The 57,671-nt window shown below is 35.7% G+C and carries 52 protein-coding genes and 3 pseudogenes (1 of these 55 running past the window's edge); 27 read left to right on the top strand and 28 right to left on the bottom strand.

The features are described from left to right. The 3 genes in view from fecC to fecE are tightly spaced (at most 3 nt apart) and all read left to right on the top strand, a layout consistent with a single transcriptional unit that may run on beyond the window. Window positions 1–812, top strand: the 3' portion of a protein-coding gene (gene fecC, locus QV06_RS06365) for an iron-dicitrate ABC transporter permease FecC (RefSeq protein WP_065237407.1). It extends 178 nt beyond the left edge of the window; 812 of the gene's 990 nt are visible here — the last part of the coding sequence; the start codon falls outside the window, past its left edge; it ends in the stop codon at window positions 810–812. Beyond that, window positions 812–1,780, top strand: coding sequence for a Fe(3+) dicitrate ABC transporter permease subunit FecD (gene fecD / locus QV06_RS06360; RefSeq protein ID WP_065237406.1), 969 nt, complete (start codon window positions 812–814; stop codon window positions 1,778–1,780). The genes fecC and fecD overlap by 1 nt, the downstream gene beginning before the upstream one ends. 3 nt (window positions 1,781–1,783) lie before the next feature. Continuing rightward, window positions 1,784–2,551: a Fe(3+) dicitrate ABC transporter ATP-binding protein FecE gene (gene fecE / locus QV06_RS06355; protein WP_065237405.1), complete on the top strand. Its 768-nt coding sequence runs from the start codon at window positions 1,784–1,786 to the stop codon at window positions 2,549–2,551. 52 nt (window positions 2,552–2,603) lie between these two features. On the opposite strand, the gene rplS is transcribed toward fecE, so the two are convergent. From rplS to QV06_RS06330, 5 genes are all read right to left on the bottom strand, one after another. Continuing rightward, on the bottom strand, window positions 2,604–2,951 hold the full coding sequence (gene rplS / locus QV06_RS06350; protein ID WP_065237404.1) for a 50S ribosomal protein L19: 348 nt from the start codon (window positions 2,949–2,951) through the stop codon (window positions 2,604–2,606). Window positions 2,952–2,984: 33 nt separating this feature from the next. Then, window positions 2,985–3,734 carry a tRNA (guanosine(37)-N1)-methyltransferase TrmD gene (gene trmD, locus QV06_RS06345; RefSeq protein WP_065237403.1) on the bottom strand — a complete coding sequence of 250 codons (750 nt, stop codon included), beginning with the start codon at window positions 3,732–3,734 and terminating at the stop codon, window positions 2,985–2,987. Window positions 3,735–3,778: 44 nt separating this feature from the next. Then, window positions 3,779–4,303 carry a ribosome maturation factor RimM gene (rimM, locus tag QV06_RS06340; RefSeq protein ID WP_065237402.1) on the bottom strand — a complete coding sequence of 175 codons (525 nt, stop codon included), beginning with the start codon at window positions 4,301–4,303 and terminating at the stop codon, window positions 3,779–3,781. 25 nt (window positions 4,304–4,328) lie between these two features. Then, window positions 4,329–4,577, bottom strand: coding sequence for a 30S ribosomal protein S16 (rpsP, locus tag QV06_RS06335; RefSeq protein ID WP_065234646.1), 249 nt, complete (start codon window positions 4,575–4,577; stop codon window positions 4,329–4,331). Window positions 4,578–5,224: 647 nt separating this feature from the next. Continuing rightward, window positions 5,225–7,084, bottom strand: a complete 1,860-nt coding sequence (locus QV06_RS06330; protein ID WP_065237401.1) for an autotransporter domain-containing protein — start codon at window positions 7,082–7,084, stop codon at window positions 5,225–5,227. A 160-nt stretch (window positions 7,085–7,244) separates the two neighbouring features. Here QV06_RS06330 and QV06_RS06325 point away from each other — a divergent pair. Continuing rightward, window positions 7,245–9,414, top strand: a pseudogene (locus tag QV06_RS06325) (Tex family protein); the annotation flags it as partial. Between the two features lie 662 nt (window positions 9,415–10,076). Here the strand turns inward: QV06_RS06325 and QV06_RS12190 are convergent. The 5 genes and pseudogenes from QV06_RS12190 to asd all read right to left on the bottom strand — a co-directional run. Continuing rightward, window positions 10,077–10,607, bottom strand: a pseudogene (locus QV06_RS12190) (IS256 family transposase, variant Zn-binding type); the annotation flags it as partial. Window positions 10,608–10,749: 142 nt separating this feature from the next. After that, window positions 10,750–11,463, bottom strand: a complete 714-nt coding sequence (locus QV06_RS06320) for a cytidylyltransferase domain-containing protein (RefSeq protein WP_065237399.1) — start codon at window positions 11,461–11,463, stop codon at window positions 10,750–10,752. Beyond that, the gene (locus QV06_RS06315; RefSeq protein ID WP_065237398.1) at window positions 11,463–12,629 is read right to left on the bottom strand and encodes a polysialyltransferase family glycosyltransferase; all 1,167 of its coding nucleotides are present in this window, start codon (window positions 12,627–12,629) and stop codon (window positions 11,463–11,465) included. Before QV06_RS06315 ends, QV06_RS06320 begins: the two co-directional genes overlap by 1 nt. A gap of 9 nt (window positions 12,630–12,638) precedes the next feature. Continuing rightward, window positions 12,639–13,271, bottom strand: a complete 633-nt coding sequence (locus QV06_RS06310) for an FKBP-type peptidyl-prolyl cis-trans isomerase (protein ID WP_065237397.1) — start codon at window positions 13,269–13,271, stop codon at window positions 12,639–12,641. Between the two features lie 24 nt (window positions 13,272–13,295). After that, window positions 13,296–14,180, bottom strand: coding sequence for an archaetidylserine decarboxylase (gene asd, locus QV06_RS06305; protein WP_065237396.1), 885 nt, complete (start codon window positions 14,178–14,180; stop codon window positions 13,296–13,298). Window positions 14,181–14,386: 206 nt separating this feature from the next. Between asd and yceD the strand changes: the two genes are divergently transcribed. From yceD to rarD, 8 genes are all read left to right on the top strand, one after another. Next, window positions 14,387–14,914 (top strand): 23S rRNA accumulation protein YceD, encoded by a 528-nt coding sequence (gene yceD / locus QV06_RS06300; RefSeq protein ID WP_065237395.1) that lies wholly within the window; start codon window positions 14,387–14,389, stop codon window positions 14,912–14,914. A gap of 15 nt (window positions 14,915–14,929) precedes the next feature. Then, a complete protein-coding gene (rpmF, locus tag QV06_RS06295) occupies window positions 14,930–15,094 on the top strand; it encodes a 50S ribosomal protein L32 (protein ID WP_013745784.1) in 165 nt (54 codons plus the stop codon). Window positions 15,095–15,115: 21 nt separating this feature from the next. Beyond that, the gene (plsX, locus tag QV06_RS06290) at window positions 15,116–16,132 is read left to right on the top strand and encodes a phosphate acyltransferase PlsX (RefSeq protein ID WP_082985054.1); all 1,017 of its coding nucleotides are present in this window, start codon (window positions 15,116–15,118) and stop codon (window positions 16,130–16,132) included. Window positions 16,133–16,206: 74 nt separating this feature from the next. Beyond that, window positions 16,207–17,157, top strand: coding sequence for a beta-ketoacyl-ACP synthase III (locus QV06_RS06285; RefSeq protein ID WP_065237394.1), 951 nt, complete (start codon window positions 16,207–16,209; stop codon window positions 17,155–17,157). Window positions 17,158–17,187: 30 nt separating this feature from the next. Next, the gene (gene fabD, locus QV06_RS06280) at window positions 17,188–18,132 is read left to right on the top strand and encodes an ACP S-malonyltransferase (protein WP_065237393.1); all 945 of its coding nucleotides are present in this window, start codon (window positions 17,188–17,190) and stop codon (window positions 18,130–18,132) included. Between the two features lie 9 nt (window positions 18,133–18,141). Next, window positions 18,142–18,870 carry a 3-oxoacyl-ACP reductase FabG gene (gene fabG / locus QV06_RS06275; RefSeq protein ID WP_156541993.1) on the top strand — a complete coding sequence of 243 codons (729 nt, stop codon included), beginning with the start codon at window positions 18,142–18,144 and terminating at the stop codon, window positions 18,868–18,870. 251 nt (window positions 18,871–19,121) lie between these two features. Beyond that, window positions 19,122–19,352, top strand: a complete 231-nt coding sequence (gene acpP / locus QV06_RS06270; protein WP_065235317.1) for an acyl carrier protein — start codon at window positions 19,122–19,124, stop codon at window positions 19,350–19,352. 71 nt (window positions 19,353–19,423) lie between these two features. Continuing rightward, window positions 19,424–20,329, top strand: a complete 906-nt coding sequence (gene rarD / locus QV06_RS06265; RefSeq protein ID WP_065237391.1) for an EamA family transporter RarD — start codon at window positions 19,424–19,426, stop codon at window positions 20,327–20,329. Window positions 20,330–20,362: 33 nt separating this feature from the next. Here the strand turns inward: rarD and QV06_RS11775 are convergent, their stop codons facing one another. The 5 genes from QV06_RS11775 to rplU form a co-directional block, all read right to left on the bottom strand. Beyond that, complete coding sequence (locus tag QV06_RS11775) at window positions 20,363–20,503, bottom strand: hypothetical protein (protein WP_167348600.1); 141 nt, start codon at window positions 20,501–20,503, stop codon at window positions 20,363–20,365. Window positions 20,504–20,607: 104 nt separating this feature from the next. After that, window positions 20,608–22,221 (bottom strand): phosphoenolpyruvate carboxykinase (ATP), encoded by a 1,614-nt coding sequence (gene pckA, locus QV06_RS06260; protein WP_065235318.1) that lies wholly within the window; start codon window positions 22,219–22,221, stop codon window positions 20,608–20,610. 159 nt (window positions 22,222–22,380) lie between these two features. After that, window positions 22,381–23,199: a bifunctional DNA-formamidopyrimidine glycosylase/DNA-(apurinic or apyrimidinic site) lyase gene (gene mutM, locus QV06_RS06255; RefSeq protein ID WP_065237390.1), complete on the bottom strand. Its 819-nt coding sequence runs from the start codon at window positions 23,197–23,199 to the stop codon at window positions 22,381–22,383. Window positions 23,200–23,281: 82 nt separating this feature from the next. Further along, on the bottom strand, window positions 23,282–23,539 hold the full coding sequence (rpmA, locus tag QV06_RS06250; protein ID WP_065235339.1) for a 50S ribosomal protein L27: 258 nt from the start codon (window positions 23,537–23,539) through the stop codon (window positions 23,282–23,284). Between the two features lie 19 nt (window positions 23,540–23,558). Continuing rightward, a complete protein-coding gene (gene rplU, locus QV06_RS06245; protein WP_065237389.1) occupies window positions 23,559–23,870 on the bottom strand; it encodes a 50S ribosomal protein L21 in 312 nt (103 codons plus the stop codon). Window positions 23,871–24,138: 268 nt separating this feature from the next. On the opposite strand from rplU, the gene ispB reads away from it, so the two are divergent. From ispB to QV06_RS06230, 3 genes are read left to right on the top strand one after another with little or no spacing between them, the layout of a single operon-like run. Beyond that, entirely contained in the window at window positions 24,139–25,110 is a 972-nt protein-coding gene (ispB, locus tag QV06_RS06240) for an octaprenyl diphosphate synthase (RefSeq protein ID WP_065237388.1), read from the top strand. Window positions 25,111–25,121: 11 nt separating this feature from the next. Further along, on the top strand, window positions 25,122–25,835 hold the full coding sequence (locus QV06_RS06235) for an epoxyqueuosine reductase QueH (protein ID WP_065237387.1): 714 nt from the start codon (window positions 25,122–25,124) through the stop codon (window positions 25,833–25,835). Window positions 25,836–25,877: 42 nt separating this feature from the next. After that, window positions 25,878–26,369, top strand: coding sequence for a hypothetical protein (locus tag QV06_RS06230; RefSeq protein WP_065237386.1), 492 nt, complete (start codon window positions 25,878–25,880; stop codon window positions 26,367–26,369). 46 nt (window positions 26,370–26,415) lie between these two features. Here the strand turns inward: QV06_RS06230 and rmuC are convergent, their stop codons facing one another. Beyond that, on the bottom strand, window positions 26,416–27,852 hold the full coding sequence (gene rmuC, locus QV06_RS06225) for a DNA recombination protein RmuC (RefSeq protein WP_065237385.1): 1,437 nt from the start codon (window positions 27,850–27,852) through the stop codon (window positions 26,416–26,418). A gap of 108 nt (window positions 27,853–27,960) precedes the next feature. On the opposite strand from rmuC, the gene QV06_RS11480 reads away from it, so the two are divergent. Further along, window positions 27,961–28,095, top strand: coding sequence for a Maf family protein (locus QV06_RS11480; protein ID WP_245174259.1), 135 nt, complete (start codon window positions 27,961–27,963; stop codon window positions 28,093–28,095). Window positions 28,096–28,259: 164 nt separating this feature from the next. Here QV06_RS11480 and QV06_RS06220 read toward each other — a convergent pair whose 3' ends face one another. Further along, on the bottom strand, window positions 28,260–28,601 hold the full coding sequence (locus QV06_RS06220; RefSeq protein ID WP_065237384.1) for a hypothetical protein: 342 nt from the start codon (window positions 28,599–28,601) through the stop codon (window positions 28,260–28,262). 176 nt (window positions 28,602–28,777) lie between these two features. Further along, a complete protein-coding gene (locus QV06_RS11845; protein ID WP_065237383.1) occupies window positions 28,778–31,849 on the bottom strand; it encodes a GA-like domain-containing protein in 3,072 nt (1,023 codons plus the stop codon). A gap of 550 nt (window positions 31,850–32,399) precedes the next feature. On the opposite strand from QV06_RS11845, the gene QV06_RS06210 reads away from it, so the two are divergent. The 3 genes from QV06_RS06210 to QV06_RS06200 are packed head-to-tail and all read left to right on the top strand — an operon-like array spanning window position 32,400 to window position 37,159. Further along, entirely contained in the window at window positions 32,400–33,659 is a 1,260-nt protein-coding gene (locus QV06_RS06210) for a TolC family protein (RefSeq protein ID WP_065237382.1), read from the top strand. Window positions 33,660–33,677: 18 nt separating this feature from the next. Further along, entirely contained in the window at window positions 33,678–35,834 is a 2,157-nt protein-coding gene (locus QV06_RS06205) for a type I secretion system permease/ATPase (protein WP_065237381.1), read from the top strand. A gap of 20 nt (window positions 35,835–35,854) precedes the next feature. Next, on the top strand, window positions 35,855–37,159 hold the full coding sequence (locus QV06_RS06200) for an HlyD family efflux transporter periplasmic adaptor subunit (RefSeq protein WP_065237380.1): 1,305 nt from the start codon (window positions 35,855–35,857) through the stop codon (window positions 37,157–37,159). Between the two features lie 50 nt (window positions 37,160–37,209). Here QV06_RS06200 and QV06_RS06195 read toward each other — a convergent pair whose 3' ends face one another. From QV06_RS06195 to QV06_RS06155, 10 genes are all read right to left on the bottom strand, one after another. Beyond that, window positions 37,210–37,779, bottom strand: a complete 570-nt coding sequence (locus QV06_RS06195) for a DUF5358 domain-containing protein (RefSeq protein ID WP_065237379.1) — start codon at window positions 37,777–37,779, stop codon at window positions 37,210–37,212. 3 nt (window positions 37,780–37,782) lie between these two features. Continuing rightward, window positions 37,783–38,529: a 23S rRNA (guanosine(2251)-2'-O)-methyltransferase RlmB gene (gene rlmB / locus QV06_RS06190; RefSeq protein WP_065237378.1), complete on the bottom strand. Its 747-nt coding sequence runs from the start codon at window positions 38,527–38,529 to the stop codon at window positions 37,783–37,785. 3 nt (window positions 38,530–38,532) lie between these two features. Continuing rightward, window positions 38,533–38,934: a hypothetical protein gene (locus QV06_RS11970; RefSeq protein WP_245174258.1), complete on the bottom strand. Its 402-nt coding sequence runs from the start codon at window positions 38,932–38,934 to the stop codon at window positions 38,533–38,535. Between the two features lie 42 nt (window positions 38,935–38,976). Continuing rightward, window positions 38,977–39,399, bottom strand: coding sequence for a hypothetical protein (locus QV06_RS11965; RefSeq protein WP_245174257.1), 423 nt, complete (start codon window positions 39,397–39,399; stop codon window positions 38,977–38,979). Window positions 39,400–39,401: 2 nt separating this feature from the next. Then, a complete protein-coding gene (gene rnr / locus QV06_RS06180; RefSeq protein WP_065237377.1) occupies window positions 39,402–41,768 on the bottom strand; it encodes a ribonuclease R in 2,367 nt (788 codons plus the stop codon). Between the two features lie 38 nt (window positions 41,769–41,806). Then, window positions 41,807–42,595, bottom strand: coding sequence for a serine O-acetyltransferase (gene cysE / locus QV06_RS06175; RefSeq protein WP_065237376.1), 789 nt, complete (start codon window positions 42,593–42,595; stop codon window positions 41,807–41,809). A gap of 8 nt (window positions 42,596–42,603) precedes the next feature. After that, window positions 42,604–43,608: an NAD(P)H-dependent glycerol-3-phosphate dehydrogenase gene (gene gpsA / locus QV06_RS06170; RefSeq protein ID WP_082985053.1), complete on the bottom strand. Its 1,005-nt coding sequence runs from the start codon at window positions 43,606–43,608 to the stop codon at window positions 42,604–42,606. A gap of 125 nt (window positions 43,609–43,733) precedes the next feature. Beyond that, window positions 43,734–44,258 carry a protein-export chaperone SecB gene (secB, locus tag QV06_RS06165; protein WP_065233858.1) on the bottom strand — a complete coding sequence of 175 codons (525 nt, stop codon included), beginning with the start codon at window positions 44,256–44,258 and terminating at the stop codon, window positions 43,734–43,736. A 24-nt stretch (window positions 44,259–44,282) separates the two neighbouring features. After that, entirely contained in the window at window positions 44,283–44,726 is a 444-nt protein-coding gene (locus tag QV06_RS06160; RefSeq protein ID WP_065237374.1) for a rhodanese-like domain-containing protein, read from the bottom strand. A 160-nt stretch (window positions 44,727–44,886) separates the two neighbouring features. After that, on the bottom strand, window positions 44,887–45,570 hold the full coding sequence (locus tag QV06_RS06155; protein ID WP_065237373.1) for a 2,3-diphosphoglycerate-dependent phosphoglycerate mutase: 684 nt from the start codon (window positions 45,568–45,570) through the stop codon (window positions 44,887–44,889). Window positions 45,571–45,739: 169 nt separating this feature from the next. On the opposite strand from QV06_RS06155, the gene envC reads away from it, so the two are divergent. The 8 genes and pseudogenes from envC to QV06_RS12180 all read left to right on the top strand — a co-directional run. Further along, window positions 45,740–46,966, top strand: a complete 1,227-nt coding sequence (gene envC / locus QV06_RS06150; RefSeq protein WP_065237372.1) for a murein hydrolase activator EnvC — start codon at window positions 45,740–45,742, stop codon at window positions 46,964–46,966. A 15-nt stretch (window positions 46,967–46,981) separates the two neighbouring features. Next, entirely contained in the window at window positions 46,982–47,800 is an 819-nt protein-coding gene (locus QV06_RS06145; RefSeq protein WP_065237371.1) for a divergent polysaccharide deacetylase family protein, read from the top strand. Between the two features lie 96 nt (window positions 47,801–47,896). Next, the gene (gene tamA / locus QV06_RS06140) at window positions 47,897–49,636 is read left to right on the top strand and encodes an autotransporter assembly complex protein TamA (protein ID WP_065237370.1); all 1,740 of its coding nucleotides are present in this window, start codon (window positions 47,897–47,899) and stop codon (window positions 49,634–49,636) included. Beyond that, the gene (gene tamB / locus QV06_RS11705) at window positions 49,633–53,610 is read left to right on the top strand and encodes an autotransporter assembly complex protein TamB (protein WP_065237369.1); all 3,978 of its coding nucleotides are present in this window, start codon (window positions 49,633–49,635) and stop codon (window positions 53,608–53,610) included. The genes tamA and tamB overlap by 4 nt, the downstream gene beginning before the upstream one ends. Before the next feature lie 18 nt (window positions 53,611–53,628). After that, window positions 53,629–55,113 carry an exopolyphosphatase gene (ppx, locus tag QV06_RS11700; RefSeq protein ID WP_065237368.1) on the top strand — a complete coding sequence of 495 codons (1,485 nt, stop codon included), beginning with the start codon at window positions 53,629–53,631 and terminating at the stop codon, window positions 55,111–55,113. Between the two features lie 236 nt (window positions 55,114–55,349). Then, the gene (locus tag QV06_RS11695) at window positions 55,350–55,487 is read left to right on the top strand and encodes a hypothetical protein (RefSeq protein WP_156541988.1); all 138 of its coding nucleotides are present in this window, start codon (window positions 55,350–55,352) and stop codon (window positions 55,485–55,487) included. Between the two features lie 54 nt (window positions 55,488–55,541). After that, window positions 55,542–56,795 carry an autotransporter outer membrane beta-barrel domain-containing protein gene (locus tag QV06_RS12185; RefSeq protein ID WP_082985060.1) on the top strand — a complete coding sequence of 418 codons (1,254 nt, stop codon included), beginning with the start codon at window positions 55,542–55,544 and terminating at the stop codon, window positions 56,793–56,795. Window positions 56,796–57,238: 443 nt separating this feature from the next. After that, window positions 57,239–57,671 (top strand): annotated as a pseudogene (locus QV06_RS12180) (IS256 family transposase, variant Zn-binding type); the annotation flags it as partial.

Here is a 57,671-nt window from a genome sequence, read left to right as displayed (position 1 = left end):
GTAGTATTTGTGCAATATTAATTGGTGCTTCACTTAGCCTTGCTGGTGCATTATTACAAAGCATTACCCGCAATCCTCTTGCCTCCCCCTCGCTATTAGGGATCAATTCTGGCGCATCTTTAGCTATGGTAATTGCGACAGCAATTAATCCTGCAATGATATCGACTTATAGTATCAGCTTTGTTGCAGCAGTTGGTGGTGGTTTAAGTTGGCTATTAGTTATGCTAATTAGCGCCGGTTGGAGTGGTAACATTGAACGAAGCCGTATTGTTCTTGCTGGAATTGCTGTTTCTATGCTATGTGCTGCCCTCACCAAATTAACACTAATATTATCTGAAGATAACGCTTATGGTGTAATGAGTTGGCTAGCAGGAGGTGTTGGACATATTCGCTGGGAAGCTGTATGGAATTTATTGCCATTTGTACTCCCTGCAATTCTAATTAGTATGAGCATAGCCAATAAATTAAACATTCTCAGCTTAAGTGATGAAACCGCAACATCACTTGGTATTAACCTTACACAATTAAGAATTCTTATTAATTTATGTGCATTATGTTTAATTGGTGCTTGTGTTAGTGTTGCAGGACCATTTGCCTTTATTGGATTACTTATTCCACACCTAGCTCGCTATTGGATTGGTTATGACCTGCGTAAATCATTACCAATAACTATGTTATTTGGCGCTATTCTAATGCTAGTCGCAGATATTATTGCTCGTGCTATCACCTTCCCAAATGAATTGCCCGCTGGCGCAATTTTGGCACTGATTGGAGCGCCTTTCTTTGTATGGATCGCTAGAGGGAAGCAATAATGAAACTGTCTCCTTATTATCTTCTACTATTACTCACTATTGTTTTCTTGCTGTTCATTATTAGCTTAATATTTGGTACCTATACACTCTCATTATCGAATATCTTTTCTGCGTTAATAAATACAGAAAGTAAAGATCATTTCACTTTAATAGAATATCGTTTACCTCGTGCATTACTCGCAATTTTCTTAGGGGGTGCTTTAGCCTTATCTGGAACCTTAGTACAAGCAATTATAAGAAATCCTTTAGCTTCACCTGAAATTCTGGGAATTAACAATGCAGCTGGGATGGCTGCCGTTATTGTTTTATCTTTCTTTCCAACCCTTTCAATCTATTGGTTACCACCAATTACATTTATTGCTGGTTTTATTGCTTTTATTATCCTTTGGTTTCTTTGTGGTTATCGCTTCTCTACCTTAAAAATGGCATTAATTGGGATTGCGCTTTCTGCATTATATGCAGCAATCACCCACTACATTATGCTGGCTAGACCGCTTGAAATTAACTTAGCTATGCTCTGGCTAACAGGAAGTTTATGGGGAAGAAGTTGGGATTTTGTTTATATTGCTCTACCTTGGTTATTGATATTATTACCTGCAAGTTTACTACTTGGAAAACATCTCAATATTCTTAGCCTTGGTGAAGAAAAAGCAAATAATCTTGGTGTTAATGTACAGCATATTCAGCTGGTTACTTTATTAATTGCTGTCGCTATTTCTGCAACAGCAGTGGCTGTGTGTGGGCCAATTGCTTTTTTAGGGTTAATTGCACCTCATATGGCACGAAAATTATTTGGGGGTCATCATCATATTTTAATTCCAGCTTCAATATTAATAGGTGCAATTTTGTTACAACTTGCAGACATTATTGCAAGAACACTTGCTCCACCAATTGAACTCCCTGCAGGAATACTCACTGCAATTATTGGCGCACCTTATTTCTTTTTATTATTAATTAGGAAAAAATAAATAATGCAACTTTCGACACATCAGCTTACTGTTGGTTATGGTAAAACCACGATCTTGGACAATTTAAGAGTAAATTTTCCTGATAATAAAATCACAGCTTTGATTGGTCCTAATGGATGTGGTAAATCAACTCTATTAAAAAGTCTTGCTAGACTCCTGCCTGCTCAACAGGGCGAAGTATTACTTCATAATAAAAATATTTGGCAATATAGTGCGAATCAATTTTCACAACAATTAGCCATTCTCCCCCAACATCATATTATTCCTGAAGGCATAAGTGTAAAAGCGCTTATTAGCTATGGTAGAAGTCCCTATTTAAATTTATGGGGTAAATTAAAAAAAGAAGATCATGAAAAAGTTGAAGAGGCAATGGAAATTACCCAATTAATACCTCTTGCAGATCGATTAGTGACGGATCTATCCGGAGGGCAAAAACAACGAGCTTTTTTAGCAATGGCTCTAGCTCAAGATGCCCCCATTCTCTTACTTGATGAACCAACTACTTATCTTGATCTCAATCATCAAACAGAATTAATGAATATTATGCAATCCGAAAAAACAAAGGGAAAAACAATTATTACTGTTCTCCATGATTTAAATCAGGCAAGTCGTTACTGCGATCACCTTATTGTATTAAAACAAGGAAAATTAATTGCTGAAGGAACGCCTAATCACGTGATGACAACTAATTTATTAGAACAAGTATTTTCATTACATGGTGAAATTCACCAAGACCCCATTAGTCATACCCCTATGTTTATTTCTTATTAAAAAACTATAAAAAAAGCCCTTGTTAAAACAAGGGCTTTAGAGAAAGAATCGATTAGTTTAAACGTTCTTTAATACGTGCAGACTTACCACTACGTTCACGTAAGTAGTAAAGTTTAGCTTTACGAACGGCACCTTTACGTTTAACTACGATGCTGTCAACAACTGGTGAGTGAGTTTGGAAAACACGCTCAACACCAATACCGTTAGAGATCTTACGTAAGGTAAATGCTGAATGCAAGCCACGGTTACGAATTGCAATAACCACGCCTTCGAACGCTTGCAGACGTCTTTTACTACCTTCAACAACCCATACTTTAACTTCTAATGTGTCACCTGGACGGAAGCTAGGTACGTTTTGTTTTAATTGTTCTTGTTCAAGTTGTTTAATAATGTTACTCATAATAAATTACCTTATTCCTAGATGTAACTGAATCTATTTCTTTTGCTGTTGTTGCTCTTGTTGAGCTTGTTGTAACAGCAACCTTTGTTCGTCAGTCAGAGCTAGGCTTTCTAATAGCTCAGGTCTGCGTAACCACGTTCGTTTTAACGACTGCTTTAATCGCCATTTACGAATTTCTTCGTGATTGCCAGACATCAATACTGGCGGTACTGTCATACCATCAAGCACTTCAGGTCGTGTGTAGTGTGGGCAATCTAATAATCCATCAGCAAAAGAATCTTCCTCCGCTGAAGCTTGTTTGCCTAATACACCTGGTACAAAACGTGATACTGCATCAATTAATGTCATTGCTGGCAGCTCTCCCCCAGTCAATACGTAATCACCAACTGACCATTCTTCATCAATTTCGGTTTCTATCAAACGTTCATCGATGCCTTCATAACGCCCACAAACCAAAATCATTTTTTGATTTTTAGCGAGCTGTTCAACGCCAGCTTGATTTAATTTACGTCCTTGCGGTGAGAGATAAATCACCTTAGCACCTTCACCTGCTTCTGCTTTTGCCGCATGGATTGCATCTCTTAATGGCTGTACCATCATCAACATCCCAGGGCCTCCACCATAAGGGCGGTCATCTACCGTCTTATGTTTATCGTGGGTGAAATCTCTTGGATTCCAACAATTTACTTGCAGCAGATTATGCTTTATGGCTCTACTTGTTACCCCAAATTCTGTAATAGCTGTAAACATTTCTGGGAAAAGTGTAATTACCCCAATCCACATACGGATACCTCAATGTTCATTAAGCCAACAGGATCTTCCTGAGGTTAGAAACCAGCGTCCCAGTCCACCTCAATTGTTTTGGTGCTGAGATCTACTCTTTTAACTACTGTTTCAATATACGGAATTAACCGCTCTTGTTTACTGAAAGCATCCTTAGCATTGGCTTTAACGACTAATACATCATTAGATCCAGTTTCCATCAATTCAATCACTTGCCCCATTTGGTAGCCTTGTAAATTGACCACTTGGCAATCAATTAAATCATGCCAATAATAATCACCATCATCTAATGCTGGAAGTTGGTTTAAATCAACGCCAATTTCAATATTCGCTAAAGTTTGTGCGTGTTCCCGATTATCAACACCTTTTAATTTCACAATCAAATCTTGACTATGATAACGCCAACCTTCAATTTCTGCTGGTTGCCATTGATTTTTAATTTTCAAAAACCACGGTTGATAATCAAAAATGCTTTCTGCATATTCGGTAGAAGAATAAACACGCAACCAACCTCGAATACCATAAGTCGAACCAAGTTTACCTACGACACCGATTTTTTGCTGTTCCATTCTAACCACCCATCGTTGTTCTAAATTAAGCAGCTTTTTGAGCTTCTTTTACTAAAGATGCAACACGATCAGATAAAGATGCACCTTTACCAACCCACTCATTTACACGATCTAAATCGATACGTAAACGTTCTGCTTTACCAGCAGCGATTGGGTTGAAAAAGCCAATACGTTCGATGAAACGGCCATCACGAGGGCAACGGCTGTCTGCAACGACAATTTGATAAAATGGGCGTTTTTTAGCTCCGCCACGAGATAAACGAATGGTTACCATAACCTTCCTCTAAAATATTGATAGTAAAAAAAGAAAACCCCGTTCGAAGTAGGGGCGTTTAGTGCTTTTTTCATATTGATGCTTTTTTACACAAAAAAATCTCAGATAAAAAGCTGTAGAATTTTACCGTTTTTGCCAGAAAAATCAATCTTTGAATTGCTTTATCTTCTATCTCGTAGTAGAAAGCATTTTAAAATTTGAATTTAAGAAACGACTAAATTAATAAAAAATATCTTGGTTGTAACATTCTGTTTATAAATTCTGATCCCTTTAGCCAAAATCTTTAGAGCAATGCGAAATACGACATATTTTCCTTATATTATTCTTAATTACTCTTTGAATGATCCAAAGCAAATTGAAACTCATCTTCTTACAAGAATAACAACAGGCATTTCAGTTTATTCCATTATATTTTCGCCCTGCTCTTGATTACAATATTATTTTATCCCATTGATATAATTATAAAAGTATGCAATCTATTAAAAAATAGAGATCGATATTTTCACATTAGCGATGCTTGTTTTGACGAGCAAGAAAATTAAACAAGCATTAAAAGGCATAATAAAAAATAAACCTACAATAACATTATTATAGGTTTACTTACTTATTAGAATTAATAAAACTGAAAAAATTCTTTTTTTAAAGTATTAAAATAAATATTTAACCCCTAAGTTACCTTTCAAATTAGAACGAGATAAATGACTTTGCCATGATAGTTCTCTGTGTAATGCACTATATAGATAAAGATCTTTACCTACTGCCCAATCTCCACCGATACCAATATCTAGCCATGTTCTAGGTAGATTAAGAGATAACTGACTAGTTCCCATACCTACCTTATTATTTGGGAATAGATCCTTCAAAATATCCGCTGTGAGCCACAATTTACTATCTCTATCTTTAGCGAATTTAGAATATTCTAGTCTGATACCACCACGTAGACGAATTTGTGAATCATCATGATAAGACACTTGATATTCTTTATTAGAAATAAGATTTGTTTGATTGAGTTGATAAATCGCTTGCCCCTGAGCTTGTAGCAACCAAGCGTTACGCTGATAGAGATTATAGCCAACTTCTGCGCTCAAACTCACTCCATAGGCTTTTAACTTATCACGTGTCTGATTAACAGACTTAAGATTATGCTCTGCTAAATAAACTTGCCCAACATAATCTGTATATCCCCAATCACGATCCTTAGTTCGATAAAAACCTAAAGAATAGAAATTAATTGAATCTTTACCCACTTTTGCAAAATGCGGTGTAAGGGTTAAAGGGTTTATTGAAAAGTTATCATAAAAGTTTGCTTTTGCAGCTTGGTAAGTGGCTACAACTCCGAGCCTCATATTCTCATCATCTACTTTTTCTTTTTTCAAATCATGCCCGATCTGAATACCAACGGAAGATAATTTGCTTCTAAATTGATGAGACCCTAGCTTTGTAGTTTGCCCAAGTAATCTTAACCAAGTATTCCCTTCACGAGTATCAGTTTCACCAATACGATTATGACGACGATCAATAGAGGAAAACGCAAGCTCTTGGCTTAATTGAGGCGCAAATAAGATACTGGCTGTATCTTCCGTATAACTTCCACTATTTGAATTATTATCATATAGCCACCCCCATACATAATGCGCTGTAGCATTGTCAGCAGTATTTGTTCCCGGCGCTAATCGTAAATAAACTAACTTGTTTTCTGCATTCACTGTTGCTTTACCATAAAAAGCAAAATTATTTAGCGTTTCATCTTCTGGGGAAACAAAAGAACCTTGGGCAACAGTGACTACTGGTGGTGAATATTTACTAATTCCATTTTCATCAAAAATATCACCTAATAATTTATCTTCTGGTAATCGAATTCGAGTATAACCGTATGCTTTGCCCGAAACATTAATTGTCATTCCTGTTAATGTCCCAACAGAGCCATCATCATTTTTATTACCATTATCCCATTGCTGATTTGGTAATGTAATCCAGATATTATTATCAGCAGCATATTCTGGAATTTCATCTAATGAAGCGATTGTGCCTGTTGTACCATACCAATTCTCGCCGACGGTAATAGTACGATTCATCATTTCTTTCAATCCTTTATCTGCATCAACATAAGCTGAAATAATCCATTCTCCCGGATATGCAAAAAAACTATTCTTAATATCAATTCCTCTCCCAACAGCAATTCTACCCGGAGCATTATTTTGTACTTTTAGATTATTGTGAAAGATAATCTTATTCCCAGCTCTTGCTTTAAAATCACCTGATATTAAAGCATCTCCAACACTATTAATATCAGTTCCTGATGTTATATTAACTCTATTATACAAGTTTATCTTAAAGCTTATATTCTGAGCAATGCTATCTCCTGAGCTAGTAATTCCTGTCTGATCCGGAGAAGCGCTATCCCCCCCCCCACCCGAAATCGTGGTAGCTGCATAGCTATAACAGCTTATAATACCTAACATGCCGAGCCCATAGCACTTGACTAAACGCCCTATTACTTTTTTCATAATATGATTCCTCATTGTTTAAATTTATACTTTTTTAATTTTAGTAATAAAGTATATTTGGTATTTCCTTGTTCTTATTTTAAATAAAATTAGTTAGAATACAACCTAATATCCTATATATTTATTTTCACTTCTAAACACTAAACTATAATTAAATACAATGTTAAACCAAACTATTAGCCAAATTATTGCCGATGAACTGAATGTTCAAAGTAAACAAATTCTTGCCGCAATTACCTTATTAGATGAAGGAAATACCATTCCATTTATTGCTCGTTATCGTAAAGAGGTTACTGGTGGTTTAGATGATACACAACTACGTCATTTTGAAACGCGGTTACTCTATTTGCGTGAATTAGATGATCGCCGCCAAACCATTTTGAAATCTATTGAAGAACAGGGCAAATTGACAGATGAATTACGTCAAGCAATTGAAAATACGCAAAGTAAAACGGAATTAGAAGATCTCTATCTGCCTTATAAACCAAAACGCCGTACTCGTGGACAAATTGCGATTGAAGCAGGGCTAGAACCACTTGCGGATCTCCTTTGGCATGAACCACATCACCGCCCAGAAACCACAGCACAAGATTACATCAACGCAGACAAAGGTATTGCTGACAGTAAAGCTGCTTTAGATGGTGCAAGATATATCTTAATGGAACGTTTTGCTGAAGATGCACAACTATTGGCAAAAGTACGTTCTTATCTCACTAATAATGCGGAAATTACTGCCAAAGTGATTGCAGGAAAAGAGGATGAAGGCGAAAAATTCCGCGACTATTTTGATCATCACGAATTACTGAAAAATGTACCATCACACCGGGCGTTAGCAATGTTACGAGGTAGGAATGAAGGCATTCTTACATTATCGCTTAATGCTGATCCTGAACAAGAAGAAAATAGTGCTAGCTACTGTGAAGAGATTATCCGTCAGCACCTTAATATTCAATTCACAGGGCAACCTGCCGATAGTTGGCGACAACAAGTTATCTCCTGGACGTGGAAAATTAAAGTTGCCTTACATTTAGAAACAGAGTTAATGGCAGCATTGCGTGAACGTGCTGAAGAAGAGGCAATTAACGTCTTTGCCAAAAATCTGTTTGCACTATTAATGGCTGCTCCAGCGGGGGCTAAAAATACAATGGGATTAGATCCTGGTTTACGAACTGGTGTAAAAGTGGCAATCGTTGATAACACAGGAAAATTGCTGGATACCGCTACTATCTATCCGCATACCGGACAAGAAGCACAAGCTGCCGCAACACTTTATCAATTAGGAAAAAAATATCATGTTGATCTGATCGCCATTGGTAATGGTACGGCTTCTCGTGAAACTGAACGTTTTGTTGCAACTTTACTCAAAGCGAAGCCTGATTGGTCTGCACAAAAAGTGGTTGTTAGTGAAGCAGGCGCGTCTGTCTATTCTGCCTCTGAATTTGCTGCACAAGAATTTCCACAACTGGATGTATCTTTGCGTGGTGCAGTTTCGATTGCGCGTCGTCTACAAGACCCGCTTGCTGAACTCGTAAAAATTGAGCCAAAAGCAATTGGTGTAGGGCAATATCAACACGATGTCAATCAAGCACAATTAGCTCGTAAATTAGATGCTGTGGTAGAGGATTGTGTAAATGCGGTAGGCGTTGATCTCAATACTGCGTCTGCGCCATTACTAGCGCGAGTAGCAGGAATGAGCAAAACATTAGCACAAAATATTGTCGCTTATCGTGATGAAAATGGGCGTTTTACCGACCGTGAACAGTTGAAGAAAGTACCACGTTTAGGGCCAAAAGCCTTTGAACAATGTGCTGGATTTATGCGAATTATTGATGGTAATAATCCTCTTGATGCATCTAGTGTGCACCCTGAAGCTTATCCTATGGTAGAGAAAATTTTACAAGCAACCCATCAATCCCTTGCTGAATTAATGGGCAATACTTCTGCAATCCGTCAATTAAATGCGACTCAATTTACTGATGAACGTTTTGGTTTACCTACTGTGACTGACATTCTGAAAGAGCTAGAGAAACCAGGACGTGACCCACGTGGTGAATTTAAAACAGCAACTTTCTTAGAAGGTGTGGAACAAATTAGCGATCTGAAACCGGGTATGATCTTAGAAGGAACTGTTACTAATGTTACTAACTTCGGTGCTTTCGTCGATATTGGTGTGCATCAAGATGGCTTAGTACATATTTCATCATTGAGCGAAAAATTTGTCGAAGATCCGCACGATGTGGTAAAAACTGGCGATATTGTTAAAGTAAAAGTTTTAGAAGTTGAAGTAGATCGTAAACGTATTGCCTTAACTATGCGTTTAAATGAACAAAGTGGTAAACCGCATTCTACAACGACTGAACCTAAAAATAGACTAGCAAAAAGATCCAATTTTCAGTCATCCTCTATGGGCAATGCATTTGCTGACGCACTAAAAAATTGGAAACGTTAGGCTGACTCTAGACTAATCTTATGAATTATCCTCATTTTATCTAAGTATAAAGTGAGGATTTTTTAACTAATTCATGATTTCTTGGCATAGTAGATAAAAAGGTTGGTATTTTGCTGAACTATGCCTCTATTAGACAAAAGGGTTGGTTTTATTATTTCTTAATAGTAATTACCTACTCTTTTTATTTAAAAAATCCTGTATAAACAATATCTTATGTTTTCTTGTTAAACCACTATGTGGACGTAATTTATCCTTAAGTTCTTTAAATAATCCTTCTATTCGATTTGTTGTCTTTTCTATATTTAATTCAGGATACTTTTCATAAGTAAAAATATATTCAAAATAGTGTTTAATACTCGCTAAAACACTTCTTACATTCCTATGTTTATAAGGATATTTTCCCTTTTCATTTGGTTTATCTGACCGTTCCTCTAAAAAGGTTTTATGTTTTATTTTCCAGTTGTATATCTTTAAATAAAATTCATTTTTTGAACTGTTTTTTAAAGTTTTTATAATCGTTTTTAATTCCCTTCCTGCAGAAGATTAATGTTTTTTCCTTAATGTTCTCATTACCATTGCCACTAAGTGAAATTGACATATTTGCGTTGGTGTGCCCCATAAATCTTTGAGTAATCCTCGTCGACCATCACAGGTAATTGATTGAATGATATAGCCTTTTTCTCTTAAGTGATTAAAGGCTTTCTTGTAGTAGATATCTTTTTCTGTTTTGACTATTTGGTGATAAACCACTTTTGCTGAATAGCTATCGATTAACACCAATACACCAAAATCACGACGAAAGAAGGTGGTATCAATAATTAGATTAAGAGCGTTATTTTGTGGGGAATTTAAACTGGATTTAGGGGCTTTCTCTATATGACGTTGAATAGTTCTAACTGAACAATGATATTTATAGGCTAATTGCTGATAGGTTTGTTTTCCAACAGAATAATCAAACCAAATTTGGCTAGAATTTAATTTAGATTTTAAGGTAAATAGTTTATTGCAAGTGATACATTTATAACTCTGAAGTTTATTTTTAAAACCATACTTTTGTATTTTTGATGAATGACAAAGTGGGCACGTTTTTTATTCATATCTGAAAAAATGAGTTAAAGCCTTGTACTATAAAGCTTTAACCCACTTTTTACCAACCTTTTTGTCTATTATGCCGATTTCTTACTGAATACTCACAATAGTACAATACTAATTAAAATTAATTAGCCACTTTAAATAACGCTCTCGCTTTTTCTAGATCCTCTAATGTATCTATATCAATTGAACGTTCTCTAGGCATAATATATGGGATTGAGTTATCATTAAAACTTAATGTTGAATCAACTTCAGAAATACTATTAATATAAATAGCACCATTCACAATATATACTTCCTCCATATCTTGACGACGAATAGAACTATTACTTTTACTAGAAGTTGATATTAATGGCAATAAATAGTTACTTTTTATTGTCCTCAACAAAATTGGTTTAACATCAGCTAAAGATACGCTAACGACTCCTTGCCTATTAGATTGGTAAAATAAATTTAATGCTGATAATATATCAATTTCTGATCTTAATGGACTCGTTGGTTGTAATAAAATTAAAGTATCAAAAGTTCTCCCCATATTTTTTAATTTTTCTATTGTATATACTACTGATTCTATCGTTGGAGAATGATCTAGAGCTAAATGAGTTGGTCGTAAAAAAGGCACCTCAGCACCAAATTTAAGAGCAATTTTTGCAATATCTTCACTATCTGTTGAAACAATAACAGACATAGATAAATTGCAGTTATTTGCTGCCTCAATAGTATGAGCTATTAATGGTTTATCTCCAACTAATGCTAAATTTTTAAAAGGAATTCCTTTACTCCCTCCTCTAGCTGGGATCAAAACTAATATACGGTCATTATTTATATATTTACCCATTACTCCCCCTCCTGTGTAATATCACACCATAATTTAATATATTCTTCAAATTCTCTGGTAGTATCTGGAATAAATATATCTGGATATCTTAAAGAAATTGAGTTAATTAGTAACATCAATTCCTCACTAATTTTATTACTATAAGATAATTGTAGTTCACAATTTTTTACCAAATTAGCTAATAAACAACAATGGATATTTATACTATCCTTAAAATATAATTTATGACTAAAAACTGCTGTAGAGCTTAAACTAAGCAATAGTAAAGAATTTGTATTTTTTCTAGATTTTGTTAATAATGCAAGTTCCCAAGGAACACCTATAGGAATATAATTATCAATTACAGTCCAACCTAATTCATAATAATTAATTTTTCCTAATCCAGATCTAGGATGTTTTTTTACATATATAGGAATATCTTGGTTTAGCTCTTTAATGAGCTTAGATATTAAGCTTAAATATCTTGATATAAAATCAATAATTTCTTGGGAACTATAAGGTTGTTCAAAGAATAAAATACTATTTTTGCTGAATAAAAAACTATCTGACTCATATTTAAAGATTCTTTTTAATAATGACAAGAATGCAGTATCATAAAAAGATAATTTAGGTATATCTGCCTTAGCTTTAATATTCTTATATTTTTCTTTCAGATGACAAAACATCACTTCATCTAATGAATTATATAAATGTATCTCATCTACATTATATTTATTTAATAATGCTGGGAGATAAGACGCTGTCCCCTCATCAAAACGATGAAGATTTATTCTATTTTGTAGTTTATTCCTATTTTTTAGTGGAATGGTATTGAATAATTTTATAAAAGGTTCATGCCAACAATAAATATCAAGATAATTTGAGATATTAAAAATTTTATTATTAACATTAAAATAATATGATGAGGAAAGAAAACTCTGAAAAAAGATATTATATACTTTACCAATAACTGTCTTCAAACTATTAATATTTATCATATTACTAGAGAAGATATGCTCAAATATATTTTCCTTTTCTAACCTATCTAAAATCCCTTGTATATTTGCAAAAGAGGATGTAATTAACAATAAGTCAGCTTTTCTTAATATATTTCTATTAATATGAAGATTTAATACTGTTAATAACTGAAATTCTGTGGCTACAATATATAATATCTTATCATTCATATCTATTAATTAAAGAATATCTAATAATTCCACTTCAAAAATTAGCGTACTAAATGGAGGAATTGATGCGCCTGCACCACGTTCTCCATAAGCAAGATTGTGAGGGATCACTAAACGCCATTTTGAACCTACCGGCATCATACTCAATGCTTCAATCCAACCAGCAATCACACCATTTACTGGGAATTCAGCCGGTTGGCCACGTTGTACTGAACTATCGAATACTGTACCGTCAATTAATGAACCAGTGTAGTGCACACGAACTTTATCAGTTTTAGCTGGTACCTTTCCTTCACCTTTAGTTAAAATTTGGTACTGTAAGCCACTTTCGGTTTCAACCACATCTTTATGTTGGCGATTTTCAGCTAAAAATGCTTTACCTGCTTCTTCAATTTCTTTAAACAATAATTGTTGTTTTTCTTCTACACGTTGTTGTAATTGTTGAATTGCTTCAGCTAATTGTTGTTGATCTAATGCGGTTGCATTTTGATTTAATACATCAAAAATTCCTTTCGCAATGGCAGTCGCTTCAACATCTAATTGACTTGCTAATAATTGTTGTCCAATCTGCAAACCAATACCATAACTTCCTTTTGCTTCTACGCTATCTAATGAAACTTGTTCAAAAAATTGTTGTGACATGAAATTTCCTTCTTAATTAAAAGTTTATTTTACTTTATGTGCGAGTAATTCACCCATACGAACAGCAGTATCCTGATGTAAATAAGGGGCAAATTCAACTTGATTTGGTGCAAACAGGTTAATAACTGTAGAACCTAAACGGAATGCGCCCATTTCTTGTCCTTTCTCTAAAGAAATTGCACCTGATTCCCCTTGAGCAGGATAATGCCAAGTTTGAATTTCTCCTGGGCGTGGAGGATTAATAACGCCAGCCCAAACTGTACTAATACTCGCTGTAATTGTTGCACCAACTAAAATTTGTACCATTGGTCCAAATTCTGTTTCAAACACACAAATACCCCGTTCATTACGCGAAAATAAGTGTGGAATGTGTTCTGCTAAAAATGGATTCACAGAATAAAGTTCGCCAGGAACATAAATCATTTGACGTAATGTTCCCGCACAAGGCATATGTACACGATGATAATCTCTTGGCGATAAGTAGGTTGTAATAAATTGACCATTTTTGAATCGCTCACTCAACTCAAAATCACCCGCCAACAAATCTGTTAAATTGAAATAATGTCCTTTTGCCTGAATTAAACGATCTTCTTCAATCGTACCTAATTGACTAACACGTCCATCTGCTGGCAAACATAAACCGTCTGGATCCTGATTAATCGGGCGTACACCATCTCTTAACGGACGAATAAAAAATTGGTTAAAAGAAACATAATCTTTCGCATCAGAATACAAGGCTTCTTGCATATTAATACGATATTTTTTTATGAACAGGCGAATAATCGCATGTGTTACAGCCCCCCATTGCTTCTCTGCTAACCATCCTGCTACACGAGTTACTAAAAATTGTGGTAATACATAATGGAATGCCACTTTTAATTTATCGAAATAAGTTATCGTCTTGTCCAAATGGAATTTCCTCTCTCTAAGTCATGAAAAAGTCATTCATCTTGCTGATGAACTGCGGATTATAACAAGTTATGCCTATTCTGCAATTTTCAAGCTGGATTAGCAATTTTTCTTCAATTATGAAACTCTCTTTTTAGCGAAAAACTTATAAAAAAAGCTGTAATTCCTTTGACTATTGTTGGATCTAACGTTAATATTTGCACCCTATGAAAAAGGTAAAACTACCCTTAACCGTCGATCCGATTAAATCAGCACAAAGACGTTTGAACTATGAGGGCCACTACTCTCAGGCTCAATTAGTGCGTTTAAAAGATGCGGTTAATCAAGTGCTAAATGATGTTGAAGCTGAACTTACATTTGCAATCGACCCACAAAAATTGGTTGTGATGCAAGGGAAAGCAACGGTTGATGTAATGTTGGAATGCCAGCGTTGCGGAACACCTTTTCCATATCATTTATCATGCACTTTTAATTACAGTCCAGTGTCTAACATGGATCAGGCTGATGTGTTACCTGAAATTTATGAACCAATCGAACTTAATGATTTTGGGGAAATAGATTTATTGGGAGTGATTGAAGATGAACTTCTCCTTTCTCTTCCATTGGTTCCAATGCATGAACCAGAACACTGTGAAGTGTCCGAGGATGAACAGGTCTTTGGAGAATTGCCAGAAGAATTGGCAAAGAAACCAAACCCGTTCGCTGTGTTAGCTAGTTTAAAGAAGCAAAAATAGTTAGGAGTATAGCCAATGGCTGTTCAACAGAATAAAAAATCTCGTTCAAGACGTGATATGCGCCGTTCACATGACGCGTTAACAACTGCTGCAGTTTCAATCGATAAAGAAACTGGTGCTACTCATTTACGCCATCATGTTACTGCTGATGGTTACTACCGTGGTCGTAAAATTAAATAATTTTCGTCAAAAGGTAATCAATTGAGTCTAACCATTGCGTTAGATATGATGGGCGGGGACTTTGGTCCCCGTATTACTGTCCCAGCTGCCATCCAAGTGTTGGAAAAGCATCCAACGCTAAGATTTCTTTTTTTCGGTGATCACACTGAAATTCAGCAATATCTGCCAACATCAAACCACTCGCTTTCTGAGCGCATTACAATTCATCATTGTAGTAGGCAAATTTATTCAGATACCCCTATTTCTCAAGCATTACGTTATAGCAAAGGAACTTCTTTACGTTTAGCGATTGAAGCGGTACAAAAAAATAATGCTGTTGCTTGTGTAAGTGCTGGGAATACGGGTGCTTTAATGGGATTATCCAAAATCCTTATTCAGCCTATTCCAGGGATTCAACGTCCTGCATTAACATCTCTTATTCCTACCATCAATGGACATCATACCGTTATGCTTGATCTTGGTGCGAATACAGAAGTCAGTGCAGAAATGTTATGTCAATTTGCCAAAATGGGCAGTATTTTTGCTGAAAATATATTGGATTTAGTCTATCCAAGAATAGCCCTATTAAATATTGGAATTGAGGCAATTAAGGGTTTACCCCATATTCGACAAGCCGCACAGCAGCTTGAACAGTCAATCGATCTCAATTATGTAGGATTTATTGAAGGCGATCAGCTATTAAACCATGTTGCAGATGTCATTGTGGCAGACGGTTTTAACGGTAATATTGCATTAAAGACCTTAGAAGGTACGGCAAAAAATATTATCCATCTATTAAAAGATAATGCCCAATCTCAACCTAAATGGTGTACAGCTTGGTTACATCGAATTCTTCGCCATTTATTAAAAGATAAATATCAACAATTACAATCGTTTAATCCAGATAAACACAGTGGTGCCTCTTTATTAGGTTTACAATCAGTAATTGTGAAGAGTCATGGCAGTTCAAATAGTGATGCATTCGCCAATGCTATTGAACACGCTATTTTCCAAGTGAATAAAAATATTCCAGAAAAAATTCTTAAGAGTTTGTCATAGACAGTAACAAATCTTTTGATTATCCATAAAATTACGATAATATTTCCGACAATTTTTCATATGACGAGATAATTATGTATAGCAGAATTTTAGCGACAGGTAGTTACCTTCCGCAACAAATTAGAACAAATGCCGACTTAGAAAAAATGGTCGATACTTCCGACGAGTGGATCTCAGTACGTACAGGTATTAAAGAGCGCCGTATCGCAGCAGCCAATGAAACTGTTGCCACTATGGGATATGAAGCAGCAAAACAGTGCTTAGTGGTTGCCAATATTGATGTCAATGAAATTGACTTAATCTTGGTAGCAACGACAAGTAGTTCTCATGCATTTCCGAGTGCAGCTTGTCAAATTCAGCAATTATTAAATATTGAAGATGCGATCAGTTTTGATCTCGCTGCTGCTTGTTCTGGCTTCGTCTATGCTCTCAGTGTTGCTGATCAATTTATTCGTACAGGTAAAGTAAAGAAAGCATTAGTTATTGGTTCAGACTTATTATCTCGCCGCTTAGATGAACAAGATAGAGGTACTGTTATTTTGTTTGGTGATGGTGCCGGTGCGGTAATTTTAGAAGCTTCTGACCAACAAGGTATTATTTCAACACATCTACACGCGAGTGGTAAAGATTCCGGTATTCTCTCATTACCAATTAATTTGCCTAATGCCGAAACGCCTGAATATTTAACGATGCAAGGTAATGAAACATTTAAAATTGCTGTACGTGAATTAGCAAATGTTGTTGAAGAAACCTTACAAGCAAATCAACTTGAAAAGGAACAAATTGATTGGTTAGTGCCTCATCAAGCTAATCTTCGCATTATTTCTGCTACCGCAAAAAAATTAAATATGGATCTTTCCCAAGTGGTAGTGACATTAGATCGCCATGGTAATACCTCTGCGGCAAGTATTCCAACCGCACTGGATGAAGCTGTAAGAGATGGTAGAATCCAACGAGGACAACTTTTATTGCTCGAAGCATTTGGTGGTGGCTTAACTTGGGGTTCAGCCCTCATTCGTTATTAATGAATTTTTAAAATTAACAAAGGTTATATCATGAAAAAATTTGCAATGGTTTTTCCTGGTCAAGGTTCTCAAGCAATTGGAATGCTTGCCGAATTAGCAACTCAATATCCAATCGTTGAACAAACATTCCAACAAGCTTCCGAAGTACTTGATTATGATCTTTGGGCATTAGTTCAGCAAGGCAGTGCCGAAGAATTGAATAAAACTTGGCGTACTCAGCCTGCTCTACTCGCAGCGTCTGTTGCTATTTTCCGTGTTTGGCAACAACAATATCCAGAATTAACACCTTCTGTTATGGCTGGACATAGTCTAGGTGAATATTCTGCATTAGTGTGTGCTGGCGTCATTGATTTCCAAGATGCTATTCAGTTAGTACAATTACGTGGCAAATTAATGCAACAAGCTGTACCAGAAGGAACAGGTGCAATGTATGCCATCATTGGTTTAGATAATGAAAAAATTATCCAAGCTTGTGAACAAGCCGCTCAAGGGGAAGTAGTTTCAGCAGTAAACTTTAATTCACCAGGTCAAGTGGTTATCGCAGGAAATAAAGCTGCCGTTGAACGTGCTGCAACACTATGTAAAGAAGCTGGGGCAAAACGCGCCTTACCTTTAGCGGTTAGCGTACCATCACATTGTGCTTTAATGAAGCCAGCGGCTGATCAACTTGCTGTTGCGCTAGCCTCTATCTCTTTTAAACAACCACAAACTGCAGTTATTAATAATGTAGATGTCAAATCAGAAACAGATCCTGATGCTATCCGTAATGCATTAGTTCGCCAACTTTATAATCCTGTTCGTTGGACAGAAACAGTAGAAAAGATGGAACAACAAGGTATCGAATTAGCCTTTGAAATTGGTCCAAATAAAGTATTAACTGGTTTAAATAAACGTATTAGTGCCAATATTCAATCTGTTGCAGTGAACGATATTGCTTCACTTGCTGAAGTTGACACACTAAAAACTCAAGAATAAAAAGGAATGATTATGCAAAAAATCGCATTAGTAACAGGCGCAAGCCGTGGTATCGGTAAGGCTATTGCTGAAGAGCTGATTAGTAAAGGCTTTACTGTTATTGGAACAGCTACCAGTGAAAATGGTGCGAATGCTATTTCTGCTTATCTAGGCGAAAATGGTAAAGGTTTGGTGTTAGATGTAACTTCTCTTGATTCGATTAACCATGTTTTAGAACAAATTAAACAAGAATTTGGGGATATTGATGTTCTCGTCAATAACGCAGGAATCACACGTGATAACCTCATGATGCGAATGAAAGAGGAAGATTGGGACATTATTCTACAAACAAATTTAAGTTCTGTATTCCATCTCTCAAAAGCTGTATTACGCAGTATGATGAAAAAACGTTTTGGTCGTATCATCAGCATTGGTTCCGTAGTGGGTTCAATGGGAAACCCAGGTCAAGCAAATTATTGTGCAGCAAAAGCCGGTATCATTGGTTTTTCTAAAGCATTGGCTAAAGAAGTTGCTTCTCGTGGTGTAACTGTAAATGTTGTTGCCCCAGGTTTCATCGCTACTGATATGACAGATGCATTAACTGAAGAACAAAAAGCCGCAACATTAGCACAAGTACCAGCTGGTCGCTTAGGTGAACCAAAGGATATTGCAAAAGCTGTGGCTTTCTTAGTCTCTGATGATGCAGGTTATATTACTGGTGAAACCCTCCATGTGAATGGTGGTATGTATATGAATTAATATGCTGTTATGAAATTGTAACAGCAATACATATTCTACGGATTGATCATCTTGAGTAAGGAAAAGCATAGCAATTAGCTGTACTTAATGATAGAATTGCCCGCGAGTATGTAACTTTGGTCAATGTATGCATACTGTTTTGACCTACTTGTTGGATGCGAGGTTAGACCTCTAAATTTAACAGTTGCAACTTAATTGATTATGCATACAATTTCTCCTCTTGCAGAACAAAACTAATAGGGAATAAACAAATGAGCATTGAAGAACGCGTCAAAAAAATTATTGTTGAACAATTAGGCGCTAAAGAAGAAGACGTTAAACCAGAATCATCTTTCGTTGAAGATTTAGGTGCTGATTCTTTAGACACTGTTGAATTAGTAATGGCTTTAGAAGAAGAATTCGATATCGAAATTCCTGATGAAGAAGCTGAAAAAATTACTACTGTTCAATCTGCTATTGATTACGTTCAAAGCAACCAATAATTTCAGTAGAATTTTTCTGTAAAAAGGATTATCCGCAAGATAATCCTTTTTGTTTATATGGTATCTAACAAATGAATCCATTAATTCTTGGTATCATTCTCTGCATACTGTCACAAATCTTATTCAGTTCATTATTTTTATTCAGTTATGCGATGCAGTCATTGAGTGGCTCAGTAATTTTTGCCCTACGTATTGTTGTTACGATGTGCAGTTTATGGTTACTGCTGTATTTCAATCCTCAAAAACAGAGCATTAAACATTTTATTTTACATACACTCGGTAATTCTATTTTACGTTGGAGTACTGTCTTAATTGGCACTTGTATTCTTGCAAGTCAGCTTTGGTTATTTATGTGGGCACCAATTAATGGAGAGGGATTAAATGTTGCTATGGGATATTTTCTGTTTCCACTGGCTATGGTATTTGCAGGAAAAATGCTCTGGCAAGAAAAATTGACCACACTCCAATTATTAGCATTAATCTTAGCTATCTGCGGTATTTTAAATGAATTATATCGTACCCACGCTTTCTCTTGGACTACATTATGGGTAGTACTTCTCTATCCACCCTATTACCTATCTCGACGTATTCTAAAAGTTCCTGCTTTATTAGGATTAACGTTTGATCTCACTTTGATAGCACCTTTCGCTTTATATTTTCTTTTACCACAACAAGATGTATGGCATACGATTAGCCATCAACCTCGATATTGGTTATTACTCCCTTTACTCGGCATAGTCAGTGCGTTATCTATGTCATTTAATGTGCGTTCCAGCACATTATTACCAATGAAATTATTTGGTTTACTCAGCTATATTGAACCAACACTACTCTTTATTTTATCCATTACGATACTTAATACTGCAATGCCTTCTGCTGCTTATATTACTTATGGATTTATTTGGAGTGCGTTATGCATTTTAGCCATCAATGGCTTTATTACGCCTACTAGAATTAAATTAAAATCCATCCAATAAATAGCTTTGCAAAAACTAAATGCCTAACAGTACCTATTCTTGTTCTTTCAAAAAACGGATTCTATGGCGTGCTTGGATATACTGTTTACGCTTTTGAATCCGTTTTAATAGCATTAAACGGCGGATTCTTAATGTCTTAAAATTCTTTAATGTTCTTCTTGCATTTCTACGCATACATCGCTCCCATCTCTACACGAAATTACCTGAATAAGATCAGATAAAAAAACACCTTACCATAAAGGTAAGGTGTTGTTGTGATTATTTCATCCTAATTTAACTTATTTTTTAGGACCTGCTGCAACTAATGCTTTACCTGCTTCGTTGCCTGTATATTTCACAAAGTTCTTAGTGAAACGTTCTGCAAGATCATCTGCACGTTTTTCCCATTCGCCTTTTTCTGCATAAGTATCACGTGGATCTAAAATTGCAGGGTTTACACCTGGTAATTCAGTTGGAACTTCGAAGTCAAATACTGGGATTTTCTTAGTAGGTGCTTTATCAATAGAACCATCTAAAATCGCATCAATAATACCACGAGTATCTTTGATAGAAATACGTTTACCTGAACCATTCCAACCAGTATTCACTAAGTATGCTTTCGCACCGTTAGCTTCCATTTTCTTCACTAATTCTTCAGCATATTTAGTTGGGTGTAAGCTTAAGAATGCCGCACCGAAACATGCAGAGAATGTTGGAGTTGGTTCGGTAACGCCACGTTCTGTACCTGCTAATTTCGCTGTGAAACCAGATAAGAAATAATATTTAGTTTGTTCTGGCGTTAAAATTGATACTGGTGGTAACACACCAAATGCATCAGCTGATAAGAAGATAACTTTATTTGCATGACCTGCTTTTGATACAGGTTTAACAATGTTATCAATGTGATAAATTGGATAAGAAACACGAGTATTTTCTGTTACACTCTTATCTGCAAAATCAATTTTACCATTTGCATCAACAGTAACATTTTCTAATAATGCATCACGACGAATTGCATTGTAGATATCTGGTTCATTTTCTTTAGAAAGGTTGATAACTTTCGCATAGCAACCCCCTTCAAAGTTAAAGATACCATCATCATCCCAACCATGTTCATCATCACCAATTAATAAACGGTTAGGATCTGTTGATAATGTAGTTTTACCTGTACCTGAAAGACCGAAGAAGATAGCAGTTTCTTTACCATCTTTGCTGGTGTTAGCAGAACAGTGCATTGAAGCCATACCTCTTAATGGAAGTAAGTAGTTCATATAAGAGAACATACCTTTCTTCATTTCACCACCGTACCAAGTATTTAAGATAACTTGTACTTTTTCAGTTAAGTTAAATACAACAGCGGTTTCAGAGTTCAAGCCTAATTCTTTGTAGTTTTCCACTTTCGCTTTAGATGCATTCATAATAACGAAATCTGGTTCACCAAAATTCGCTAACTCTTCTGCGGTTGGACGAATAAACATATTAGTTACAAAGTGAGCCTGCCATGCAACTTCCATTACAAAACGTAATTTCAAACGGCTGCTTTCATTTGCACCACAGAATGCATCAACCACAAATAAACGTTTACCACTTAACTCTTCAGTTGCTAATTTTTTAATTTCTTTCCATGCTTCTGGAGTAACTGGTTTATTATCATTTTTGTATTCATCAGAAGTCCACCAAATAGTATCTTTTGTTGTTTCATCTTTCACAAAGAATTTATCTTTTGGTGAACGACCTGTATATACACCAGTCATTACATTTACAGCACCAAGTTCTGTAACTTGACCTTTTTCATAACCTTGTAGATCTGCTTTTGTTTCTTCTGCAAAAAGTTGTTCATAACTTGGGTTATGAACAATTTCAGCTACATCATGAATACCAACTGAGTCTAAATAAGCTTTTAAATTTGACATAATAATTTTCCTTCAAATTGAATATAAAAAATCATGTTTTACATTCTAATCCTTTTTAGGAAAAAAAAACGTTATCTAGATCAAATTTCCGCGATTCACTCGTTAGAGGTAGTACATTTTTTTATTTTTTCAATTTTTGTTTAAGATTTAATCTTTCGTTTATTTATTCAACACTTGGCAAATTGGACAATAAAAACTCGTTCGCTGCCCTATCACAATAGTTTCAATCAAATGCCCACAACAAACACAAGGTTCATCTTTACGTCCATATACTTGCAATGATTGCTTAAAATATCCAGGACGCCCATCTGGTTGAATAAAATCTTGTAACGTTGTACCACCTTGCTTGATAGCTTGCTGTAATATCTGCTTAATCTGCATAGCAAGCTGTTCACATTGTTGTTGTGTCAAGGTACTGACTACTGTTTTAGGATGAATCTTACAAGAAAAAAGTACCTCATTTACATAGATATTCCCTACTCCAACAACGATTTCATTATTCATCAACCATGCTTTCACTACAGTTTGACGTTTGCGACTTTTAGTAAAGAGATAATCTCCAGTAAATGCATCGCTTAATGGTTCTGGTCCTAATTTGCTAAAAAGAGAAAATCGTTCAAGTGTTGCCGTCCATAGCCAAGCACCAAACTTTCTAGGATCGTTATATCTTAAGATCTTTCCATTAGTTAAGATCATATCTACGTGATCATGTTTATCCACAGGATCTTGATCTGACACAATTCTCAATGATCCTGACATTCCTAAATGCACAATGATATAGCCAATTTCCAATTCAATAATCAGATATTTAGCTCGACGTTTTATACCAATAATTTTCTCTGAGGAGAGGATAAATAATTCACGACTAATCGCCCAACGTAAGCGAGGCGTTCTTATAATAAGATGATCAATAACTTGATCTTGAAGATAAGGGAAGATCCCTTGCCGTGTGGTTTCAACTTCGGGTAATTCTGGCATTATCTACCTCCTAAATTTGAGATATAAAAAAAAAACTGCACTTATCTAAGTGCAGTTTTTCATAATTTGATTTGATCTGAAATTACTCAGTTACAATACTTACGTATTTACGACCTTTATCGCCTTTAACTTCAAATTTCACTTTACCATCAGCAGTTGCGAATAAAGTATGATCACGTCCCATACCAACGTTATTACCAGCATGGAATTTAGTACCACGTTGACGAACGATGATGTTACCTGCTAATACAGATTCACCACCGAAACGCTTAACACCAAGACGTTTACTTTCAGAGTCGCGACCGTTACGGGTTGAACCCCCAGCTTTTTTAGTTGCCATTTATCTGATCTCCTTTGAATTAAGCGTTAATTGCAGTGATCTTCACTTCTGTGAACCACTGACGATGACCTTGTTGTTTACGGCTGTGTTTACGACGACGGAACTTAACGATTTTAACTTTTTCGCCACGTCCGTGAGCTACAACTTCAGCCACTACTTTAGCACCAGAAACAACTGGCGCACCAATTTTAACATCTTCACCATTAACGATCATTAACACAGAATCAAATTCAACTGATTCACCTGTTGCCACTTCAAGTTTTTCTAAACGAACAACTTGACCTTCGCTTACTCTGTGTTGTTTGCCGCCACTTTGGAAAACCGCGTACATAGAAGAAAACTCCGCTAAATTGTAGTGCTATCTAATCAAACCCAATATTAGGTTATCTAAACTCAGCACTTTAAAATTCACATAATAGGTCGCGGATTTTACGGAAAAAAAAACAAAATAGCAAGCACGGATTTTCAACAAAATAAAAAATCTTGCTAAATTTCATTGTTTAATTTTAGAAATATAAATTTTTAGGGTAAAATCGACAACCGTCTTTATATAAAAGCATTACTGGCTCATGCTTATGCCATAATCAATGAAGGGATGTATGAATTTACAAGAAATTCAGGCACTATCAGCAAACGATATGAAATCAGTAAACAATATGATTTCACAACAATTACAATCTGATATTGCCCTTATTAATCAATTAAGTTTTTATATTGTTAATGGCGGTGGGAAACGGATCCGTCCATTAATTGCAGTTTTAGTTGCAAATGCATTGAATTATCAAGGTGATAAACATATTACCTGTGCAACCTTTATCGAATTTATTCACACTGCAACTCTATTACATGATGATGTAGTTGATGAATCGACTTTGCGTCGTGGCCGAGATACGGCTAATGCTATCTTTGGTAATGCAGCAAGTGTTCTTGTTGGTGATTTTATCTATACTCGTGCATTCCAACTAATGTCACAGTTAGGTTCGCTCCCAGTGTTACAAGTAATGTCTGATGCAGTAAATGTCATTGCAGAAGGTGAAGTCTTACAATTAATGAATTGTAATGATCCTAATACCACTGAACAAAGCTATATGCAGGTTATTTATAGTAAAACAGCCCGCCTCTTTGAAGTTGCAGCTGAATGTTCTGCCATTTTAGCTGATGCCCCTACTGAACAAGTTCAAGCAATGAAACTTTATGGTCGCTACTTAGGTACGGCTTTTCAACTTATTGATGATGTCCTTGATTATCGTGCTGATATTGAGCAATTAGGGAAAAATCTTGGCGATGATCTTGAAGAAGGGAAGCCAACTTTACCTTTATTACATGCTATGTATCATGCTGCACCTGAAGAAAGTCAATTAATTCGTTCTATTATTGAACATGGGCATGGACGTGAACACCTTTCAACAATCCAAGCCATTATGGAACATTGTAATTCATTAACTTATACCGTAGAAAAGGCGAAACTTGAAGCACAAAAAGCAATTGATGCACTGAATATTATTGCTGAAAGCCCATATAAAGAAGCACTCGTTTCCCTTGCAAAAATCTCTGTTGAACGAAGTTATTAAAATTAAGAATTATGTTTGATATACAACAACCTATCTCATCTCGTAGAAGAAAAAAGAAAGAAGCTAAAGATCCAAATGCACCGTTTGTGCGTCCAAAATTAACTTTACCTAATGGTCATAATAAATTGCTGTTGCACTCTTGTTGTGCGCCTTGTTCTGGTGAAGTTATGGAAGCCTTATTAGCCTCTGAAATTGATTTCACAATTTACTTTTATAATCCAAATATTCACCCCCAAAAAGAGTATTTAATCCGTAAAGAGGAAAATATTCGTTTTGCTGAAAAATATAATATTCCATTTATCGATGCTGATTATGATCGTGCTGAATGGTTTGAAAGAGCCAAAGGTATGGAAGATGAACCGGAAAGAGGAATTCGCTGTACTATGTGCTTTGATATGCGTTTTGAAAAAGCCGCTCAATATGCACATGAACATGGATTTCCTGTCTTTACCAGTAGCTTAGGAATCTCACGTTGGAAAAATATGAATCAAATTAATGGCTGCGGTCACCGTGCAGCAAAAAAATATGATGATGTCATATACTGGGACTACAACTGGCGTAAAGGCGGTGGCTCGCAACGTATGATCGAAATTAGTAAGCGAGAAAGATTTTATCAACAAGAATATTGTGGCTGCGTTTATTCATTACGTGACACCAATAAATGGCGTGAATCTCAAGGTCGTGCCAAAATCGAAATCGGTAAACTTTACTATTCTGCCGATTAATCATCTTTATTCAATTTAATTAATTTTTAAAGGATATTACTTATGCAACAGTTAAAGAATTTTTTTCTTATTGGTTTATTTACGCTTTTTTTAGCCGCCTGTGGTGATAAAGCAGCTGATCTAAAAACAGATGTCAATAATCTGCGTCAAACATTAGATACTGCTTTAAAACAAGAAAATGGCACAACCTTAATTCAACAACTTGAATCAGCACAATCCAATGAAGATAAAGTAAAAGCTTATAATAATATTATTAGTAGCTATCAAACTATTATCAAAACTATCAATGACTTAAAAATGAATACTGATGAAGCAAAGGCTGTACAAGCAAAATATAATGAAGGATTAACTCTCTTTGTAGATCTTATGAAAAAATCGTCTGATCTCATCATCCACCAACCTTCTCCAGAAGAAGTAAAAGCTTATACAGAGCTACAACGCAAAACCACACAAACTTTAGATAATGCAGAAAAGTCGCTTGCTGAGTTACAAAAACAAGTTGACGATACGGCGCAAAAAGCAGAATCAAAATAACTGATCAGGTTGATAGAGAAAAGCGATCAGTTTGATCGCTTTTTTATTATTCACCAATTCCATTTAACCGCTCAACTTCAATATCTGTAGTAAGATTTTCTAATGGAGGCAGCGTTTTTGTGGTTTTCGTAGATAATGCTTGGAATCGCTCTACCTTACCAAATAAACCTCGTTGTCCAGAAAATGAAGTGACTGTATCGTTATATTGTTTCATCACACTCGATAAGTTATTACCTAATTTTTGTAATCGCTCTGCTACGATACAGACTTGGTTATAAATATCACCCGCTTTATCGCTAATCTCACGAGCTTCTTGATTTCCTTTTTCAATGCGCCATAAGTTCGCCACCGTACGCAAGATTGGCATCAAGGTCGTATAAGAAACCAACACAATATTTTTCTCATAAGCACTATTAAATAAGTTCGGATCTTGTTTCAATGCTTCGATATATGCAGGTTCAATTGGAATAAACATCAATACAAAATCTGGACTCTGGATACCCTCTAAATGGCTATAATCCTTATCTGACAATGATTTAATATGTTGTTTAATCGCTTGAATATGTTCTTGTAGATGCAAATTAACTTGCTGTTCATCGGTCGCCGCAACCGCTTGTTCATAAGCGACTAAAGACACCTTACAATCAATGACTATATGTTTATTATCTGGCAATTTAATCAAGAAATCAGGATAACGGTGATTTCCCTCTTTATCTTTAAAATGTGCTTGTACTAAATAATGTTCATTCGCGATCAATCCTGCCGACTGTAATGCATTCTCTAATTGCATTTCTCCCCAATTACCTAGCACTTTTTTCTGTCCTTTGAGTGCATTCGTTAAATTATTAGCCTCTTTTGACATATTTAAGCCAATATCTAATACTTTCTTTAATTCTGCCTCTAATGACGCATTGCCACGTAATGTTTCAGAATGAACTTCATTAACTCGCTTTTGAAAACTCTCAATTTGTTCTTTAAACGGCTTTAATAAAGTATCTAGAGCAGTTTGATTCGATTGAGAAAAACTACGGCTCTTCTCTTCTAAGATTTGATTCGCTAACTGCTGGAATTCCAGTGTTAATTGTTTTTTATTATTTTCTAGTAATTGCTGTTGTTCACTAAAATGTTTCTCTTTTTCAGCTAAACTGGTCTCTAATATTGCTAATTGTTGCGAAAGTTGGGTTAATTGCTGCTGATATTCTGCCACGACCATTTCTTTTTTATTAAGTTGCCCACTTTTCTCTTGCAGCAAATTTTCTACCCCTTGTTTTTCTGCTTGTAATCGAACTTTTTCTTGTATCGTTGCCTGATACTGCTCGTTTAACAACTCTGTTTTTTTCAATAAATTATTATACTCTTCCGCAGTTTGTGTATATTGCAACTGAAAGAATTCTGCGCTTTTCTTACGTTGTACATTAATAATTAATAATCCAATGCAAATTAGCCCTAATCCTGCTATTGCAAGGTAAAATCCAGTTTCCATTATTACTCTCTTATCTAACTATCACGAGCGGTTAAGTATAACAAAAGCTAGCGAAAAGTGACGCAGCGATTACAATATCAACCCCATTTCTAATTGAGAATAGTATCTATGGATAAAAAGATTTACCTTGGCTCAAACAGCCCTCGCCGTTTACAGTTGTTACAACAGATTGGGCTCACTGTTGAAGTATTAAAAGCAGAAATTGATGAAACACCCTTAGCGCAAGAAAAACGTCATCACTAGCAAATCATTAGATAATAGCTAGAAATGGTATTATTCAAGGATTAGCGACAACCTTTATTGAGAATTTAACTTGAAGTTATAGTAGGCGATAAGGTTATTGTTATTTAGAATAATACAATTATCTATTTATCTCTCCAGAAACTAGCCAATTTAGCAATACTTAATCAGTAATAAATAACACCTTTGATAAAAGCCATATATAAGAAAAATATCGTACTACCATAACCAAACCAAAGGAAAAATTTAGTAAAAAAAGCTCTCAAAACCACATTTTTTCCTAAGGCAAACGCTACCATAAAAGGAAATGCAAGAGTGGAAAAAAGATGTAAATACATAATCCCAGCAAACACCCATATATCATATATATAACTATTTCCTTCCTTAAGCTCCAAAGCAAACTTCATAAAAATAAGAAGAGTAACTAACAATAAAAATAGAATAAGTTTTTTCTTATAATTTAGTGAGAAGAAAATCGCTAAAATACTCCCTAAAATAAAAAAAATCATTAAATTTCACCTTTATCTGTATAATTAATATTACTATCAAACTCAACATCGACTATTATTTTTATTATGATCAATACTTTGTATGTATTACATTATAACCAGTAAAATTTAATCAAAAAAAGGATCTACTTGGTAGATCCTTTTAATATTAATACCTTGAAAAAATACTTACATCATTAAATTATAGTTTGTACAGGTAATTGCTCATCAAGCCACACCGTCAGTTGATTATTTGCTGTGGATTGATAACCTATAAAATGATGTTCTACACCATCACTAACTAACTGTAATTTTTCAGATATTTTATTCCATTGAATATCATCAACAGCATTCAAAACTACACTGTTATTAGTATTACCATAAATATAAATTTCACCAATATCTATAATGTCACTATTGACTATAACAGTATCGCTATTACCTGCTAAATTAATTTCTTCAAAATTAACTAGTTGAGACTGACCATTTTCTACCTCAGAAGTGGAAAAAACAAATGTATTTGGAGTAAATTCTGTTTTATCTCCTACAACTAAAACATCATACCCCTCTCCACCATCAAGGGTATTATGACTTGTAGTTTCTCCTCCTTCTACAGAAATAATAGTAACTTTATCATTACCACTTTCCGCATATACATTTTTGCTAAAAGCAAGCGTATCTATTAACTCATTATCATTATTGTCAGTTAAATGATACTCTGTAGTACCAAAATTTTGATCAGTATCGAAACTACGCGATTCTGGTTGAGAAGTACCATCTTTTAAAATAATAGTATCACCAACTTGCTGACCTGCGCTATCTTTAAAAATCATTTTTACCTGAGAATTATCACTGAATAAAATATCTTCAAAAGCAGTGTCTGACGCAGCAAAACCATCTGGGTCAGCTAATTTTTGAAGATCTTGAATAGTTCCTCCATCAGTTAATTGATTTATTCCTAACAAGGTTCTTATATCATTTTCAGTACCAGATCCAGAGGTTACTACCCAATTCCCGTCTATTGATGGATTTTTTATAAAAGTAAGGGTTATAGTCCTATCCTCAGAAGAAAGCGACTTAACATCAGCTCCCGTTACACGTCCATTTTTTGCTAGATCTCCTATAGCTGTACTATTCCCATCAATAAGAATATTTGGGTTTAATTCAAAAATAATTTCCATTTTTTCAATTGATGTATTCTTAACTTGCTCAGTAGTATCTACTTTTTTTCTACCATCTTCTGAAATAACATTAGATGAGTTTTTTTCTTCAGAATCAGCAACACCATTGTTATTTGCATCATTTACTATCGGTAAATCGCTAGTCGATGAGGCATCGCCAGTGGTTAAACGCTCAACTAACCCAGCTTTACCCTCTGTACCCTCTGGAATACCCTCTACAGCGGTTTGCGCCGCTTGGTGAGATTGGTCTGCGGTATTTTTCTTCGCTTGTAGTTCCGCTAATTCATCTTCATTAACCACGCCATCCTCTTCTGCCGCTCTCTTCGCTGCTTCATATGTTGCTTTATCCGTTGCTGCTTGGTTAACTAATTGAGTCGCTTCAGTCACCTCTTGGCTGTCTGCTTTACCATCTTTATCTGCATCAGTCACATTTGGTAAATTGCTAGTCGGTGAGGCATCGCCAGTGGTTAAACGCTCAACTAACCCAGCTTTACCCTCTGTACCCTCTGGAATACCCTCCACTGCGGTTTGTGCCGCTTGGTGAGATCGGTCTGCGGTATTTTTTAGCTCTCTTAGAGTTACTAAGTCCTCTTCATTAACAATGCCATCCTCTTCTGCGGCTCTCTTCGCTGCTTCATATGCTGCTTTATCTGTTGCAGCTTGATCAACTAATTGAGTTGCTTCTGTTACTTCTTGATTGTCTGCTTTACCATCTTTATCTGCATCAGTCACATTTGGTAAATTGCTAGTCGGTGCGGCATCGCCGGTGGCTAAACGCTCAACTAACCCAGCTTTACCCTCTGTGCCCTCTGGAATACCCTCCACTGCGGTTTGTGCCGCTTGGTGAGATCGGTCTGCGGTATTTTTCTTCGCTTGTAGCTCCGCTAATTCATCTTCATTAACAATGCCATCCTCTTCTGCCACTCTCTTCGCTGCTTCATATGTTGCTTTATCCGTTGCTGCTTGGTTAACTAATTGAGTCGCTTCAGTCACCTCTTGGCTATCTGCTTTACCATCTTTATCTGCATCGTTCACATTTGGTAAATTGCTAGTCGGTGAGGCATCGCCAGTGGCTAAACGCTCAACTAACTCAGCTTTACCCTCTGTGCCCTCTGGAATACCCTCCACTGCGGTTTGTGCCGCTTGGTGAGATTGGTCTGCGGTATTTTTCTTCGCTTGTAGCTCCGCTAATTCATCTTCATTAACAATGCCATCCTCTTCTGCCACTCTCTTCGCTGCTTCATATGCTGCTTTATCTGTTGCTGCTTGGTTAACTAATTGAGTCGCTTCAGTCACCTCTTGGCTGTCTGCTTTACCATCTTTATCTGCATCGTTCACACTTGGTAAATCACTCGTCGGTGCGGCATCGCCGGTGGCTAAACGCTCAACTAACCCAGCTTTACCCTCTGTGCCCTCTGGAATACCCTCTACAGCAGTTTGTGCCGCTTGGTGAGATTGGTCTGCGGTATTTTTCTTCGCTTGTAGCTCCGCTAATTCATCTTCATTAACAATGCCATCCTCTTCTGCCGCTCTCTTCGCTGCTTCATATGCTGCTTTATCTGTTGCAGCTTGATCAACTAATTGAGCTGCTTCTGTTACTTCTTGGCTGTCTGCTTTACCATCTTTATCTATATCGGATAATCTAGAAGAATTCCCTCCACCTAGGGATAAGCTCCCTAGTAACAAACCTAAGCCTAAGGCTCCACCTAAAGTCCACCATAAACCATCATAGTTTTCACTAATTGTTCCTACTTCACCTGCAGTAAACGCAGTAAGTTCATTATCAACTTGAGTAATAATTACTTGACCAGCTTCAATACCTTCACTGGCTGGTACATCTAGTACAGCAAAACATTGATCATCTTCTGTACAAGCTTTCCAGAAGTCTTTAATTATTACTTCACTGTTATCTTGTTCATTATGTAAAACAAGATCCTGTCCATTTCGACTAGTCTTAAGATATTCTGGTGTTTTTCCTGTTTTTGAGTCTATTAATTGATAAGTTTCCCCTGGAATAGCATTCTCTATATGAGTTTTTCCTGGTCTTACTGTTATTTTAGTCTGCTTAATTTTTAATAATAAATCCATATACAATATTCCTTATTATTATTTCCTACTCATAATTTTTATCTATTTATTATTTTTAGCTAGGACTCATTACTCAAAAATACAAGCATTATTTGTGTCCCCCATACTAAAAACCCTTATCCTCAAAAAACCTAATATAAGGTATAAATATAATTTATATTTTAAATCTAAATATAAAAAAGAGGTCTCGGGGGGGGGGGGATTTTACATAGAAAATTTATGTCTGACAATTATGATATGATGTAAAAATACTCACTTTTAACTTATTACTATTCAATATGATTAAGTTATTAAATTTAATTTTAACAAAAATGAAAAGATAAAAATTCCCTAATATAAAATAAAAGACCTATAATATAACATACGCAATCGTTTTCTATAAAAAAACTTTATTTGTTAATTTTTTGTAAAATTAAAGAATTACCTATTAAAACAATAGTAATTAAGAAATAAGTATGCATAAAATCAATTTTATCCTATAATTCAAAACTTTTCATTTTAGGAAAATAACTGTAACTATTAAAAACAACTTTACATTTTGGGAGCTTATATGAAATATAAATCTTTTCTTTATTTCATACTGGGGTGCTTTTTATATTTCACACATATCACTTATGGCTATTCCTCTTCACAAACGCAATTAAAACGAATTCTTGCATACACATTTGCCAAAGATCCTGAATTGTTAGAAGCTCAAACCAATACAATGATTGCACATAGCCAAACAGAACAGGCAATCTCAGGTCACTATCCAACATTTTCAGTTTTTGGTCGCCAATCTTTAGATGATTATTCAAGATCTAATAACAATGATAATAATGATCATAAATTTACTCCCGGCGTATCTGCTTCAATGAATATTTACTCTTTTGGGGCTGTTGAGAAAAAAATCGCACACTCAAGTGCTAACGAAGAATCGTTACGTTATAAGTATGACGAAACCAGAGAGAATTTAGCTTATAAAGTGACTGAACTTTATTTAATGGCATTGAGATATAAAGATACAATTTCAGCACAGTCTAGAGGGTTAGTTCGCTTACAAAATATTATTCAAGAGATCGGAGCTATCGCAGATAACGACGAGGGACGTCGCTCTGAATTCGTACAAGCACAAGCACGTCTATTTGCTGTTGAACAACAAATGAATGCTACGGAACGTGACCTTGAAGATACATTAAGCCAATTACAACGCTATTCTGGAACTAAGGTTAACCAAAATGCGATTCAGGATCCTTTTGATACTTTAACTCGTAATGCATTAGAAAAACGTTACTCACAACCGCAACGTTTACACCCTTCTTATCAAGCGGCTAATGCTAAAATTAAAACAGCTCAAGCAAGTTTAGAAGCTGAAAAAGCAAGCCATTATCCAAAAGTTGATGTGGTGGGTCAGTTAACAAAAGATGAACGTCAAGTTTATCTCAATGTATCTTGGGATGTGTTTAATCGTTCTAATTCATACAGCGTTCAAGAAAAAGCACAAATGTTAAGTGCTGAAAAAAATCGTTTAGAACAAACTGTTTTAGATTTACAAGAAAAAAACAGAAAAGCGCTTATTAATTTAGATGAATATAATAAGCAAATTAAAACATTATCTAAACAAGTGGATTCATTATATGAAGTCACTCAATACTATAAATTACAATTTTCAATTGCTAAACGCTCTCTGCTTGATTTATTAAATGCTGAAAATGAATTATTAAATGCAGAATTAAGTAAGGTATCTACTGAATATCAATTCCGTCATTCTTATTTAGATTATCTTTATTCTCAAGGAATGACATATAAATGGGCATCAGATTTAAAATAAAATTAAAGAAATAATATTATGAAATTAATTATTGAAAATATTGCATTAATTACTCAGCTTCTTGGTTCACCCTTATCCGTACCAACATTAGCTTCACACTCAATTCGTCGCCAAGGGAATAATATTGACTTCTCTTCGCTATGTGAATATTTAAGAAGTGAAGGATTTGAAAATAGTATTTCTCAACGAGTATTATCTGATATTCCATCACTCGCAGTACCGACATTAGTTTTATTACAAAATGAAGAAGCGGCTGTGGTAACAAATATCTCTCCAGATGAAAAAGGTAATAGAGTTTATACAATTACACAAATGGATGGTATTACTCAACAAATACCTGAAATTGAATTAGCCAAAAAATATATTGGTTATTGTTGGTTTATTAAACCTCGTATGGCTAAGGATGTACGTTCTGAATTACCAGAATATTCTTTACCTAAAACCTGGTTTTTCAAAATTATTTGGCGGTTTAAGAAATATTATTATCAAGTCATTCTAGCAACATTCATTATCAATATACTGGCTTTAATTAGTTCTTTATATGTAATGAATGTTTATGACCGAGTTATTCCAAACCAAGCTTATGAAACCTTATGGGTTCTCAGTATCGGGGTAACTCTGGCAATTTTATTTGAATTTATGGCTAAGATGATTCGAGGTCATTTGACAGATATTGCAGGTAAAAAAGCCGATCTTATTATCAGTTCGATGCTATTTCGTCGGGTAATGGCATTAAAATTACAAGATCGACCTGTTTCATCAGGATCTTATGCTAATAATTTGCGTGATTTTGAATCTGTACGAGAGTTTCTCACCAGTGCCAGTCTATTAACCATTGTTGATCTACCTTTCTTAATTTTATTTGTCGGTGTGATCGCTTTAGTCGGTGGTAAACTCGCTTTAGTTCCTGCCATTATTATCCCGACTGTCATTATTATTGGGATTGTTGCACAAGCACCTTTATCTAAAGCAATTAATGAATCAATGCGAGAATCCTCTCAACGTCAAGGTTTAGTTGTCGAAGCAATCGAGGGCATTGAAACCATTAAAAACAATAATGCAATGTCTTGGGCACAAAAACGATGGGATTATTACACAGCCAAAAGTTCTTATTCATCCATTAAGGTTAAAGATACCAGTAACTTTGTTGTTAATACCATTACCGCATTACAACAATTAAATACTGTGTTCTTAGTCGTTGTTGGTACTTATTTAATTCATAGTGAAGATCCAGCTTCACGGATTACGATGGGGGCATTGATTGCTTCTGTTATTTTATCTGGCAGAGCATTAGCACCATTAGGACAAATTGCAGGATTAGCTACACGTTTCCAACAAGCTTGGATGGCATTAAAAGGTGTTGATGCAATTGTCGCTAAGCCTATTGATAAATCGTCAGATAGGGATTACATCAGCCTCAAACAAGTTACCGGACACCTACAATTTAAGCAAGTGAGTTTTAAATACCAACAAGATAGCCAACCAGCATTAGAGAATTTTAACCTCACCATCCAACCCGGAGAAAAAGTAGGGATTTTGGGTAAAATTGGTAGTGGTAAATCAACAGCTTTAAAACTAGGTGTTGGCTTATATGAGCCTACTTCAGGAAGTATTACTTTAGATAGCATTAATCTACAACAACTTGATCCTTATTTTTTACGTAATCAAGTTTTATTACTAGAACAAAATCCTCGCCTATTTTTAGGAACATTAAGAGAAAATTTAGATATTGGGCGAATGGACTCTTTCCCATCCGATCAAACTTTATTAGTCGCATTACAACGGTTTGGATTATTAGGTTTAGTGCAATCTCATCCAAGGGGATTAGATATGTCTTTAGGGGAAAATGGTTTGGGTTTATCCGGTGGACAAAAACAAGCCATTGCCTTAGCTAGAATGACCTTAAAAGATCCAAAAGTTGTATTGTTAGATGAACCAACTACTGGTCTTGATCAATATCATGAACAACAAGCCTTAGTTGGTCTATCGCAATGGGTACAAAATAAAACTCTGGTTGTCGTTACTCATCGTCCTCAAGTTTTACAATTAGTGAATCGAGTAGTGGTTGTTGAAAATGGTAAGGTTGTTATGGATGGGCCAAAAGATGCTGTATTGAAAAAACTCTCAGCACCACAAACACCTGAAATAGAAAAAAACAAATCATTAAATAGTTAAATCTAGAATGGATAATCAAAATGGCAATAGAAAAAGATCAGTCTGAAAAACATACAACTTTACCCGCAGAGGTTACTGAAAAAACTGAAAAAAATGTCGCATTAACCACAAAAGAAACTGTATCAAGTAAAGATTTACGACTACTTAATGATCTTCATGCGGCGTTACAAGAAGAAAAACATACCGGATTATTTGCAGTGATCTGGTTATTAGGTGCTTTTTTAATTGTTTTCATCATTTGGTCTTACTTTAGTAAGATTGAAGAGGTAACAAGAGGTCAAGGAACCATTATCCCAAATAGCCGTGAACAAATTATTCAGAGTTTAGATCCCGGTATCCTAGACCAGATGATGGTTAAAGAGGGTGATCTCGTTGAAAAAGGCCAAGTATTACTGAAATTAGATGATACTCGCAGTTCTGCAATCTTACGCGAAACAAAAGCCAAAGTAGATAACTTAGAAGCTATTGCTACTCGTTTGAAAGCGGAAATTTCTGGCAAACCATTAGTTTTTCCTAATGATATTCCGCAAGAAATGAAAGAACGAGAAATGGGTGTTTACCAAGCCAAAAAAGATGCATTAAATGAAGCGTTAAAAACACTACGTGAAAGTAAAGCACTCCTTGATTCTGAAATTGCGCTTACTGAACCGATGGTCAATAAAGGCGCTGTTTCTCAAGTTGAATTATTGCGAATGAAGCGTTCCGCCAATGATATAGCATTACAAATTTCTGAACGTGAACATAAATACATTACAGATGCGAGTAATGAGTTAGTCCGAATTCAAGGAGATCTTGACCAAGCAAAAGAAAATCTTGCAGCACGAGCTGACCCAGTAGAACGTTCTTTATTACGCGCACCGTTAAAAGGGATCGTGAAAAATATTCGCGTAAATACTATTGGTGGAGTCATTTCAGCTGGTCAAGATATTATGGAAATTGTACCAGTTGAAGATAATTTGTTAGTTGAAGCTTATATTAATCCAAAAGATGTTGCCTATATTCGTCCAGGTATGAAAGCAGTTGTTAAACTTACAGCTTACGATTATGCGATCTATGGTGGATTAGATGGTGTCGTAACTTTATTAAGTCCTAGTACGTTACAAGATAAACGTCAAGCAAGCGATCTTAATTTAAATCCTAACAACTCTTTCTATCGAGTATTAGTCAGAACAACTGGTAGCCATTTAACAGATAAAAATGGTAGTGAACTACCTGTATTGCCCGGTATGATTGCCACTGTGGATATAAAAACTGGTGAGAAAACTATCTTCCAATATCTGATTAAACCTATTACTCGGATGAAGCAAGCTTTACAAGAACGTTAATACAAAAAAGGGCTGATTATCCAATCAGCCCAATTTTTCTATACAATGGCTTAAAGCAATAATAATGCTGAACCCCATTTGATAATATCAAAGAAGAATTTATTCTCATTAGTCGCAATACCATCTGGATTTTTCTTGCTATCACTTGAGGCATTATTCTTCGCTTCATCAACAGCCATACCACTTTGATATTGCCCTTTGACCACTTTTAAATCATCGCGTGCTTTAATGCGTAAAGTAGCACAATCTGCCGCTGGCATTGGCTCAAATGGTGTATCTTTAAATTTCTTAAATTGAAATTGCGCATACCCCATTGATTTTTCATCTGCTTGAATCATTTTGACATATTCAGTGCCAATAATGCTTTCTAATGGATAGAAAAATACATATTGTGAATGAATATAAGCATCTTCTTTTGAAAAATGTTCTTGCTGAATCCGAGTTAAATTCGGATAGATACACTGCTCTGCTTGATGACTTGCAATTACCCAACGTTGTGCATCTTCATTACTTAATTCATAATCAGCATTCGCATATTCTGCTGGATAAGAATCCATATCTTGTGAGGCACAACCGACTAATAAAAGGATTGAAGTTGAGAAAAAAAGTTTTTTTAACATAAATTAATCCATTGAAGCTAATTTCTGTCTTACAATTTCAAATAAACAAACACCTGTCGCCACCGAAACATTTAATGACGATACCGAACCTTGCATTGGGATACTGACTAATTGATCACAATGTTCTCGTGTTAAACGGCGCATACCATCTCCTTCAGCGCCCATGACTAATGCAATAGCACCTGTTAACTTAGCTTGATAGATTGAACTATCCGCTTCTCCAGCTGTGCCCACTACCCAAACATTATAATCATCTTGCAATGTTTTTAGTGTGCGCGAGAGATTAGTTACACGAATCAGTGGTACTACCTCAGCTGCGCCACAAGCCACTTTTCTTGCCACAGAAGTTAATTGTGCTGATTTATCTCTTGGTACAATCACCGCATCAACACTAGCTGCATCTGCTGTACGTAAACAAGCACCAAGATTATGCGGATCTGTAATCCCATCCAATACTAATAATAACGGCTGTTTTTTATGATTTAATAACCCATACAGATCATTCTCTGTACATTCTTTTGGTGCTTGTACTCTTGCAATAATCCCTTGATGAACTTCACCATTGGCTTTTTTATCTAGTGCTTGACGTGTTAAATATTGTACTGAAATTCCTAATTGGGATAATTCATCCAACAAAGGCAATAGACGTTTGTCCTCACGCCCTTTCAGTACCATTACTTCAATTAATCGTTCCGGTGCCGTTGCTACAACCGCTGACACCGCATGAATACCATAAATTTGCTCACTCATAATTTAGTCTAAAAATACAATTTCTTTAGGGGATATAATTTTATCAATTAAACTATGTAAACGTATCGAAGTACTTCCATATTTTTTTATAATCGGTATGTGCTTTAAATTGAGTTTCTGAAACTCAATTATCATAGACGCATAATCTAAATTTTTTAATAAAATGGAAGTAAAGAATCTCGCTATAAATTCATTCCATTCAGTTTTATTTCCCCAATAATGCCCAATAATATGATTACAAGATTGTAATTTACCTTCACTATTAAGTGCCATAGAAAAAGAAAACTGTTCCACTAAACGTCGAGGACATTGTGTAGCACAAATTTCATCACAAATAGATAATGATAAATCAATAAATCTTTTTGTATCCTGTTTTGCTATACCAATTACACCGGCATTCCACATTGCACTATTTACATTAACTTCTATTCCACTAAATACTTTATTTTATAAAACTTTCCACATATTTCGGACTGTCTTACTTTTTCCTTCAACCAATAATTCTTCCTCTAAGTGCATAAAACTATAACCTTGAGAAAAACCATTCTTAATCTGTTCAATATCTCCAAATAAAAATGTATCTGAATCAACATATAACAGATCTGTTTCTGGATATTCATTAATCACAGTTTCTAATACTTTAATTTTTATACGCCAAAAGAAATCAAACTCCCCTTTCCATAACTGAAACTGCTCTTCATTAACATCAATAATCTCAACTCGATCATTAAAAATTCGATAAAAATAAGGGTTATCAGTGACAACAATTACTCGCTCAACAGCCTTTTTTGCTAAAAAACTTAATATAGAAAAAGCAGCCTGATAGTGGTTCTCAATCTTTGTTCCAAAAGAAAGTAAAACTAAATTCATTATTATCTATTCCTTCTCTTATTTTTTTTTACTTTTTTCTTACTACTTGTCTTCTTTTTCTCTTTGCACTTTTTCTCATCTATATTGGCTTGTTTACGTAAACGTTTCTGTAAACTTTCGGCATAACGCATATTTTTCAATAAGCGATCTTTTTCCGTTTTACCTAAACGTCTAGGCTGACGAGTAGTCGCCACCAGAGAAAAATCAACTGTTTTTTCTTCTAAACTTACTGCTTCAACACGGACAGTAACCTTATCGCCAATCCGATATAACACGCCACCATTTTCACCAATTAAACGCTGACCGCTTGGATCAAATCGATAATAATCATTATCTAATGTTGAAATATGAACTAACCCATCAATAAACAGCGTATCTAAACGCACAAAGAAACCAAAACCAGTGACACTAGAAATTGTTCCTTCAAATACTTCGCCAACATGATCCTGCATAAATTCACATTTAAACCAATCTGCCACATCTCTAGTTGCATCATCAGCTCTACGTTCTGTCATTGAACAATGATCACCTAACAGATCAATTTCATCTAATGTGTAATGATAGCCGCCACCTTGTGTTGTTCGTTTTGTCGCCCCTTTTTCTTTTGCCAATAAATACTTAATCCCACGATGTAACGAAAGATCCGGATAACGGCGAATTGGCGAAGTAAAATGCGCATATTCTGTCAAGGCTAAACCAAAATGCCCAATATTATCACCACTATAAACTGCCTGGCTTAACGAACGCAGTAACATCATTTGGATTAACTCTTTATCAGGACGCTCTTTAACTTGTTCCATTAATTTTGCATAATCCGCTGGTGTTGGTTTCAACCCCCCTTCCAAAGTCAAACCACACTCACGTAAGAAAGTACGGAATGATGTCAATTTTTCCTCGCTCGGCAAGGCATGGATTCGGAAGAGTGATGGCTCTTGATGACGTTCCATAAAATGAGCGGCACAAATATTAGCAAGAATCATACACTCTTCAATAATTTTATGCGCATCATTACGTTCAACAGGCTCTATCCGATCAATTTTACCTAAATCATTAAAAATAAATTTTGTTTCAATCGTTTCAAAATCAATCGCCCCACGTTTATGCCGTGCTGACAGCAATACTTTAAACATCGCATATAGCTCTTGTAAATTAGGGACTAACGCTTGATAACGTTCGCTAAGCTCTTCATCACCTTGCAAGATCCGCCACACTTTACTGTATGTCAACCGAGCATGAGAATTCATCACCGCTTCATAAAATTGATATTGCTGAATTTTTCCTGCCGCAGAAAGCTGAATTTCACACACCATACAAAGTCGATCAACTTGTGGGTTTAATGAGCATAAGCCATTGGATAAAACTTCTGGCAACATTGGCACAACCCGACTTGGGAAATACACTGAATTACCACGTTGGCGAGCTTCTTGATCTAATGGTGTATGCGGTCGTACATAATAACTTACATCAGCAATCGCTACCCATAATGTCCAACCACCTTTTTCACGTTTTTGACAAAATACGGCGTCATCAAAATCACGCGCATCTTCGCCATCAATCGTCACTAAAGGCAAATCGCGTAAATCAACTCGTCCTTGTTTATCTTTTTCGGCAACCGTTTCTTTCAAATCAGCAATTTGTGTTTTCACCGCGTCAGGCCAAACATGAGGTATATCATAATTGCGAATCGCAATTTCTACCTCCATGCCCTTCACCATATTTTCCCCTAATACTTCGGTGATACGTCCTGTTAAACGTGAAAAGCCAGTTTCTTTACTCTTTAATTCCACTACCACAACTTGTCCCATACGAGCTCCAGCTCGGAATTCATTAGGGATCACAATATCGTGGTTAATTCGGCTATCATCTGGCACCACATAACCGATACCATCTTCAAGGAAAAAACGCCCTACGATCTGTTTTTTACGTCTTTCTAATACACGAACAATGCGTACTTCTTTACGACCACGGCGATCGACACCATTTGGTTGTGCTAACACATAATCATCATGCAACACTTTTTGCATCTGACTATTAGGAATGAACCAGTCGTCTTTTGTGCCATCTACTTGTAAAAAACCATAACCATCTTTATGCCCAATGACTGTGCCTTTTAATAAATCCAATCTCTCTGGCAGCGCATAACGCTTTCTTTTAGTAAATACAAGCTGCCCATCATTTTCCATCGCACGTAAGCGACGACGCATCGCTTCTTGTAATTCTGGATCGCTAATTTCTAAAATCTGTAATAGCTCTTCCCGACTCATTGGGGCATTGTGATCTCGGATAACAGTGAGGATCAACTCACGGCTTGGGATCGGATTGCCATATTTTTCAACTTCTTCCGCATAGTGAGGATCTTGATACTGCATTGATAACTCCTTGATTTAAAACAAATAGATTGTGAATTTTATTCACAAGTAAAATATTGGTTCATCTCTAGGGCTGGTTTAGCCTTTTTATCTTGACTAATCAATTTTGCTGGCACACCAGCCACTGTTGAATATTCTGGTACAGAGTGTAATACCACTGAGCAAGCACCAATTTTGGCATAAGCCCCTACTTCAATATTACCTAGAATTTTTGCACCGGCTCCAATCATCACGCCACGGCGAACTTTTGGATGGCGATCCCCCACTTCTTTCCCAGTTCCACCTAATGTAACATCTTGTAAGATAGACACATCATTTTCCACCACCGAAGTTTCCCCAATCACAATACCTGTTGCATGGTCTAACATAATGCCACAACCAATTTTTGCTGCTGGATGAATATCTACATCAAATGCGACTGAAATTTGGTTTTGCAAATAAATGGCCAATGCTTTACGACCTTGCTGCCATAAACAGTGGGTAATCCGATAGCTTTGCAACGCATGGAATCCTTTTAAATAAAGTAAAGGGGTTGAATATAACTCAACTGCGGGATCTCGAACACGTACAGCTTCAATATCATATGCCGCACTTTCAATAATTTTAGGATTATGGTGATACACCTCATCAATAATTTCACGTAAAGAAATCGCCGGCATCGTAGAGCTAGATAATTTATTCGCTAATATATAGCTTAGTGCTGTACCAAGATGTTGATGTGCCAAAATAGTTGAATGGAAAAAACTGGCTAATGAAGGTTCTTGCTCAACTAATAATCCTGCTTCTTCACGAATACTTTGCCAAATTCGTTGCAATAACGCTGACATAACTGCTCCTACTCACTTTTCTTTTCTCGTGCAAGTAAACTTCTTGCCGCTTCAGTGGCCGTTAAACCACAAAATAACATTTGATAAATTTGCTCAACAATTGGCATTTCAACTTGCTGTTGTTGGGCTAAACGATAGGCTTCTTGCGTATTGTAATACCCCTCAACCACTTGTCCAATCTCTTGCATCGCTTGTTCCACACTATATCCTTTACCAATCATCATCCCAAAACGGCGATTACGTGATTGATCATCCGTACAAGTCAAAACTAAATCGCCTAATCCTGCCATTCCCATAAATGTTTGTGGTTCTGCGCCTAAGGAAGCCCCTAAGCGAGAAATTTCAGCTAATCCTCGGGTAATCAATGCAGTGCGTGCATTTGCACCATAACCAATCCCATCAGAAACACCAGCACCAATCGCAATTACATTTTTAATCGCTCCACCTAATTGCACTCCAATCATATCGCTATTTAAATAGACGCGGAAATGTTTACTGCAATGGATTCTTTCTTGGAGTTCCTGTGCAAATTTAGTATTAGAAGAAGAAAGTACAATCGCTGTCGGCAACCCTGCTGCTAGCTCTTTCGCAAACGTTGGCCCAGATAACACCGCTAATGGATAATGCTTGCCAATAATCTCTTCTGCTACTTGATGTAATAATCGTCCACTTTCGTGTTCTAACCCTTTACTTGCCCAGATAATACGGTGTGTTGGTAATAAAAATGGTTTAATTTGTTGCAATACTTCTGCAAACACATGGCTAGGTACCACTAATAAAATATCACGTGCAGCCTTGATCGCAGTATTTAAATCACTTTCTAACTGTAATGCATCCGGAAATGTTACCCCTGGTAGAAAACGACTATTTTGTCGTTGCGTTGCCATCTGTTCCATTTCAGCTTTATTACGTCCCCAAAGAATTGTCGGAAAACCATTTCTCGACAATGCGATAGCTAATGCTGTGCCATATGAACCGGCACCAATAACAGTTATTGGTGGGAAATGTGTCATCATAATCACCTTAACATTTGTTCTCTTAATTAAAGGAAAATAGACGAAAGAGAGAGGATTGCAAGAAAATTTTACAAAAAAGGAGATAAAAGCATCTTCGAAAAGATGCTTTTATTAACTAATTATTAATTTACTGTTGCAGGTGCTTCTTGTTCAGCTTGTTCTGCTTGTTGTTGGCGTTGTAAATATTCAATAAATAATGCATCAAAGTTTACTGGCGCAAGATTTAATGCTGGGAAAGTTCCACGATTTACTAAATTCGCCACTAATTCACGGACATATGGGAATAACATATTTGGACATTGAGAAGTTAATGCGTGTGCTAACTGCATTTCTTCTAAACCACTAATCGCAAAGATACCCGCTTGTTTTACTTCACAAATAAATGCAACAGTATCGCTACCTTCTAATTTAGTTTCTACTGATACATGAAGAACAACTTCATATAATCCTTCTGCTAATGCAGTTGTTTCAGTATCAAGATCAAAATTTAAAACCGGTTTCCACTCTTGTTGAAAAAGATGAGGTAAATTTGGAGCTTCAAAAGAAATATCTTTTACATAGATACGTTGAATCTGCAACACAGGTTGCGCTTGTTGTTCTTCGCTTGCTGGTTGTTGCTCATCTGCTGGTTTGTTTTCTTCTGCCATGGTTAATTTCCTTCTTTGATTATGTTAGCTTTTCTTAACAAGAGGTAAATTTGCGGCTTTCCAACCTTGAATACCCTCTTTTAATGAATAAACTTGTTTAAACCCTTGTTTATAAAGTTGTTCTGCAGAACCACGTGAAGTCATTCCTGAGGCACAAACAACAATCACCGGACTATCTTTATATTGTTCTAATTTACCAAGATTTTTCTCTTTAATATCTCTTGGTAAGATATTTTGACTTCCTGCGATATGACCACGTAAAAACTCTTCGGAACTACGCAAATCAACGATTACCGCATTTTCTTTATTAACTAATCGTGATAATTGTGCTTGCTCGATCTCTTTCGAACCAGAAACAGCACTTTTCACAAACACATAAATTGTTCCAACAAAAACAACAATCCACGCAACTACCATCACTGTATGTTGTGAGGCAAATGCGATCGCTTTCGGCATAAATTCTTCCATTTATTTAATCTCTTCTTAAATACTAGTCAAAAGTCGGATAAGTATAACCTTTCTCAATAGAGCTAAACAATCGAAACCTTTATTTTTCTTAACAAAATACAGATAAAAGAAAGCACCTTTCTGCTCATACAGAAAAGTGCTTCTTCTATTCAGTTAGTGATTAAAGATAGTATTTTTTAACAACTTTTAGATCATCACTTAATTCATATACTAATGGTTGACCTGTTGGGATTTCAAGATCCATGATTCCTTCATCAGAGATACCTTCAATGTGTTTTGCTAACGCACGAAGTGAGTTACCGTGAGCAGCAACTAACACTCTTTTACCTGATAAAAGTGCTGGTGCAATTTGATCTTCCCAGAAAGGTAATACACGATCTAAAGTTACTTTTAAGTTTTCGCAGTCTGGTACAACATCAGCTGGTAAATGTTTATAACGACGATCATTGTGTGCTGAATTTGGATCATCTTTTGCTAATGCTGGTGGTAATACATCATAAGAACGACGCCAGATATGAACTTGTTCATCGCCATGTTGTTCTGCAGCTTCTTTTTTATTTAAACCTTGTAAACCACCATAATGACGTTCATTTAAACGCCAAGTTTTAATTTGTGGTACCCATAATTGGTTTGATTCTTCTAACACAAGGTTACAAGTTTTAATCGCACGGGTTAATACTGAAGTGAATGCGATATCAAATTCAAAACCAGCTTCTTTTAATTTACGACCTGCTGCTTTTGCTTCTTCAACACCTTTTTCACTTAAGTTAACATCACGCCAGCCAGTGAAAAGATTCAATGCATTCCACTCACTTAACCCATGACGAATAAACACTAATTGCATAATTACTCTCCTAAAAATTAGATCAAAAAAACTGCGCCTTTTATAACAAAATTTGCTGCTTTTTAAAATAGAACAGCTCCGCTTTTATTGGAATTGCTGATCTTTAGCAAAAAAAACTCTAAAATAATACAGAATTGTTCTGTTTTTCCTACGAGATCGTTTATTCGTTATGGCTAAATTTGTTTTTTTATGGCGTAAATCTTTTGCTTTACTACGAAATAGTGCTTTATTCGTAGCTGCAGTGACTGCTTATGCGGCTAACGATCTGCAAGATATTCAACAACAAATAAAACAACAAGAACACAAAATAGCTCAGCAACAACAAGAGAAAAGCCAATTACAAACTCAGTTAAAACAACAAGAACAAAAAATTGAGCATATTAGTAACCAATTACAACAAAGCCAAGATGAGTTAAAAAACTTAAACAAAGATATTCAATCAACACAAAAACAAATTCGGCAATTACAACAACAAGAAAAAACACAAAAGAAACAACTAGAACAGTTGTTAGATTCTGCTTATCGTCAAAATTTACAACAACATGATTTAGAAAAAATGTTTTCTGAAGATGCCAGAAATAGTGATCGCCTAAATACTTACTACAAGTATTTCAATCAACAAAAAATGGCTTTGATTCAAGAACTCAAACAAACTCAACAACAACTTAAACAGCAACAACAATTAGTTAAAGAACAACAGCAACAACAGCAGCAACAAATTGCCCAACAACGACAACAGCAACGAGCATTACAAAAAGTAAAAAATGAACATCAATCAACGTTGGCCCAACTTAATCAAAGTATTGCAGTTAACCAAGATAAGCTCGCTCGGTTGAAAGAAAATGAAAACAGACTACGCCAAGAAATTATTGCCGCAGAACGTGCTGCTAAACAAAAAGAACAACAAGAATTGGCTAATTTAAAGCAGAAACAAAGACAGGCTGAAGAGAAACATCAAGACTACCAACCTACTGCTAAAGAACAACAGCTAATTGGACGAGGAAATGGTTTAGGGTCTGCGAAACGTCAATATGCTATGCCTGTTACTGGTCGTGTAAGTAATCGCTTCGGTTCAATTCAAATGGGTGAAATCCGTTGGAAAGGTATTGTTATCCAAGCCAATCGAGGTGCTAATGTACGTGCGATTGCCCCTGGTAAAGTGATCTTAGCAAACCGTTTACAAGGTTACGGCTTAGTGATTGTAATCGACCATGGTAAAGGTGATATGAGTATCTATGGTTATAATAGTGCATTAAATGTCAGAAACGGTGATGTGGTTCAAGCAGGAGAAACTATTGCACGAGTTGGGCAAAGTGATGATGGTCGCCATACAGCACTCTATTTTGAAATTCGCCGTCAAGGTGAACCTGTCAATCCAGCTCGCTGGTTAAGATAATATTGTAGGATAACGATGAAGAATTGGATACGCTATATCATTTTATGTTTGCCTCTATTCACAATGGCTCATGCTGCTAAATTAGCAATAGTGATTGATGATATTGGCTATCGTGTTCATGAAGATAGCGAAATCTTCTCACTTCCTTTACCGGTCAATGTTGCTATTATCCCAAGCGCACCTCACGCCAAAGCCAGAGCAGAACAAGCTCAACGACAAGGACGTGATACACTGATCCATATGCCAATGCAGCCAAAAGGAAATTTAAAACTAGAACCGAATGGTTTAATTCTTGGTCTATCTTCTACCGAAGTTGCCCATCGTATTGAATTAGCACAACGCATCGTACCGAATGCAATCGGGATGAATAACCATATGGGAAGTGCCGCCACCTCAAATATGCCATTAATGACAGCATTAATGCAGCAACTTGCCCAGCGAGGTCTCTCTTTTTTAGATAGTAAAACTATTGGAAGCAGTGTAGCTGACAAAGTTGGCAAAGCGTATGGCGTTAATGTGTTAGAACGAAACATCTTTCTTGATGATGATAATGCTTATACCAGCGTGTTAACTCAATTTCAAAAAGCGATTCAATATGCAAGAAAACATGGCACTGCAATTGCAATTGGGCACCCTCGTAAAAATACAGTTGCTATCTTAAAACAACAACTTTATAACTTGCCTGCCGATATTCAATTAGTCAAAATTAGCCAACTTTGGGGACAATCACCGGAACTTATCCAGCCATTTATTTTATGGTTTAGTGATATTCCAGCACCAACCTCACAACCGCCATTCCATTTCCAACAAAACTTGCGGGGTATTCCACAGTAAATTTTTTACAGATTCTTGAAAAGTCAGTTATATATTGTTAACGTTGGCAAGTATTAACGTATGTATATGATTTAGACATTACAAAGGATTCAAAAAATGCAGTGGAACAAATCCTTTTTTTCTGCCCTAATTGGGCTATGCATTTTTACCAATGCAATGGCTGATAAAGCACTTGAGTTACAAGTGAAAGGTATCGACAATAAAAAAGCGTATAATAATGTTACCGTCCACCTTTCCACACTAAAAGATATTCCTGTAGAAGACTCTGATCGTTATCACTATTTAGCCAGTAAAGCAATTGATGAAGCATTGCGTGCGGTGGGTTATTTTAACAGCAAAATTGATTATCAATTTGTGCCACAACTAAATCAAGCTAAAGATTTATTAGTCGCTAATGTGAAATTAGATAAGCCAGTAAAAATTGCTGAAACACAAGTACAAATTCTTGGTGAAGCTGAACAGGACGAAAACTTTCTTGCCTTAAAAAAGCAGTTGCCTAAAGCGGGAACTGTTTTAGACCAAAGTGTCTATGATGACTATAAAGCAAAAATAGAAAAAACCGCCTTAGCAAAAGGCTACTTTGATTCAGAATTTTTAACACACCGCTTAGCCATAATTCCTTCAGTTTATGAAGCTTATTGGCAACTCACCTTTGATAGTGGTAAACGTTACCATTATGGTGATATTAGTTTTAAAGGTTCACAAATCAAAGATGCCTACTTGCATAATATTTTAAAAATTCATCAAGGCGATCCTTATTTCATTAATGATCTTTCTGAACTCAGCACCGATCTATCTGCCAGCAACTGGTTTAAATCTGTGTTAGTACAACCTAATGTGAATAAGAAAACCAAACAAGTTGATCTGGAAGTATTAGTCCAACCACGTTTAAAAAACAGTTATGAGATCGGGATTGGTTATGGTACTGATGTAGGTCCACGCCTACAATTTGGCTGGAATAAACCCTGGATCAATAGTCGTGGCCATAGTTTTTCATCAAATTTCTATATTTCTGCCCCAAAAAAGACAATAGAAGCCACTTACAAAATACCATTACTGAAAAATCCGTTGAACTATTATTATGAAATCTCAACTGGGTATGAGGAAGAGAACGATAACGATACGAAGACCTCTGGCTTAAACTTAGCGGTATTACGTTATTGGAATCGTGCCACAGGCTGGCAAAACTCTTTTGGGGTAAGAGCGCACTATGATAACTTCACTCAAGCCGGCGTTTCTAACCATACGTTGCTTATCTACCCAACGGCTGGATTTAACCGTACTCGCTTACGAGGCGGATTATTCCCTTACTGGGGAGATTCACAAAAAATTACCTTAAACTGGGGAAATAAATTATTTGGTTCTGAAGTCGATTTCTATTCTGCTATCGCCTCCACTTCATGGATCCGTACCTATGCAGAAAATCATCGGTTTCTCGTAAGAGCAGAAATAGGGTATTTATCCACCAAAGATTTTGACAAAATTCCACCTGCATTACGCTTCTTTGCTGGAGGTGATCGCAGCGTTAGAGGATACGGTTATCACAAAATTTCTCCACGTGATGATGATAATAAATTAGTCGGTGGTAATCGCTTATTCACATCAAGTGTTGAATATCAATACCAAGTGTATCCGAAATGGTGGAGCGCTATTTTTTATGACACCGGTTTTGCTGCTAATAAGTTTACCTTTTCTGAATTACGCAAAGGAGCTGGTGTTGGGGTTCGTTGGAACTCACCAATTGGTGCAGTCAAATTTGATATCGCCACACCAATTAATGACAAAGATAATAGTAAAAATATTGAGTTTTATATTGGTATAGGATCAGAACTGTGAAACAACAAGAAAAAGAACAAGAACAACAATCATCGACTACCGATACATCATCAGCATCTTTGCCAACAACTAAAAAAAGTAAAGGTCGTCGTATTATTAAATGGCTTATTCTTAGTTTAATCAGCTTACTTCTGCTGATTATTATTCTGCTCGTTACCTTATTAAAAAGCCAAACTGCACAACAAAAATTAATCACGTTTTTAGATGAAAAACTTAATGATCTCTCAATCGAACGTGTCAGTGGAAATTTAGAACAAGGTTTGCAATTAGATCATTTAACTTATCGTACAGCAGGTGTTGATGTCAGTATCGCTCAAGCGCGTTTACAACTTGATCCTAATTGCTTACTTCATATGGGCGTATGCATTAATCAACTTAAACTAAGTCAACCTCAGATTGCCATTGATACATCACAACTACCAAAACAACCAGAACCTGAACAAAGTAGTAGTTCTGGTTTTGCACTACCTGTGGATATTGATCTTAAACAGCTTGAAATTGATAAATTTTCGCTAAAACTTGATAACCAACTACTGCGCTTAGAACATTTTTCATCCGGCTTACAGGCTTCAATGGCAAATGGCATCCATCTGTTACCCACTGAAATTAATGGATTACAATGGATAGAAACTCTAGCAGATGAAGTAGAATTACCAATTCAAGTCGAACAAAAATCTGATACAGAACAAACAACAACTACCCAACCAACCGATTGGGAAGCATTAAAGCAACAGTTGGCACAACCGCTATTAGATGCCCAACATCCTTTCCAACTACCAGTTACCTTGTATATTGAAAACTTGACTGCAAAAGATTGGTTATATCAGAAACAAACGACAAAAGGGAAAACAGTTTCAGAAATTAAGATCCCGACTATTGCTATTCAAGCCACTGCTGATCAACAGCAAATCAAACTTTCTACCTTACAAATAAACAGTACTCTGTTCGATCTGAATGGTACTGCAAACTTATCACAACAAGATAAATACCCATTACAACTCTCGTTGACTGGTAAATTACACCAACAAAAACAGCTTGATCAGCAAAAGAAAGAACAGGTGATCTTGCCAGAAACTGACTTCAATCTGACCGCCAATGGCGAATTATATGGCAAACTCAGCACTGCACTCACCGTTAAAGGGTTAGCTGACGCAACATTAAATGCTCAAGTTGCCTTATCTGAAGAGAAACTGCCTCTTTCTCTAGATTTATTGATACAACAAGCTAAATATCCTCTCTACTTACCAAAAGAGAGTAATCCTGCTACGGATCAGATTCGTTTAGTAAAAACACATTTAGCCGTCACCGGTGATCTATTGAATTATCAAGCGAATTTACAAGGAAATGTTGAGGGTATGCACTCTCCTACAGTAGATGTAGATTTAAAAGGATATGGTTCTATTGATCAATTTACCATTGAACAAGCCGCGCTTTCAGGCTTAAATGGTAATCTTGATTTACAAGGTAACGTGACATGGCGAAATGGTGTTACTTGGGATAGTCAACTCCAATTACAACATCTAAACGTATATCGCTACTTCCATAGCGTAGATTGGTTGGCAACAGTTTCAGGTAAACTTGCTTCATCGGGTAAAGTGGATGCGCAAGGCTGGCAAGTCAATGTGCCAACCATTGACTTAACCGGAAATGCCGATAACAAGCCACTTTCTATTAAAGGAGATCTTGCTTTAAGTAATACGCTGCCTTTATTGAGCAAACAATTCGATTTCCATTATGGCAATAACCACTTAGCATTTAATGGGAAATTAGCGAAAGATTCTCAATTTAATTTAACGGTTAATGCGCCAAATCTTACTGGTTTATATAAAGGTTTAGATGTTTCTGCAATAGGAACTGCACATATCACAGGCGATATTCAACAACCAGAATTAGATCTGGATCTAACGATCCCACATCTACATATTGCAGATCTTCTATTACAAAAAGCCACGATTAAAGGAAAAGTACAAAGTGATCAGCAAAACTTACGCGGTTACCTGGATCTTAACTTAGCTCAATTCAAATATGGCGAAAGTGTTCAACTTTCTCAAATTGATTTAAAAGCTAGTGGGGACGAACATCAACATACCTTACAGCTCCGTTCTAATGGCAAACCGGCATCTATTGATCTTGATTTACAAGGTAGCTTCGATCGTGATAAACAAACTTGGCAAGGAGAATTAAGCAATACACAGCTTGATACCTTAATCGGTAAATTTAATGCTGATAAAACAATTAAGATCAATTACTTAAATCAAGAAAAATTAGCAAAAATTTCTGCGCATTGTTGGCAAAATAACAGCTTGCCACTCTGTTTCCCGCAAGCATTTACCGCAGGTATTGAAGGTCATATTCCATTTAAATTACAGCAAGCTAATCTGACTTTCTTAAAACAATTTTTAACTGATAACACCCAATTAAATTCTCAATTTGATTTAGAGGGTGAAGTAAATTGGTATCAAGATAAACCTTTTGATTTAACGTTACATTTAGATAGTTCTCGTTTAGCATTATTACAAAAAATGGATTATCGCCGTTTCAATCTTGAACTGAACAAATTAACCTTAGACGGTAAAATTAAAGACAATAAACTTACCGCAAAAACTGAAATTAAAATTCGTGATAATGGAGGCATTAATACGAATTTAACTGTGGATCATTTAAATGCAACACCAGAATTGGGCGGTACAATCCAATTAAATCAACTCAAACTTGCTTTAATTAAACAATTTTTAAATGCTGGGGATCGTGTAGATGGTAATATTAATGCCAACTTACGACTAGCAGGTAATTTAAATAACCCTCAAATTCATGGGAAACTCGCCCTTACCCAATTAACTACTTCTATGCCAGCCTTACCATTTACGATTACCGATGGTTTTGCCAATTTAAATTTCAATGGTAACCACTCTACTATGGATGGCGAAATTGTGACTAAAGAAGGAACATTACGCTTACGCGGTGATAGTGACTGGCGAGTATTAAATAATTGGAAAGCCAATCTTTCAGCAACTTCTGACCAATTCTCACTGACCATTCCAGAAATGGCAAAATTGACTATCGTGCCAGATATTCATCTACAAGCTCAACCAAACCATCTCAATGTCGAGGGACAGGTCGATGTGCCTTTTGCAAATATTGAAATCGAACAATTACCAGAAAGTGCTATTGGTGTGAGTGCTGATGAAGTAATTTTGGAACAACAGCCAAAGTTATCGGCTAAACAAAGTTTGAAAAAACTAAGTGAAAAAGAAAACGCCTTTTTATCCACCAACATTATGATTAACCTTGGACAACGCGTCCAAGTTAGTGCCTATGGTCTAAAAAGTCGCCTAGAAGGTACGTTAAATGTACGTCAGCAAGATAATCAACTCGGTTTATTTGGACAAATCCATTTAATAAATGGTCGTTATGCTTCATTTGGGCAAGATTTATTAATTCGTAAAGGAGAAATTATCTTCTCCGGATTACCATCACAACCGACCTTAAATATCGAAGCAATTCGCAATCCAAATGCGATGGAAACCAATACCGTAACAGCAGGGATTCGTGTTTCAGGTTTAGCTGAATCGCCAACGATTCAAGTATTCTCCGAACCATCAATGTCACAAGACAATGCCCTCTCTTATTTATTAACAGGCCGTGCGTTATCCTCTGAAAATGCTGGATCAAGTGCATCCCTAGGTGCAGCTTTAATTAGTATGAGCTTATCTAAGACAGGTAAAATGGTCGGACAAATTGGTGAAACCTTTGGTATCCAAAATCTTAACTTAGAAACACAAGGTCTTGGTGATCAATCGCAAGTTGTCGTTAGTGGTTATTTAACACCACGTCTGCAAGTTAAATATGGTGTAGGATTGTTCGAACCATTAGCAGAATTAACACTTCGCTATCGATTATTACCGAAATTATATTTACAATCAGTATCAGGAACATCACAAGCTGTTGATCTTCTATATCAATTTGAACACTAAGCACGCAGGTAAATTATTATGAAAGAAATCGCCGTTGTAGATCTCGGATCAAACAGTTTCCATATGATTGTTGCTCGTATTGTTAATGGCTCAATCCAGATTCTTTCTAGATTAAAACAAAAAGTCCAATTAGCAGAAGGTTTAGATCGCAATCAAGTACTTAGTCAACAAGCTATCGATCGTGGTATTGCTTGTCTTGCTCTTTTCTCTGAACGTTTACAAGGCTTTCCTGCTGAAAATGTACAAGTCATCGGTACTTATACCTTACGTCGAGCAGTTAATAGTGATGAATTTTTACGTCAAGCCGCTCGTGTCTTCCCTTACAAAATTAATATTATTTCTGGTCAACAAGAAGCAAAATTAATTTATGCAGGCGTTTCCCACACACAACCAGAAAAAGGACGCAAACTGGTCATTGATATTGGTGGTGGTTCTACAGAAATGATTATTGGCGATGACTTTACGCCACTTATTGCAGAAAGTCGTCATATGGGATGTGTTAGTTTTGCTAAACGTTTTTTTAATGATGGAAAACTAAGCGTTGAACGTTTCCAACAGGCTAAGCAGTGTGCATTAGAAAAAATTGAGGATTTAGCGTGGGAATATCGTCAATTAGGTTGGGAAGCGACTTTAGGTTCTTCTGGTACAATTAAAACTGTGAGTGAAGTTTTATTAGCTCTCCACTTTAAAGACGGTTTAATTACCCTCCCACGTTTAAATGAATTAGTTGAGCGAACTTTAAAAGCAGAACATTTTAATCAGATTCATTTACCTGGCTTACACCATAATCGTATTGATGTTTTTGTACCAGGTTTAGCAATTCTCGTTGCACTATTTGAAACATTCCAAATTAAATCTATGCGTTACTCTGATGGTGCTGTCCGTGAAGGGGTAATGTATAACTTTGAAGATAAATTCCGCGTAAGCAATATCCGTGAGCGTACTGTTAATAGTTTAAATCAACAGTTTAATTTGGATCGTGAGCAAGCAGCGCGAGTTTCACAAGTCGCACAAATGCTAGCGAAACAATTTCACTCTTGGCAAGAAGAACGATTTGCTTATGAATTAAGTCAAATCCTATTTTATGCTGCATTAACCCATGAAGTGGGCATTGTGATTAACCACCGTAATGTTCAAAAACATTCCGCTTATATTTTACAAAATACAGAACTACCGGGATTTGATAGTGAACAGCAACGTTTACTCGCTATCCTCGCACGTTTCCATACTGGGACATTTAGAATTGCCGATATTCCGGATTGCTATCGCTATACGAATGATGATGTACTAACACTTATTTTATTATTACGTTTTGCCGTCATTTTCAATAAAACAAGACAAGCAACCGAATTAACAGAGATCCAGCTCTCCTATTCTGCTACGCAAAAATGGCAATTAGTTTTTCCTGATGAGTATTTAACTCGTAATCCATTACTAAAAACGGAATTACAGCAAGAACAAAAATTCCTTCTTTCTTTACAGATATCACTATATTTTTATTAAGAATTATTTAAAGATACAGTAAATAAATCTAGTAATAAAATTTAAAAATTATTTTATAAATAAAAAATTGCATAATTATGTTGATTAATAGTAGAATGTTACTGCTTACCTTTTAACCTATACATAGGTTATATAATGAAGCAAGCATATCTAAAAATATCCCCATTAATAGCTTTTCTTAGGGGGGGGGGAAAAAAGCCCCCATTGGTTATATAATATTTAAACTAAGGATATTAATGATGAAAACTTTACCTTTCAAACTGCTAGCAATTTCTACTCTTCTCTTTTCTGCTTCAACTACACAAGCATTAACACCTAACCAAATTGATACACAACTAACTGATGCATTAAGTGTACTCGGTACTGAAGTATAGAATTATAATAGCAAAAAAGAAGCATTTGATAACTCTAATAATAAAAAAGCCTTTATAGAATGGAATTCCCTCATTAAAGTACCTCAAATTCAGGCTATATTTACGGCAAATAAATTAGATCCAAATAACCCAGCTCAATCTGCAAATGTTTTAAGACAAGTCTTAACTCCTTTCAAACCTATTATTAATCAGAGTCAGCAGCTCTTTCCTAACTTAAAAGATTTAACCCAAGAGCAAGCTAATCAAATTTTTACTGACATAAAAGAATTACAAGATAGTGAGTCACGTATTTCATCTTTATATACAGCAGTAGTTCTTCCGTTACTAACTAGCCAGCCGATAGCGACTCAAACTTCCTCTTTATTAGGTAGCCAATATGCTGAATTACAATTCAATCTACAACAGCTAGACTTATCACTGCAACGTAAGGGCGGCGTATTCACAGATTTATCAAGCCAATATCTCAATAATAATACGACAAAAATTACCCAACCTTATTTAACATTAGGTTACCATATAAAACCAACAGAAAATGTAAATGTTGGGTTATTTACTAATTTATCTTATAACAATAAAACTCAACCTAAAAATAATACATCACCAACAAAAGATAAAGTTATTGGGTTAGGGCTATATACCAATTATCAACATAATAATTTAATCTTATCTGCTTTAGGAAATATTAATCGACATCATATTACAGTAAAAAATATTGATACAATTAATAACACCCCTGAAACACCATATCAATATAATGTTATTACTCAATCAGCTTCTTATCATACAAAAAGTATTGACCTAACATTAAAAGCAGCTTATCAATATCAGTTTAACCAACAACTAACTTTTACCCCATCAATCAGTTATCAATATGGTAAAACTGATGGTACTGACGTTAAAGTCAATTCTTATCTAGATTACCGCCTACCAGATATTGAAGTACATCTAGCAGGGCTTAATCTACTAACAGAATATAAATTTAATGATTGGAATATTGGTTTAGATTTAGGCGTATCCTATGTCAATACACATGGTGTTCCGCTTTATTATTCAGAAGTACTTAAGACTGTTACAGTACGCAGCGCATCTACAGACGGTAGTCTTGCTCCTAACCAAAAAACTTTTATTATTCCAGAAGATGTAAGCAGCCAAAATACATTTAAAGAATATAAACTATCAAGCAAGTTATCTATTGAAAAAACATTAAGTAAACAATCTCATATTGGTGCTTTATTAGGCTATAACCACTATACTAAAACTAAGTTTCATGGTTTAAATTGGGGAATTAATTACCGATTTGAATTTTAATATAATTGACTTAGTATAGTAGATAAAAGAGTTGTTATTTAACAACTCTTTTTATTTAAAACCGCCTTAAATATCATCTCATTTCTCCTGAATAAACTATTATAACTCTAAAAAATTAGTTTTAATTCACTAAACTACTCAAATTGCTAAATTATTTTGCAATCCTTAATAACAAAGAACTAACGTTAAGTTACCTTTCTGAAGATAAATAAGAAATTGTTTTTTCTGCAATTCTTCCTAGCTACATCAATAAAGAAAAATTACAAATCAAAGGCAAGAAAAACCAAAAATAATAGCAAAAGTATTAAAAATAGTTATAAAAAGAATTTGGTGTAATAGACAAATTTGTTGCTAAAAGCAGGCTTAAAGCCTTATAGTACAAGGCTTTAAGTCCTCTTTTTGAAATATGAACAAAAAACTATCCATTTTGCCAAAGTACAAAAATAAAGAAACAGGGTACATCAAATAATATTCAGCGATATTTTTGTCATCAGTGCCATAAGATATTTACCTTCAAGACTAAATTAGTCCCAAATAAAATTTGGTCAGATTACATATCTGGAAAGCAAACCTATCAACAACTTGCCGTTAAATATCATTGTTCAGTGAGAACTATTCAAAGATATATTGATAAAGCTCCTAAAACCGCTTTAAAACAGCCTTTAAATCGATACCTGAATATCGTTATGGATACGACTTTTTTCGGTCGTTATTTTGGCGTATTAGTGTTAATTGATTCGAATTCAACTAATGTAGTTTCCCCTCATTTTGTTCGAACCGAAAAAGTGATTTATTACCAGCTTGCACTGAATAGATTAAGAGCAAAAAGCTATATTATTCAATTAATTACCTGCGATGGTAAAAGAGGATTGATGA

This window comes from Gallibacterium genomosp. 3 (assembly GCF_001678475.1).
Taxonomy (GTDB): Bacteria; Pseudomonadota; Gammaproteobacteria; order Enterobacterales; family Pasteurellaceae; genus Gallibacterium; species Gallibacterium faecale.
This window is presented reverse-complemented; position numbering and strand designations above follow the sequence as displayed.

Bases quoted from the DNA above. Each gene is read 5' to 3' on its own strand.
- mutM (WP_065237390.1), bottom strand. From the start codon at position 23,199: ATGCCAGAATTACCCGAAGTTGAAACCACACGGCAAGGGATCTTCCCT.
- QV06_RS06230 (WP_065237386.1), top strand. From the start codon at position 25,878: ATGCAACAGTTAAAGAATTTTTTTCTTATTGGTTTATTTACGCTTTTT.
- rimM (WP_065237402.1), bottom strand. From the start codon at position 4,303: ATGGAACAGCAAAAAATCGGTGTCGTAGGTAAACTTGGTTCGACTTAT.
- QV06_RS06205 (WP_065237381.1), top strand. From the start codon at position 33,678: ATGAAATTAATTATTGAAAATATTGCATTAATTACTCAGCTTCTTGGT.
- QV06_RS11695 (WP_156541988.1), top strand. From the start codon at position 55,350: ATGATGAAAACTTTACCTTTCAAACTGCTAGCAATTTCTACTCTTCTC.
- pckA (WP_065235318.1), bottom strand. From the start codon at position 22,221: ATGTCAAATTTAAAAGCTTATTTAGACTCAGTTGGTATTCATGATGTA.
- acpP (WP_065235317.1), top strand. From the start codon at position 19,122: ATGAGCATTGAAGAACGCGTCAAAAAAATTATTGTTGAACAATTAGGC.
- QV06_RS06320 (WP_065237399.1), bottom strand. From the start codon at position 11,463: ATGGGTAAATATATAAATAATGACCGTATATTAGTTTTGATCCCAGCT.
- QV06_RS06235 (WP_065237387.1), top strand. From the start codon at position 25,122: ATGTTTGATATACAACAACCTATCTCATCTCGTAGAAGAAAAAAGAAA.
- QV06_RS06315 (WP_065237398.1), bottom strand. From the start codon at position 12,629: ATGAATGATAAGATATTATATATTGTAGCCACAGAATTTCAGTTATTA.
- QV06_RS06160 (WP_065237374.1), bottom strand. From the start codon at position 44,726: ATGGAAGAATTTATGCCGAAAGCGATCGCATTTGCCTCACAACATACA.
- QV06_RS06145 (WP_065237371.1), top strand. From the start codon at position 46,982: ATGAAGAATTGGATACGCTATATCATTTTATGTTTGCCTCTATTCACA.
- QV06_RS06210 (WP_065237382.1), top strand. From the start codon at position 32,400: ATGAAATATAAATCTTTTCTTTATTTCATACTGGGGTGCTTTTTATAT.
- QV06_RS06330 (WP_065237401.1), bottom strand. From the start codon at position 7,084: ATGAAAAAAGTAATAGGGCGTTTAGTCAAGTGCTATGGGCTCGGCATG.
- cysE (WP_065237376.1), bottom strand. From the start codon at position 42,595: ATGTCAGCGTTATTGCAACGAATTTGGCAAAGTATTCGTGAAGAAGCA.
- QV06_RS06220 (WP_065237384.1), bottom strand. From the start codon at position 28,601: ATGATTTTTTTTATTTTAGGGAGTATTTTAGCGATTTTCTTCTCACTA.
- QV06_RS06200 (WP_065237380.1), top strand. From the start codon at position 35,855: ATGGCAATAGAAAAAGATCAGTCTGAAAAACATACAACTTTACCCGCA.
- QV06_RS06155 (WP_065237373.1), bottom strand. From the start codon at position 45,570: ATGCAATTAGTGTTTATTCGTCATGGGTTAAGTGAGTGGAATGCATTG.
- QV06_RS11845 (WP_065237383.1), bottom strand. From the start codon at position 31,849: ATGGATTTATTATTAAAAATTAAGCAGACTAAAATAACAGTAAGACCA.
- rpmF (WP_013745784.1), top strand. From the start codon at position 14,930: ATGGCTGTTCAACAGAATAAAAAATCTCGTTCAAGACGTGATATGCGC.
- QV06_RS11965 (WP_245174257.1), bottom strand. From the start codon at position 39,399: ATGAATTTAGTTTTACTTTCTTTTGGAACAAAGATTGAGAACCACTAT.
- rnr (WP_065237377.1), bottom strand. From the start codon at position 41,768: ATGCAGTATCAAGATCCTCACTATGCGGAAGAAGTTGAAAAATATGGC.
- QV06_RS11775 (WP_167348600.1), bottom strand. From the start codon at position 20,503: ATGCGTAGAAATGCAAGAAGAACATTAAAGAATTTTAAGACATTAAGA.
- rarD (WP_065237391.1), top strand. From the start codon at position 19,424: ATGAATCCATTAATTCTTGGTATCATTCTCTGCATACTGTCACAAATC.
- rpsP (WP_065234646.1), bottom strand. From the start codon at position 4,577: ATGGTAACCATTCGTTTATCTCGTGGCGGAGCTAAAAAACGCCCATTT.
- QV06_RS11970 (WP_245174258.1), bottom strand. From the start codon at position 38,934: ATGTGGAATGCCGGTGTAATTGGTATAGCAAAACAGGATACAAAAAGA.
- rplU (WP_065237389.1), bottom strand. From the start codon at position 23,870: ATGTACGCGGTTTTCCAAAGTGGCGGCAAACAACACAGAGTAAGCGAA.
- QV06_RS06310 (WP_065237397.1), bottom strand. From the start codon at position 13,271: ATGTCACAACAATTTTTTGAACAAGTTTCATTAGATAGCGTAGAAGCA.
- QV06_RS11480 (WP_245174259.1), top strand. From the start codon at position 27,961: ATGGATAAAAAGATTTACCTTGGCTCAAACAGCCCTCGCCGTTTACAG.
- fecD (WP_065237406.1), top strand. From the start codon at position 812: ATGAAACTGTCTCCTTATTATCTTCTACTATTACTCACTATTGTTTTC.
- yceD (WP_065237395.1), top strand. From the start codon at position 14,387: ATGAAAAAGGTAAAACTACCCTTAACCGTCGATCCGATTAAATCAGCA.
- envC (WP_065237372.1), top strand. From the start codon at position 45,740: ATGGCTAAATTTGTTTTTTTATGGCGTAAATCTTTTGCTTTACTACGA.
- QV06_RS06195 (WP_065237379.1), bottom strand. From the start codon at position 37,779: ATGTTAAAAAAACTTTTTTTCTCAACTTCAATCCTTTTATTAGTCGGT.
- rpmA (WP_065235339.1), bottom strand. From the start codon at position 23,539: ATGGCAACTAAAAAAGCTGGGGGTTCAACCCGTAACGGTCGCGACTCT.
- fabD (WP_065237393.1), top strand. From the start codon at position 17,188: ATGAAAAAATTTGCAATGGTTTTTCCTGGTCAAGGTTCTCAAGCAATT.
- ispB (WP_065237388.1), top strand. From the start codon at position 24,139: ATGAATTTACAAGAAATTCAGGCACTATCAGCAAACGATATGAAATCA.
- tamA (WP_065237370.1), top strand. From the start codon at position 47,897: ATGCAGTGGAACAAATCCTTTTTTTCTGCCCTAATTGGGCTATGCATT.
- ppx (WP_065237368.1), top strand. From the start codon at position 53,629: ATGAAAGAAATCGCCGTTGTAGATCTCGGATCAAACAGTTTCCATATG.
- QV06_RS06285 (WP_065237394.1), top strand. From the start codon at position 16,207: ATGTATAGCAGAATTTTAGCGACAGGTAGTTACCTTCCGCAACAAATT.
- trmD (WP_065237403.1), bottom strand. From the start codon at position 3,734: ATGTGGATTGGGGTAATTACACTTTTCCCAGAAATGTTTACAGCTATT.
- gpsA (WP_082985053.1), bottom strand. From the start codon at position 43,608: ATGACACATTTCCCACCAATAACTGTTATTGGTGCCGGTTCATATGGC.
- rlmB (WP_065237378.1), bottom strand. From the start codon at position 38,529: ATGAGTGAGCAAATTTATGGTATTCATGCGGTGTCAGCGGTTGTAGCA.
- rmuC (WP_065237385.1), bottom strand. From the start codon at position 27,852: ATGGAAACTGGATTTTACCTTGCAATAGCAGGATTAGGGCTAATTTGC.
- secB (WP_065233858.1), bottom strand. From the start codon at position 44,258: ATGGCAGAAGAAAACAAACCAGCAGATGAGCAACAACCAGCAAGCGAA.
- rplS (WP_065237404.1), bottom strand. From the start codon at position 2,951: ATGAGTAACATTATTAAACAACTTGAACAAGAACAATTAAAACAAAAC.
- fecE (WP_065237405.1), top strand. From the start codon at position 1,784: ATGCAACTTTCGACACATCAGCTTACTGTTGGTTATGGTAAAACCACG.